Source organism: Haemophilus sp. HMSC061E01, from assembly GCF_001810345.1.
Taxonomy (GTDB): domain Bacteria; phylum Pseudomonadota; class Gammaproteobacteria; order Enterobacterales; family Pasteurellaceae; genus Haemophilus_D.
Map to the genome: position 1 here is coordinate 1 of NZ_KV800997.1, position 53,033 is coordinate 53,033.

The following is a 53,033-nucleotide window of genomic DNA, read 5'->3' on the forward strand; positions in this document are numbered from 1 at the left end:
TGTGGTCTCGTTGAAAGATTGGGATGAGGCTTATACGCTTGCCCTTCAAGAGAACCCAAAACTCGCGGGTGAAATGCAAGGTTACCGCCAAGGTAAAATGAAAGGTGTTTCAACTGGGGGAGTGGTTCTAAGTGGTACGGGATTGGCGATGACTAAATCCATTGCTAAATTAAAAAATGGCACGATTGATGTAGCTCATTCAGGTATTAATGTCGCGAAGATAAAACCTAAAACTTGTTCTTTCCGTGGTGACATGGAAGTGAAAACCGAGCAAGGTTACAAGCCGATAGCATCTATTAAGGTCGGAGATAAGGTTTATGCGAAAAATGAACTGACAGGACAAATGACCTATCAGCGCGTACAAGCGCACTACAACAACCCGTATGATTTTACGGTATATGTAGAAGTGATTGATGAACAAGGCAAACATCAAACCATTGTTTCAAACAAAATTCATCCATTCTTTACCCGGGTAAATCAAGGTGAGCTAGTACCGAGTTCTGAGGGACATCACTACAACGGAGAAATCCAAAACGCTCAATGGGTAGATGCACAAAATCTGAAAGCCGGCTATAAGTTATTGTCAGAAAATAATCACTGGCAAATGGTGAAAGGTGTCACTATCAAGGCTGAGAAGTTAAGTGCATATAACCTGACAGTTGAGACTGACCACACTTACTTTATCAAAGGAGCGAATTCTGACCTTGATGGGGTGTGGGTGCATAATGATTGTTTCCTGGATATGCCAAAACAAAAAGTTAATAGTGCTAGCGTAGGGGATATTGTAAGAACACCAACAACTCATCCGGATGATTTCATTAAATTAAAAGGAGGTAAAAATTTTAAAAATAAATATACTGGTGAAATTTGGTCAGAAAGTCATACTTCTCACTCAGATAAAAATGGTGAGTGGAAAGTTGGATTAAAAGGGAATGCTCCAGAAGTAAGAAGAAAGATTACAATAGGTAAAAGTGATGGAAAAATCATTAAATTCGACAACAAATAGCGTTATATCTTTTAATAAAATAAATTTTAATAATTTTAGTAGTAGCCCAGGTTGGGTTGGCTACTTTTATGCAAGAGATCTTACTATGCAATCAGTAATACAAATGTCATCTAAAATGATAGAGTCCTTTTTTAAAGACTCTATCAATGATTTTTTTCTACTAACTGCATTAGCATATGATGATAGTGCTTCTATCCCTGAGTTTTCTGATTTAGAGATTTCTTATTATGAAAATGTTTATAATAAGGCTAAAGAAATGGGAGTATTAATCCCATATAATGGACTTATTGAAGATTTCTATGAAGATAATAAATATCCATTTCCAGCTAATATAATGTCATTGAGTTTTGATAAACAAGATATATTGAGTTTTTGTGAATTATCTATGGCTTATAAATATAATAAGGTGGTAGGAGATCATTGTTTTCTAGTTAATCCAAAATTAAAAATAGCATTATATCCGCATGAAGATATTGGGTATGGTTGCATTTCTTTAAGTGATGACTGTAGTAAGGCTATAGAATTCTTAAATTTTTGCTCAAAGGATGATAAGTTTGAGGTGGTTTTTTCTGAGAATATTAATCAGTTGGCGACTTCGAAAAACATGCTCAAAGAATGTTAAGTTAGTTAGACTAAAGATACCAGTACTGTTTGATACTTAAGGTGCATACAGTTTGAATTGGGACATAAAGTGCGGTTAATTTTCAAAGAGTTTTTAAACCTCTCAAAAATTGACCGCACTTGGCATAGAGGGAAATATGATAAAGCCAGCTGGAAATCATAAGTTAAATATAAAATAATTGAGGTTTGATAATGTTTTATTTGCTAGAAGAATATGAAAGTGAATTATTATGGTCTGGAGATATATTTAGAGTTTTTATTCGAGATAAGGGTGAGAATTATTATATAGATCAGGTTATTGATTTTATTATATTTGAAACAATGGATGCGGAAAGGTCTCTTGGGTTATTGTCTATATCCGGTTATAAGGCGGGGAAGATAGAGTTTATTTTTCCTAAAGAGGCTTTTAAAAAAGATTCAATTTATTCTTTAGATAAAAAATGGGTAGAAAAAAATATATATGATTATTTATATATAAATAAAGAGTGTGACAAAGTTTTTGTATCAAAAAATGATTCAATACTTCCATTCTAATAGCTAGAGTAAGCTATATTTAAACTTATACAAAACAAATTGTTGGATTAAAGTGCGATCAATTTTAAAAGAGTTTTAAAAATTCTCAAAATTTGATCGCACTTTTTAACAGATACGTATGCCCCGAGATAGCGCGCGTTTCCTAACGCGTGCTTATATCTAACTAAAAATAAAAAAAACTGAAATTATTCATAAAAATAGTGAAAATCTGAATCAAACGAAATCGATATTTTAGGCACGCGTTAGGAAATGCGCGCATCTTGGGGGAACAAATACCCAAAAATCACAGGCGGTGGATTCATTGCCTGAAGAGAGTAAGAACTGGCTAGGTTGGCGTTCAGAAAAACATTCTCGTGATGAAGAGATGTATTATACTGTCAAGAACGAACTTGATGCTTCTGAGAATTATAAAAATTCAGCGAATGGGAAAATAGCTTATTCAGTTAAGGATGGGTTGGAGGCAGGCTCTATGTTTGCTTTAGGTAGTGGAACTGCTGTTGTAAGAAGTGTTGCCCTCATGGAGAAAGCCGCCGCAACAGTTGGAGGTGAGGCTATTACTCTAGCTAATAAAGGGGGGCAAGTGTTACGTCTTGGCAAAGATGCGGCAACAAAAGCTTACATTGATGGTCAGATAAGATATGTTAATTTAGTTGATAAGGGAATTAAAGCCTACAATACCACTTTAACAAAAGCAGCAAATGCCTATATCAACGGACAGCTTGCGTATGCGGATGCTATTGCGAAAGGAGTTAATACAGCTAAAATAGCGGCACGAGAAGGTATTGAAGGAACTCGGGAATTAGTGAGTCAAGGGATTTATTATTCTTATCGACCAGCTGAGTTGGTTGTTGATACTGGGAAAGCTATAGCTTCAATGCCTAAACCATATAAGACAGCACTTGGTGTCAGTACTGGTGCAGGGGTCGCAGGTGAATCGTTTTATTATATGGATGGCTCGAAAAGTTTATCTAATCCAGCAGATGTTTTGGGCTCTGTATATAATGTTGGTGTAAATGCAGCTTATGATTCCGCTTTTTATACGGCAAACCCATTGCAATCTTTAGGACTTGATACATTGAAAGGGATTGCTAAAGATGGTAAAGGTGCTAACGATGCTTTTTATGATTCTGGTAAATCTAATAGCATATCAATGAGCATTGAGGGGTTAGGTAAAAAATTTGGTTTGAGTGATACAATGACTAAATTTATATCTTCATCAGTTAATAATGCTGTTGATTATAATAAAGAAAGCATAAATAGAGATAAGCCTTCTAAAGGAGAATAATGAAATTTATTATTACACTAATAAAAGTAGCTATAGTTTCTTTTTTAGCTACATCAATTTTTTATTTATTTGAATATATAGAATATGGAGGAGTACAGGATTTCTTCTCTTTTATAAAAAAATTTTATTTATATATACTTTTTATTGTTATATTAGGAATCTTAGGTAGGGAAAAAATAGATCATTGAATTTTAATGGATAGGTATTTCAGTAATATATCCAAAAGATTAAGTTTTCTGACGTTAGGTTTTTATTGGCTTTTAAATTTTTAGCTACCTAAAAGGTATATAATTTAAAATATCTAGATATAAAGTGCGGTCAATTTCCAAAGGGTTTTAAAACCTCTTAAAAATTGACTGCACTTTTTATTTTCAACGATATTTAAGTTGAGCAAACTTTATAATTTCACATCCAACTTCGCGTAAGCGCGCTCTACTTTTTCTAATGCTTTTTCTACGGAAACATCACGAGCAAGTAAGACACCTAAACGGCGATGGCCATTGACTTCGACTTTGCCGAAAATGCGAATATTGGTGTGCGGTTCAGCCAATACTTCGGTGATATTGCCAAATTGCACGTTTTTCGATTGACCTTCTACCACAATGGCTTTGGAAGCGGATGGGCTAATTAAGGTGATTTCTGGGATAGGTAAGCCTAAAATTGCACGGGCGTGTAAGGCAAATTCAGATAATTCTTGAGAAATTAGCGTGACCATACCAGTATCATGTGGTCGAGGGGAAACTTCATTGAAGATAACCTCATCACCACACACAAACATTTCCACGCCGAAAATACCGCGACCACCTAATGAAGTGGTGATTTTTTCTGCGACCTCTTGTGCTTTTTTCAAGGCTGCATCAGACATGGCTTGTGGTTGCCACGATTCACGATAGTCGCCATCTTCTTGACGATGGCCGATTGGCGCTAAGAAGCTGGTGCCATTAATGTGGCGAACGGTGAGTAAGGTGATTTCATAATCGAATTTAACAAACCCTTCTACAATCACGCGTCCTGCGCCTGCGCGACCACCTTGTTGAGCGTAATCCCAGGCTTTTTGTAAGTCGTCTTTGGATTTTAAAATACTTTGACCGTGGCCAGAAGAAGACATAATTGGTTTTACCACGCAAGGAATACCGATTTTTTCAACCGCACTTTGGAAGTCCGCAAAGTTATCGACAAATTGATAAGGTGAGGTTGGTAAGCCAAGCTCTTCGGCAGCCAAACGGCGAATGCCTTCGCGATTCATCGTCAGCTTGGTGGCTTTGGCGGTAGGCACAACATTAAAACCTGCTTTTTCTAATTCAATCAGCGTATCTGTCGCGATGGCTTCCACTTCCGGCACGATGTAATCTGGGCGCTCTTTTTCCACTAAGGTTTTGAGGGCTGCCCCATCTAGCATGGAAATCGTATAAGCGCGATGTGCCACTTGTTGTGCTGGGGCGTTTTCATAACGATCAACGGCAATCACTTCCACGCCTAAACGTTGTAATTCAATCACCACCTCTTTGCCCAGTTCACCAGAGCCAAGCATCATCACTTTAATAGCATTCGGGGTTAATGCTGTACCTAGGGTTGTCATGTTGTGTCCTTATTTTAAGAAAGATTCATCAAGTGCTAAATCGTCATTTTTATTAATCCCCACACCGCGAGCAATCACATTTTTAGCAATATCATGTGCTTCTTCTAAAGAATGCTCGGTGTAAGTTCCACATTGGTATTCGTTTAATTCAGGAATTTGGTTTTGATCTTGCACGGTTAAAATATCTTTCATAGAAGCTAACCATGCATCAGCCACTTGTTGCTCGTTTGGTGTGCCAATTAATGACATGTAAAAACCTGTGCGACAGCCCATTGGGGAAATATCGATAATTTCTACATTGTCATTGTTTAAATGGTCACGCATAAAGCCCGCAAATAAATGCTCAAGGGTGTGAATCCCTTTTGGTGGGAGAATTTCTTTGTTTGGAATGCAAAAACGAAGATCAAAAACGGTGATGTCATCGCCCTTTGGGGTACGCATGGTTTTGGCTACACGCACGGCAGGTGCGTTCATACGGGTGTGATCTACTTTAAAACTATCGAGTAATGGCATATTTATTTCCTTGAAAATCAGTGATTTGTAAATTAATTGCAAGTTTTTGTAAATTTTTTTACATTTTTTTACAATTTCTTTGAACTTTTCTTTTTAGCGTCGGTCTTATAGAACAAGCAACTTGCAGTTGTTTTAATAAAATTGGTTCCTTAGGTTATTTGCCCCTTACTCGATAAGGGGCGTTTTTTTATCTGTTGAATATTAATTCGTCTTTATTCTAGCCCACAACCAGGTTATGCACAAAGGCTATTCATGGCTATGACACGAAAGGTAAACTGAAAAAGAGCAAGGCAATATAACGTAGTCCTTTTCCAATCGTCATAAAAATCAAACAACTTAGCCAATTCAATCGAAGCCAACCGGCTACCGCACAAAACACATCCCCGATAATAGGCAACCAGCTCAATAATAGAGTGATGGCGCCATAGCGTTGTATTTTGTTTATCGCCCATAAAGTGCGGTCATTTTTGCTGTCAATTTTCGGAAACCATCGCCCAATCCAGTAAGTGGTGAGGCTGCCCAGTGTATTGCCTGCGGTTGCCAGAAAAACAAGCCAAAAAATATCCGCACTTAATAATGACCCGACCAATACTTTTGGGGCGGCAAGGGAAACAAACACAATTTCTGAATTACCCGGCAAGATGGTGGCACTTAAGAAAGCGCTGAAAAATATCAACCATAAGCCATGGGTTTGCCAAAAATCAACCAAAAAGTTGAAAGAGAAAATGTCCCACATTAGGCTCTAATAATCTCGCGCGTTCTGACATCAAACACATCCATCCCTGCACTTAGTCCTGCTTGCACGCCGAGATCAGCATCTTCAAAGACGATACAACGTGATGGTTCAGCTTTTGCCAGTTCTGCGCAGCGTAAAAAGGTTTCTGGATGCGGTTTATGTTCTTTCACATCATCTGCACTGACAATGGCGTTAAAGTAATGTTTGATGTCTAATTTTTGCATCAACATATCAATCATTTGGCGGTTCGAACCTGAACCAAGCGCAATTGGCTTTTGTTGATAGTAATGACGCACCACGTCAAAGGTTGGGAGTAATTTTGATTCTGTTGGAATCAATTCATAAGAAAGTTTGCGTTTTGCTTGTATCACTTCATTTAAATGCTCTTGTGGCATACCCGCATCTTGCATAATAGCAGAGGCGATAGTGCTTACGGTTGCGCCACCCAAATCATACATAATTTGGCTGTTAAAACGATAACCGAATTGTTCCCCTACCATACTCCACGCGCGGGCGTGCACTGGCATGGTGTCGATTAAGGTGCCATCCATATCAAAAATAAGGCCATCATATTTTTCAAAAAGTCTGTTATCTATCATTTATTGCTTTCCTAGTTAGTAAATTTTTTCACTTTGTTTCAATTTTGTGATCTGTGCACTGGTAATTTTATGAAATAGCGGTAAAGTTATCCTATCTCAAAAAGGAATGTTATGTCGTTACTCAAACAATTAACCCGTTGGAAAATTCGCGGTCAGATTGATCAGGACGTTATTGATATTATTCTGACTTTGCAAAGTCGCCTAGAGCATCATTGGCGCATTGATGTGTCCATTCCGACCGTCATCACACTCTTATTGCATATTGCCAACAGCCTTGCCCGCTTAAAACGAGGCGGTTGCGTTTCCCCGCTTCATCAATCCTTTTATGATGAAATGCAAAGTGCGGTCATTTTCCCTGATGTTTTGGAAATTCACCACGATTTGCTTTCTTTTATTCCACAAGAAATTCCCGAAGCCGAGCAGAGCTATTATCTCGCCAATATTTATAGCTTGCTGTTGGAGCAAGATAAAAAATAAGGGCATGGAAGCCCCTATTCTATCAGTTAAAAATCAAACTGAGTTCTAAATCTTTGAGTAAATTGCTTTCTAAGCGTAACTCATTCCACACTAATGGATTGTTATCCAAATAATGTTTCTCAAAGGTCAGTTCCCAAGTCTGTAAAGAGCGGTCAATTCTGAGGTTAATTTTATCCGTGCTATCTGTTGCTTGGCGAGATTTATTTAAAATCACCGAAATGCGTAAAAGAAGCAGTAAAACAAGGACATCTTCATCTGCATAACGAGCAAAAATCGGTAAATCATTCTTTTTAAATGCACCCGTATGATAACGAACTAAATTCACCAATAAGCGTTGCTGCTCGCGATCAAAACCCGGTAATTCCATATTTTGCAGAATATAAGCGGAATGTTTTTGCACATTTCGATGATTGATTACGATGCCTACTTCTAATAAGCGCGCTGACCAAATCAGTAGGTTTTTCATTTCATCAGCAAGATGCGGTTTTTGCCAATGGGTGTATTGATCAATTAAGGTTTTCGCACTATTTGCCACGCGATCGGCTTGCGCTAAATCTAAATTAAATTGTTCGGCAAGTCCTAATGCGGTACGTGTACGGATATCTGAAACTTGGAAGTTTTTTTCTAAGCTATAAATTACCCCTTCACGCAAAGCGCCGTCAGAATAGCGCATATTTTCTAAGCCAAATACGTCAAAAACAGCACTTAAAATGGCTAAGCCTGGCACAAAAACATCCACGCGATCAGGGTTTAATCCTGCAATATTGAGCTCTTCAAAATGGGAAGCTTGTAAGGTTCGCTCGATTAAATTTTGTAAGCGTTCAGCGGTGATGATGCCGTTCGGGTCAAGGGTTGCGGTAATCACTTGATAGACGGTTTTGATGGTGCCCGATGAGCCTAACACTGATTGCCACCCGAGTTTGCGATATTCCCAGCTTAAATCTTCAATTTTATTGACCGCACTTTGGCGAGCTTGCTCGAAGTTTTCTTTGGAAATTTGTCCATTCGGGAAGAATTTTTTGGCAAAGCTGACGCAGCCCATGTGGCGACTTTCCGCCACTAAAGGGGTGAAATCATCACCGATGATCATTTCGGTCGAGCCACCACCAATATCGATGACCAGTTTACGTCCGCTTTCGGGTTGAGTGTGGCAAACACCCGCATAAATGGTTTTGGCTTCAGTTTGACCGCTAATGATATTAATGGGATAAGGAAAAACAGCGGCAGCCTGACGTAAAAATTCGTCATTATTGACCGCTCTTCGTAAGGTATAAGTGCCGACGACATTCACATCTTTCGGCGCAAAGCCTTGTAAACGTTCAGCAAAAAGCGCAAGGCAATTTACACCACGCTCAATGGCTTCTTGGCTTAATACATTGTGCTCGTCTAAGCCGTCGGCAAGTCTCACTTTTTGTTTTAAACGAGAAAGCACCTGAATCGAACCATTGATAATCCGCGCCACAATCATGTGGAAGCTGTTTGAGCCTAAATCAATGGCGGCAATCTCCCGGGCCTCACCTCGATGATGAGGTTCTGCGAGTTGAGCCAGTTGCTTGTCGTTATGCATGTCCTTTCCTAAAATTCAAATTGATACAATAAATCAAAAACTTGGTTTGTACTGGAAACCGATTGGAAATAAAGTTGCGGCATTAAGCGGTAACGTAAAGTCACTTCGGCTAAGCCATCAAACAATCCTACACCGTATTTCACTTGTAAGCGTTTACCAATATTACCACTAACTTGTACTTTGGAGCTATCCCCAACACCGGCAGTGCCTAAGTTTAAGTCTTGAATACCAAAGGCTTCGCCAATACCGCCGACGACTTTACCACTTTTCGCTAAACCTAAACCGAGTAATGCCGCACCGACAGAACCACTAGAGCCTGCTTCACCGCTGTTTTCTAATGAGCGACCGGTTAATAAATAAGAAAGTGCCTGGTCTTGAGATTTGGCTGGATCAGAGAAAATCGTGACTTGTGGGCTAGATGCCATACCAATCACTTTTACCCCTGCGGTCACTTTACTGTCTTCCATGGCTTCTGGGTTACGAATCGCCTCAATATTTAACATCGGTTGTGAAGGTAAACCGGCGAAGCTGATTTGTCCTTTACGAATTAATAAGTCCTGTCCAAAAGAGGCATAACGACCATTTTTCAGGTTAATTTGACCGAATAATCCTAATTTGCCTTTATCCTGTTTCACCGAAAGTAAACCATCCAAATTCGTTTTTAAACCATAGGCATTTAAATGCACATCGTCGCCGATTTTAATTTTTAAATCAGATTGAATTTGCATACCAGATTTGGTTTCTGAAGCAAATTGGCGATTAATGAGCTCTTCTTTACTTTTTCTTGGGCCATTTAAAATGACTTCATCTTCACTCACTGGTTCAGCATTGTCCGGTAAGCTTTCAATAGCAATTCTTGCCCAAGGAATATCCACATTACCACTTAAATCTAAGAGTTTTGGTGACGCTTTGACAACCACATTCGGGCTGACTTTTAATTTCGCCATAGACGGAATATCGACTTTGAAGTTATCTGCTTGCGCTCTGACTTCTGCCGTCCAATTATTCATGTGCGCCCAGTTAGCTTGTCCATTAATATTGAGTTTGCTATCTGGTGTTTGAACATGACCATTTAAGGTTGAAGAGGTGCCATTAAAGCGAATTGCCACTTGGCCATCAGTCACATCAAAAGGCAGGCTTTTCAGTTTTGTTTTCACATTTCGAATGTCGAAATTGCCATTTAATAATGGTTTTTCTAAATTACCACCGAAACTTAAGCGTGAGACCACTTCACCATCTATGCTTTCACCGCTGGAGAAAAGTTGATTGGCTAAGGATAAACGTAGACCTTCAATAGTAAAGGTACCGCCTAATTGACGGCCTTTACTTAAATCATTAATTTTTAAGTCTGTGCCGATTCGACCTTGATTCTGAACGTTAATGTCTGATTTCAAGGTTAAATTGTTATTTTGAATATCGGCATTCACACTTAATTTAGGAATATCTAGCTTAAAGGTGCGGTAGTCTAATTTTTGTGCTACACCAATGTTATTACCTTCTACTGCCAAATTTAGTTGTAATGGTTTATCCGTGAACCATGCCACTTTACCTCGGCTTTGTAACTGGCCTTTGAGCGTGTCTTGTCCCATCAATTTATTCACTAAATCTAAATTAATACGTTTAAGCTCAAAAGGGACTTCGCCATTTTTCCCTGCCGTAAATTGTTGTGGAAAACACAGATCTAAATCTTGGTTAATCCAGCAGTGTGAACCAATGGTGGCTTGGATTTTTTTATTATCATAAGTCACCGGAATAGTTTGATTCACTTTAAAATCACCAATAGGTGAGTTTAGGCTCACTTGGCTTAAATTGCCTTTCCATTGCTGAGATGTGCGGTCAAAATTCCCCGCGATTTGTAAATCAGCTGCAACGGGCTCACCTTTTGATTTTAAGGTGAGCGTATGATGTTTTTCATCACCTGATGCATTCAAATCAATATTATGTAATTTGATGCTGTCACCATAACGGAAGTTTTCCGCTTTGACGGTAAGTTCACCTTTCACTTGTGGTTCACTGACAACATTACCTTTAATTAAGGCTTTGGATAAGTCTAATCCTTGGAAGTGCAAGCCTTGTGCCGTTAAATCAGTATTAATGGTTGGCGCAGTAAGTTTCCCTAAAATCTGTGCTTTACCAACTACGGAACCCGCTAAATCTTGCCATAGTCCACGTAAGCTTGGTGCGTTGATATCTAAATCTAAGTTTGATTTATCACCTAATATACCTTTTGCCGCAATGCGGTTATCGCCATAGTTCAGCAATAAATCAGGAATGTTTAATAAAGTTTCATTACTTAAAAAGACACTACCTTTCAAGCTTAATGGACGAGAGGAGAGGCTACCCGTTAAATCCACGGTAGGCACATCCACTTTCCAATGATTGGAATCTGCGGAACCTTGTGAGCTCACTTTGCCCGATAATACGGCTGGCATGGCAGGCACATAAGGACGAATGTTTATTTTGTTTAAATCAGCCGTCACATCCCATTGTGCGCCATCTTTCCAGTTTGAGGAACCCGTTAAACGTGCGGTACCATCGAGGGCAGCAAGTTTTAATTCGTTGAGGGTGACTTCGTAGAGTTTACCGTCTGCATTCAAATCAACGTGAGTATGAGGGATATGATCCATCCCCTCCACGCCACCAACAACTTCTGCGTGATAATTCAATAAATCGCCTGTGAGTTTGATATCAACATCGTTAATTTTGAGCGGTGCTAGGCTGTCTGCAAAAGCATATTGACCTTTTTTTGCTTTTAACTGCAGATTTAATGGCATTTTATCTTCGGCCAGTTTCACATCACCCGTTAAGGTGGCATCAAGCACCCCCTGTGTGGTTAACGAAAGTTCGGTCGTTTTTTTCAAGGAGCCCGATAAATTGAGATCAACTTTGCTGGCAGGCAGAATGGTTTTGTCTTTTGATTTAAATGCTTGGAGATCAGATTTTAATGTGAGATCAACTGGAAAATCGTCATTGAGCTGGAGTTGCCCTTGGCTAGAAAGTGTACCAAGAGAGCTGTCAATGTCGAGTTTTTGTAATTTCACTAAATGATCGGTGGCATCTGCTTGCAATTCCACTTTAGGCACAGTGATTTTTTGGATTTCTTCGCCTTTTTCATTGAGCGATTGATATTGCCAGTTTGTACCCAAAAAACTTGGAATGTGCATATCAAAAGGCAAGTTCACCGCATTTAAATTACCTAAAAAAGCCGGTGTGAGTGTTTGCTCAATTTGCGCCCAATCAACGGGTTTAGCGGGTTCTTTTTTCTCAGGTTGAGGTGTATTCGGTTGAGTTTGGGAGACAGTTGAGAAAAGCACGTCTGAAAGCCTGGTGGGCTCAAGGGTAAGGCCAGATTCATTGTTTAAACTGATCGCACTTTGAAAAGACGAAAACGTAATATTGCTTTGATCGAGTTTCATATCAAAGTCAGTAATCGCCACATTTTTCACTTGCACAGAAACCGGTAAATGGATTTTTTCCATTGGACCACTTTCCGTTTGTTTCTCTTCAGAAGGTGGCATGACACTGGTATCAATGGCAATTTTCGGCTGCGTTAAGCTGAGATCATCAACAATAATATCACCCGAAAGTAAACGAGCTAAATTCAGTTGTAATCGCGTTTTAGGGAGTGCCACATCTACGCCGGTTGTTTGAAAACGTAAATTTTCTAAGACTAAACCATCTTGTAAGCCACCGCTGACTTGCTCAATAGATAAGCTATCGAGCATTTTATCGGCGAGTTGAATAAGTGCACGTTGTCCACTATCAAAAGACAGTGCTGTGACTAAGCCTAAAACAGGAATAAAAATGACCGCACTTCCGACACATAAAATTTTACGGCAGGTCTTTTTCTTTTTAACGGGTTGTGTGGTTTGGTTATCTGGTTGTGTTTCTTGTTCAGACATAGTCATACCCTAAATTTCAGCACCTAAGCCAATGTAAAATTGAATGTTTTTGCTGTTATCTTTATCTCGAATTGGCGTTGCAATATCAAATTTGATGGCGCCAACTGGCGATGCCCAGCGCACCCCTACACCTGCACCATAACGCAATTCGGTTGCTTTGTAAGAGTTAGCCGCCAAGCCTGTGTCTGCAAACACTGCTCCCCACCAATTAGGGTAAACTTGATATTGATATTCAAGGCTACCTGTTACTAAACGAGAGCCACCAACTAATTTCCCCTCTTTATTTTTCGGTGAAATTTTCTTATAGCCATAACCTCGCACGCTGCGATCGCCCCCTGCAAAGAAACGTAGTGCAGGTGGAATTTTTCGAATATCAGGCGTATTTAAATAACCAATTTCTGCACGGGTAATAAAACGGTGATTTTCTGCGTACGTACGAATCCAGGCGGTAGAGGCTTGAACTTTAAAGAAATTAGCATCGGACATCCAAAGCTTATTCCCTAAATCAACCGTGATTTTTTGGGTATCTCCCCATGTTGGGAATTGGCCACCTCTTAAACGGGTGCGGCTAAAGCCTCCAGTTGGATAAACCAGGAAGGTTTTATCGGTGAAATCAGCTTGTGTGTAGCTGTCATAACGGACACGAAGACCCGCAAAATATTGCCAACCCTCGCTATTATTCCAATAACGTAATGCAGCGAAAGTGAGGGCTTTGGTATCTGTATCGTTTTTATTTTCTTTTTCATAACCTGTTGAAAATTCATAATAATAATTTAATGGATTTTTCAACAATGGCATTTTATAGGTGGCTTCAAAGTTTTGTTTTGGCGCAGAGACGTAAAGATTTGTACGGAAACTATGGCCTCGGCTATTGATCCAAGGTTTTGTCCAACCAATTTGGACATGAGGGCCCGTATCGGTTGCAAAACCTACCCCAAGCTCCATTGAGTTTTTCTTACGTGGATAAAGTAAAAGTTCGATATCGACTAATTTATCTTCTTCGCGGACATGAGGCTGTAAAAGCACTGAGCTAAACCAGTTGGTAGAAGAAAAATCGTTAGTTAATTCAGATAAATCGCTGACTAAATAAGGATCGCCCGATTTAATGTTGAGCATATTTTGCAAATAGTCTTCGCGAATTTGGGAATGGTTGAATGTGATGTTGCCGTAATGATAACGCACGCCACTATCAAACAGCATACGCCACCATGCTTCATGGGTTTCAGGGCTGATTTCTAAGCGAGAAATTTGGAATTTTCCGTCAAGATAACCACGAGCAAGGGCAAGGTTTGAAATGCTGCTTTTATAGTCATCATATTTTTGATGCTCAACTAACTCACCTTGTTTTGGCAAGTTTTTACGGAGTGCCGTGAAGTTTTCATCTTCTGCGGCTTCGCCTGTAATTTCAACGTCTGTTCCTGCAATTTTACTTGGCTCACCTGGGGTGACATTCGCAATAAGTAAATCTCGTTGACCTTTACGTTTTTTCAATTCAAAGGTCACGGAAGAACCATAATAACCAAAGACTCGAAGGCCTTTATCGACAGCATCTGAAACTAATTGTTTATAACGATCTGAGCCGTCCATCTCACCTTTATCAATGAGATTGACATTCATGTCAGTATTGCGAATGGCGCGCTCGCCCTTAATACCGCGGATCTCAATATCTACGGTTTGTTCTGCAAGGGCTGAAAAACTCATCCATCCAAGCAAAAGTGCGGTTATTTTTAACGAAATTTTTTTCATTTTATTACAAGCTAAACTTTAAGAAGATCCACATCAAACCGCCTTAGTTTACCCATAAAATAAGGGGATTACCAACGCAATTATGGATGGGATTTGAAATTGTTATATGCGTGTGAGCGTTAATACGACAATGCGATCAAAGAAAGAGTTTCCTTTGCTTTGAAAAAAATAGTGATTGTTCTCTTTATTCAGACATTTAACCAAAATGTAACCGGGCCATCATTGGTCAGCGTTACTTGCATATCTGCTGCAAATTGTCCGTTGGCAACAGTGACTTTTTCTGCACATTTTTGTGAAAAATACTCATACAATTCGTTAGCCAATGCTGGTGCGGCACCTTTTGAGAAACTTGGTCGTAAACCTTTTTGCGTGTCTGCAGCTAGGGTGAATTGTGATACTACAAGCACTTCACCACCGATTTGTTGCACATTTAAATTCATTTTGTCATTTTCATCGCTGAAAATACGGTAATTTAATACTTTCTCGGCAAGTTTATCCGCCTTGGCTCGGTCATCTTCTTTTTCTACGCCTAATAAAACCAATAATCCCTTGCCGATTTGACCCACAATTTGGCCTTCAACTTCTACTTTTGCTTGTGTCACACACTGAATTAACGCAATCATTTTACTTCCTCTAAATTTGTTTGATTCGTTGACCGCACTTCTGCAAGCACTGCGGCTAATTGCGCACCCAATAACACTACTGTCCAGCTGATTTGAATCCACAATAACATGATTGGCAGCGTCGCCATGGCACCATAAATTAATTGATAAGACGGGAAGGTGGCGATGTACCAAGTAAAGGCTTGTTTTCCTAAAGTAAAGAAAATTGCCGCAATTAATGCACCTGCTGCAGAATGCTTGATGCTCACTTTCTTATTTGGCACGACCATATAAATGAGCGTGAAGATAAACCAAGTAGAAAGAAATGGCACAAAGCTGAGGAGTTTTAAGCCAAAAGAGAGCGTTTCCGATTGCTCGAACATCGCTTTGACGTATGAACTTGCGGCAATGCTGGTACCGATTAAAAGCGGGCCAAGCGTTAAAATGAGCCAATAAATAGCAAATGACGTAAAAATCGGGCGATTACTGGTGTCTTTCCAAATGCCATTGAGTGTACGGTCAATGGAGTTAATCAGCATTAATGCCACTAAAATCAAACTCACAATCCCCACGGCGCTCATTTTCTTTGAATTATGGACGAATTCATCAATATATTGTCCCACAACATCACTAGCGGAAGGAGCGAAATTGGTGAAGATGAATTCTTTCAATGCGCCAGTTACTTCGTTAAAAACGGGAAAGGCGGAGAAAATTGAAAACACCACCATAATTAATGGCACGATAGCGAGCATGGTGCTGTAAGTGAGTGAACCGGCGGCTTGCGTTAATTTATTTTCTTGAGAACGCTGCCAGAATAATGCGAGAAAAGACGTTAAGGTCATTAGAGCAAGCCTCCGCAACAATGTTTAAATTTCTTCCCTGAGCCACAAACACAAGGCTGTTTATTGCTTGGGAGCGGCACAGTGGGATCAACAAAATACCAACGACCATCGATTTTTACAAAAAGAGAATATTCGTGATGCACACAAGGCTGTTCATTGCCTTGAAAATGTGCTTTAAATTCAACCGCACTTTGTGTTTTGGTTAGGGTTTCTGCTTTGACAATATCTAAACCGAGCCATTGCGTTTCATCAGCCCAATCTTGCAGGGCTTTTTCATCTAATAACGGTTGTTGGCTTGGCACAGTGGTTTGCACGATATAAGGAATATTTTTGAGCACAAACGCGGAATAGCGGGAACGCATAAGTTGTTCCGCTGTTTCTGGAAACAGATTGCCTGAGTGAAAGCGTCCGCAACAATCTTCGTAAGAAAGCGAAGATTGGCACGGACAAAGTGCGGTCGTTTTACCCGACATTTTAGCCCGCCTGCTGTAAATTACGTAATTGTGAGTTAACAGAACGTTTAAACGCTGGTGCTAATTCCTCAATGGCTAAGGCTTCTTCTAATTCTGCGACACTTGAAGGAGCCGAAAGTAGCGTGTTTAAACGACGAATAGTCCATTCTGGATAAGGACGGTGTTGCAAGATGAGTTCATCGCCTTGATGAATTTCACCTTCTTCGATCACGCGAACATACCAACCTGTCCAGCCAGACTGACGAATTACCTCTCTTGTATTCTCATTCTTGGTATTATGAGATAAACGTTCGCAAGGTTTACGTGGTTGAGACACTTCTAAAAGCGTGGTGCCAATTTTGTAACGATCGCCTATGCAGACATTATCTTCATGTAAGCCGGATACCACAAAGTTTTCACCATAAATCGCGCTACCGTGAAAATCAAAGTTTTCACCAAGTAGCTCGTTTAAAGCGTCGAAAGACACATCAGACATAAAAAACAAGGCTTTATCAACACCACCGTGATGGGCTTTTAAGCCCACATCGTTACCTTCAGCACCCAGCGTGTGTACTTTTACCATCGGTACCGGTTTTTTACGGATAGCACTTTCATATGAGCTACCATCAGGGAACGTTAAGGTTTCGATCAATCCTGTTTTAATAATAAGAATTTTTGCGTTTGACATCTATTTTTCCTGCTTTGAGTTAGTTTTGAGAAATTATACCGTAAAATCACTTAAATTTTGACCGCACTTCGTTTTTTCCTTATTATTCGTTTAAATAAAACCAACAAAACAAAGGAATCTTTATGCAATATTCTCTCGCGCGTACCGAACAAGGTCAAACCCTTGGTATTACCGCAAAAATGGCAAACCGTCATGGTCTGATCGCTGGGGCGACAGGGACGGGGAAAACCGTAACATTACGTAAAATGGCGGAAGCGTTCAGTGATGATGGCGTGCCGGTCTTTTTAGTGGATGTAAAAGGCGATTTGTCCGGTTTAGTCAAAGCGGGGACATTCAGTGGCAAAGTGGCGGAACGCATTGAGCAATTTGATTTAGGTGGCGAGAGTTATTTAAATGGCTATCCTGTGTCATTTTGGGATGTATTCGGTGAAACCGGTATTCCACTTCGTACCACGATTTCTGAAATGGGACCATTATTACTTTCCCGTTTATTAAATTTAAATGCAACCCAAGAAGGCTTATTAAACCTCGTATTCCGTGTTGCAGATGACAAAGGCTTGTTACTCATAGACTTAAAAGATTTACGTGCAATGCTTAAATTTGTAGCAGAAAACGCCAAATCGTTCCAAGTAGAATACGGCAACGTATCAGCCGCGAGTGTGGGTGCGATTCAACGTGCCTTACTGACCCTTGAAAATGAAGGAGCGACCAATCTTTTTGGTGAACCTGCATTAAATCTTGAAGATTGGTTACAAACCCGTGATGGTCGTGGTGTGATCAATGTTTTAAATTCTGAAAAATTAATTAATTCCCCAAGAATGTATAGTGCGTTCTTGCTTTGGTTGATATCTGAATTATTTGAGCAATTACCGGAAGTTGGCGATCCAGATAAACCAAAATTTGTGATGTTCTTCGATGAAGCTCACTTACTCTTTGATGGCGCACCAAGCGTGTTGGTGGACAAAGTGGAACAAGTGGTTCGCTTGATCCGTTCTAAAGGTGTAGGGATTTATTTTGTAACCCAAAACCCATTAGATTTACCGGATACCGTGTTAGGGCAATTAGGTAACCGTGTCCAACATGCGTTACGTGCCTTTACGCCACGTGATCAAAAAGCAGTGAAATCTGCGGCAGAAACGTTCCGTTCTAATCCTGCTGTTAATGTGGTTGAAACCATTTCAACTTTAGGTGTGGGCCAAGCATTGATTTCATTCTTAGATGAAAAAGGCATGCCAACGCCAGTTGAAGTGGCGTATGTTTATCCGCCGAAAAGCCAACTAGCACCGATTACTGAAGAAGAGCGAGCTGCTTGGGTGAAAGACGATGATCTTTATGCTTTCTATAAAGATTACGTGGATAATGAGTCCGCTTTCGAAGTATTAAATGCTCAAGCGGATTTAGCGGCAGTACAACAAAAACAAGCCGAACAAGCGCAACAAGAGGAAGAAAGCGGTTTATTCGGTAGCTTAAGCCGTATGATTTTTGGAACACAAAAACGTGGGGATAAACTTTCTCCGACAGAACAAATTGTGAATAGCGTGGCAAAATCAGTGGGTCGCAATATTCGTAATGAAGTGACCAAACAAATCATGCGTGGTATCTTAGGCGCATTGAAAAAATAACGAAAATTTGACCGCACTTTGCGGCAAGAATGATAAAAAGGAGATTATTATGTCTGATGTATTTCACTTAAACCTGACTAAAGCACAATTAAAAGGTGCTACACTCGCTATCGTACCAGGGGATCCTGCGCGTAGCGAACGTATTGCTAAAAAACTTGATAACCCTGAGTTTCTTGCAAGTACACGTGAGTTCACTTCTTGGTTAGGTTATTTAAATGGTCAACCGGTGGTGGTGTGTTCAACCGGTATTGGTGGCCCTTCTACATCTATCTGTGTGGAAGAGCTGGCTCAGCTTGGTGTGCGTACATTTCTACGTATTGGCACAACAGGTGCGATTCAACCGCATATTAATGTGGGCGATATTCTTGTTACAACGGGTTCAGTTCGTCTTGATGGTGCAAGCCGTCACTTTGCGCCAATTGAATATCCCGCAGTGGCAAATTTTGAATGTACCACGGCACTTTTCAATGCGGCTAAAGAAAAAGGTATTGAGCCATTTGTAGGAATTACCGTCTCTTCAGATACCTTCTATCCAGGTCAAGAACGTTATGATACCTACAGCGGTAAAGTATATCGTGATTACCAAGGCTTGTTAAAACAATGGCAAGATCTCAATGTGATGAACTATGAGATGGAATCCGCAACATTATTCACGATGTGTAATGCCCTTGGCTTACGAGCTGGTATGGTGGCAGGTGTGATTGTGAACCGTACACAACAAGAAATTCCAAATGAAGCTACTATGAAAGATACGGAAGAAAAAGCAGTATCTGTGGTGGTGGAAGCAGCAAGAAAATTGTTAGCGTAATGTTTAAAAGGCGTTTTTAATTAAAACGCCTTTATTTTTTCATCATATTAAAACAAGTGAATTCCGCTCACCTCTGAAAATATTTTTATCTCAATATTCAAATTTTTCTCAAAATGCTACAAAAATGTGATGTACGTCACAAAATTTAGTCTCCTTTTTCATTAAAATTCTAAGCATTATCTTTACTAGAAAGGATTCATTATGAGCAGTACAACAAATCTTTCATCAAGAATGAATGGTATGAATAGTAGTTATTCAACTGAAATTAAAAGTAAATATTTAAAATATCAGCTTCATTCTCTTATCGGTGTTTTTATTGGTTACATGTGTTACTACATTGTCCGTAATAACTTCGTACTATCCACTCCCTATCTGGCAGAAAAATTAGAGCTTTCTAAGACGCAAATTGGTTTACTGACATCCTCTTTGCTGATTACATATGGGTGTAGTAAAGGCGCAATGAGTATCTTGGCAGATAAAGCTAATCCTCGCTACTTTATGGCTTTAGGGCTTCTTCTTTGTATTCTTATTAATATTATGATGGGGTTCTCAACAAGCTTCTATTTATTCGTAGGATTAGTCATTTTATTAGGGGTATTCCAGGGAATGGGGGTAGGTCCTTCAATTATTACAGTTGGATATTGGTATCCACGTAGCCAACGTGGGCGAGCAAGTACAACTTGGAATGTATCACATAATTTAGGTGGTGGTATTGTGGCTCCTATTGTAGGTGCTAGTCTTGCTTATCTCGGTTCTGAACAATGGGAAATTTCTACTTATGTTGTACCGAGTATCATTGCCTTAATTGGTGTTTTCCTTGTGTTATTTTTTGTGAAACGCCGTCCTGCTGAAGAAGGATTGCCAACTGTTGAGGAAATGTATAACGAAGAAACGGTTAATACAAAATTAAAAGGTCATTTATCTGAAAAGCCAGAAAACATGACTGCATTCCAAATTTTTTATAAATTTGTCGTTAAAAACCCTAATTCTTGGTATCTCGTTGGTGTTGATATTTTCACCTATATGGTTCGTTTTGGTATGTTAACCTGGATTCCGCTTTATCTTCTTAAAGAAAAAGGTCTTACTAAAACAGATATGGGCGCTGCATTTATGATTTTTGAATGGGCAGCTATTCCATCAACGCTCATTGCTGGATGGTTAATTGATAAATTTTTCCGTGGAAAAATTATGTATTTACCAATGATTTGTATGACGATTGTTTTCTTCTGTGTATTCGGCTACATGAACTCAGAATCTATTTTTGCCATTATTTTATTCTCTGCAATAGTTGGGTGTTTGGTCTATATTCCTCAGTCTATGGTTGCAGTACAAGCAATGGAAGTTATTCCTAGTTTTGCATTAGGATCAGCAGTAGGGTTACGTGGATTTATGAGTTATATTGTTGGTTCTACATTTGGTACAACATTGTTTGGTTTTGTTGTAGATAAATTTGGTTGGAGTAGTGGATTCTATACCATCATGTGTGGAGCGGTGATGTGTTTCATTTTCTGCTATTTATCTCACCGTGGCTTGCAAAAAATTCTTAATATGCAATAAACAAAAAAAGGCGTTTTGAATTAAGACGCCTTTTTTATTGAACATTAACTATTTGCCCTTGCAAAAGCAGCCGCTTCAGCGACTAATTGGTCATCAGGTCGAACCCCAGTGTAGAGCTCAAATTGTTCGACGGCTTGTAGCACAATTACTTCTGCACCAGAAATAGTTTGTTTACCTTGCTGTTGAGCAAATTGGATAAATGGTGTTTCAGCAGGAACCGCCACCACATCAAAAGCGGTTTGAGCTTGTTGAATAAGATTTTCAGGAAAGGCGAGATCGAATTCTTCTTTTCCACCTTTCATCCCAATTGGCGTAACGTTGACTAAAATGTCTGCCGATTGAGTATCTAAAGATGGGATATATTCATAGCTATAAAGTGCGGCTAAATTTTTACCTGTTTTTTCATTTCGGGCAAAAATCTTCAGATGCTCAAATCCACTGTTTTTAAAGGCCGCAACGACGGCTTTAGCCATACCACCACTGCCTTGTACAATCACGCGACTATTTTTATCTAATTGATATTCTTTGATAAGTTTAACAATGGCAATATAGTCGGTGTTGTAAGCTCGAAGAAAACCTTGCTCATTCACAATGGTATTCACAGACTGAATGGCTTGTGCAGAAGGGGAGATTTCATCTAAAAATGGCATGCAGCTTTCTTTAAAAGGCATCGAAACGGCACAACCTCGAATGCCAAGTGCACGAATGCCTTTGACTGCACTTTCAATATCTGTGGTGGTAAAGGCTTTATAGATAAAATTAAGCCCGAGTTTTTGATACAGATAGTTATGGAATGTCGTGCCAAAATTGCCTGGTCTGCCAGAAAGGGACATGCAAAGTTGAGTGTCTTTGTTAATCATATTTTGGTCTTAAATATTCAAATTTATATCATCATCAATAAAATATTGATTCATTTCAAAAGCTGGTTTTGCTTCTTTGTCTTTGCCAACAATGCGAGCAGGTACCCCTGCAGCAGTGGCATATTCAGGCACAGGTTGAAGTACAACAGAGTTGGCACCAATTTTGGCATATTTACCCACTTCGATATTGCCGAGAATTTTTGCACCTGCTCCAATCATCACACCTTCTCGTACTTTTGGATGGCGATCGCCGGATTCTTTACCTGTACCACCAAGGGTAACACCTTGCAAGATAGACACATCATTTTCAATCACTGAGGTTTCACCGACGACAATACCGGTAGCATGGTCAAACATAATGCCGTGCCCAATTTTGGCGGCAGGGTGAATATCCACATCGAAAGCCACTGAAATCTGATTTTGTAAATAAAGTGCGAGTGCTTTTCGATTTTGATTCCACAAATAATGGGTAATGCGATAGCTTTGAATAGCGTGAAAACCTTTTAGATAAAGCAGTGGGGTAGACCATAATTCCACCGCTGGATCGCGGTGGCGCACGGCTTTAATATCGCAAGCGGCACAATCAATGATATTGGGCTCGGCTTGATAGGCCTCTTCAATAATTTCACGCAGCGAAATTGCGGGCATGATAGGGTTAGCCAGTTTATTCGCTAGTAAATAACTCAAGGCACTGCCAAGATTTTGATGTTTTAAAATAGTGGAATGGAAAAAGCTTGCGAGCATTGGTTCGCATTCTGCTAATTCTTTTGCCTCTTGGCGAATGTGTTGCCATACTTCTAACGTCATTTTTTCTCCTTATTCGCCTTTTCGTTCACGACCTAATAAGCTCAGTGCCACTTCTTGTGCACTTTTACCACAAAAGAGCATTTGGTAAATCTGTTCTGTAATCGGCATTTCCACGCCTTGTCGTTGTGCTAATAAATAGGTTTCTTTGGTGTTATAAAACCCTTCCACTACCTGACCAATTTCATCCATGGCTTGTTGGCTATCGGTACCTTTACCAAGCATTAAACCAAATCGGCGGTTACGGGATTGGTTATCGGTACAAGTGAGCACTAAATCACCTAAACCAGACATACCCATAAAGGTTTGCGTATTGGCGCCCATGGATACGCCTAAGCGAGTAATTTCCGCAATCCCACGGGTAATCAATGCCGTTCTGGCATTGGCACCAAATCCCATGCCATCCGAAATACCCGCACCAATTGCTATCACGTTTTTAATGGCACCCCCTAATTGAACGCCAATCATATCTTGGTTTACGTATACCCGAAAATGCTGACTACAATGAATTCGCGCTTGAAATTCTAAGGCAAACTTTTCATTACGAGAGGCAAGGGTAATCGCTGTTGGCAAACCTTGAGCCAATTCTTTCGCAAAAGTAGGACCGGAAAGCACAGCGGTTGGGATTGCTTTACCTAAGGTTTCTTCCACTACTTCTTGTAGTAATCGGCCAGTGTTGCGTTCTAATCCTTTGGTTGCCCAAATTAAACGATGATCAGGTTTTAAGTGCGGTCGAATTTTTAACAGAATTTCACCGAAAGCATGGCTTGGCACCACAATTAAAATGTCTTTCGATTGCTCAAGGGCTGTTTTCAAATCCAATTCTAAATGCAAACTTTCTGGAAATTCAATATCAGGTAGAAAACGGCGATTTTGACGTTCCTGTTGCATTTGATTAATGTGCTCGGGATTGTGCCCCCAAAGATAGGTTGGAGAGCCATTGCGAGAAAATGAGATAGCGAGTGCTGTTCCATAAGAACCGCAACCAAGAATGGTAATTGGAGATTGGGATGGGTTCATTTCAATCACCTTTAAAATAAAAGGGCAGACGGTATCGCCTGCCCTTATCACAATTAATGTTGGGTTTCCTGATTTTCTTCCGCTTCGGCTGCTGCTTGCTGCTTGTTCATGTAATCAATGAACAACGCATCGAAGTTTACTGGAGAAAGGTTTAATGCCGGGAATGTACCGCGATTTACTAAGTTAGAAATCAATTCACGTGCATAAGGGAAAAGCATATTTGGGCATTGAGATGTTAAGCAGTGTGCCATTTGAACATCTTCTAAACCGCTGATTGTAAATACGCCAGCTTGTTTTACTTCACAAATAAACGCCACATCACCAGAGTCTTCCATGGTGGTTTCTACGTTGATGTTTAACGTGACTTCGTATAAATCTTCACCCACTTGAACGGCTTCAGTGCTTAAATCAAAGCCGAGTTTTGGTTTCCATTCTTGGTGGAAAATATGAGGAAGATTTGGTGCTTCAAAAGAAACATCTTTTACATAAATACGTTGAATTTGAAGTACTGCTTCTTGTTGCTCTTCAGCTGCTACTTCAGGTTGTTGATTTTGTTCAGACATAGAGGATCCTTACTTATGTTTTTTTACTAATGGTAAATTTGCACCCGCCCAAGCCGCTAAACCGTCTTTTAACACATAAACTTTTTCAAAGCCTTGTTTGGTTAAAAGTTCTGCGGATGTAGCAGAAGAAACACCGTTAACATCCACAATGATAAGCGGTTTTTCTTTGTGATGTTCAATTTTGCCTACATTTTGATTTTTAATTTCAGTTGGAAGCAAGTTGACGCTACCAATGATATGGCCGCGTTGGAATTCATCAATAGGGCGTAAATCAATCACCACGGCTTCTTCATCGTTCATTAAGCGAACCGCTTCAGGGTTGGTGATGACGCGATATTTTTGTGTCGCACTTTTAAAAAAGGTGAAAAGTGTCATAAAAAGGACAGCAAACCATGCGATCGTTAAAAAAGTGTGTTTTTGAGCAAATTCAATTGCTTGAGGAATAAATTCTTGCATGTTGTTCTCAACTTAATTTTGATAATGAATAAGAGTTTATCTTCAGATGAAATAAGGCTTTAAGTATAACCGCACTTTAGTTATCTTTCAAAAAAATTATCAAGGAAACGCAACGTTGGCGAAAGCTTATACAATCGGATCAATAAAAATGTGATCGGGATCATAAATATCTTATCTTTGTGTTTATTCTACGCCTAATTAAGTAGAGAATAGCCAAACTTAGATTATAAAACGTGAAAGGAGACGCGCATGAAATTAAAAAAATTAACGGCACTTATGATGCTCGGATTTGGTTTTTCGATCGCACAAGCTGCGGAATTACCTAATATTACAATTTTAGCAACAGGTGGCACGATTGCCGGAAGTGGCGAAACTGCCGTTTCTTCTGCTTATAAAGCAGGGCAACTCAATGTTGATGCACTAATTGATGCGGTGCCCGAAATTAAGCAGCTTGCAAATATAAAAGGTGAGCAAATTGTAAAAATTGGTTCACAAGATATGAGCGATGATGTGTGGTTAAAATTAGCAAAAGCGATTAATGCACAATGTAAAGACACCGATGGTTTTGTGATTACTCATGGTACCGATACCATGGAAGAAACCGCTTATTTCTTAGATCTTACTGCGAAATGTGAAAAACCAATTGTATTAGTCGGTGCAATGCGTCCTGCGACAGAAAAAAGTGCGGATGGTCCATTAAACCTTTATAACGCCGTCGTCGTGGCAACCGATAAAAAATCATCTGGTCGCGGTGTATTAGTGGCGATGAATGATGAAGTATTAGGTGCACGTGATGTGACCAAAATGAGTACTACTGCGGTGCAAACGTTCCATTCTCCAAACTATGGTACTTTGGGTTATATCCATAACAGTAAAGTAGATTACGAACGCTCACCTGAAAGCAAACATACGGTAAACACACCATTTAACGTAGATAAATTAGACAGCTTACCGAAAGTAGGCATTGTTTATGCTTATTCTAATGCACCAATTGAGCCATTAAATTCATTATTGGATGCGGGCTATCAAGGCATTGTTTCTGCTGGTGTGGGTAATGGTAACGTGAATGCGGCCCATTTAGAACGTTTAGAAAAAGCGGCGAAAGATGGTGTTATGGTGGTTCGTTCATCTCGTGTGCCAACGGGTTACACTACACGTGATGCTGAAGTAGATGATTCTAAATATGGTTTTGTGGCTTCAGGTACATTGAATCCGCAAAAAGCACGTGTGTTATTACAATTAGCCTTAACACAAACAAAAGATCCAAAAGTGATTCAACAATACTTTGAGGATTTCTAGGAAAGTCATTGAAAGTGCGGTCAGAATTTGAATCAAATTTTAACCGCACTTTCGGATAAAATAGACTAATCCAATTAATAAATATAGATAATGCACTAGTTTGTTGTTAATATATGTTCTGGAATTATTTTTAAAATTAATATGGAGAAAATATTATGATTTGGACTCAACTTTTAGTCGTCCTACTCTTTATTTACCTAGGGGCTAGATTAGGCGGTATTGGTATCGGTTTCATGGGGGGTATGGGTGTTGTTGCACTTTCACTACTTGGCTTAAAACCGGGCGCCATTCCGTTTGATGTAATTTCAGTTATCATGTCTGTAATCATGGCAATTGCGGCAATGCAAGTTGCGGGTGGTATGGATTTCTTAGTAAAAATGGCTGAAAAAATCCTACGTAAAAATCCAAAATACATCACTTTCCTTGCGCCAACTGTGACTTATTTTATGACTGTACTTGCGGGTACTGGCCACACAGCGTTCTCAACACTTCCAGTGATTGCTGAAGTGGCAAAAGAACAAGGTATTCGTCCTTCACGTCCACTTTCTATTGCGGTTATCGCTTCACAAATTGCGATTACAGCCTCTCCAATTTCTGCTGCGGTGGTATTCCTTTCTGCTGAATTAGAGAAAAACTTTGGTTTAAGTTACTTACAATTATTAGGTATTTGGATCCCAACTACTTACGCAGCATGTATGATTACTGCGGTGATTTGTAACTTCCTTGGTAAAGATTTGAAAGATGATGAAGTTTACCAAGATCGTCTAGCAAAAGGTTTAATTACTATGCGTGGTGAAATGCAAATTGAGATCAAACCTTATGCAAAACGTTCTGTCGCAATTTTCCTTATCGCGATTTTAGTGGTCATGCTTTATGCAACTGCAATCAGTAAAACAGTTGGTTTAATTCAAAACCCAATTCTTTCTCGTGATAACGCCATTATCTCTTTCATGCTTGCAACTGCAGCCATTATCACTATGGCATGTAAAGTGGATACCGCAAAAATTACTAATGCAGCAACCTTTAAATCTGGTATGTCAGCGGTAATTTGTGTGCTTGGTGTAGCATGGTTAGGTAATACTTTTGTTGAAGGTCATATCGATCAAATTAAAGCGGTATCAGCTGAGTTCTTACAACAATACCCTTGGAGTTTAGCGGTAATCTTGTTCTTCGCAAGTACCTTACTTTACTCACAAGCTGCAACTGCGAAAGCATTATATCCAACTGCAATTTTATTAGGTGTTTCTCCGGAAGCCGCGATTGCAGCATTTGCCGCAGTATCAGCATTATTCATTCTTCCTACTTACCCAACCTTAATTGCGGCAGTAGAAATGGATGATACCGGTTCAACTCGTATCGGTAAATATGTATTCAACCACCCATTCTTAGTGCCAGGTGTGATTGCAATCAGCTTATCTGTATTATTCGGTTTCTTAATGGCGGGTGCAGTTTTATAATCTCCCATTAAGCTAACATAAATGAAAACCATCTTGTCTGCAGATAAGATGGTTTTTTTAATGGGGAACTTCTTCTCACTGTGATACTCTAAAGGGCAACCTATTTTTATATATAAGGAAAACCAATGAAGTTATTTAAAATCCTTTTTGCTGCATTAATTGCTTATGTGCCAACAGCATGGTCTGCGGTGGATTATAATATTAAATATAGTTCCAATTATTTAATGCCGGCGTATGTGCATTTTAAGGCTGATGGTTCACAGTATTCAGTCAATGCGAAAATTAATATTCCGTTGTACAACATTGTGTTTACTTCTCGTGGTTCGCAAACTGCGAGCCAATTTAAAATGGTGAATTATCAAGATGTGCGTAATGGTAAGCCTTATGCTATTTCTAAAATTTCGCCAACAACAATTGAATACGGTAAAGTGAAAAATGGGTTAGAAACCGAACCGTTAACATTACCGACTTTTGACTTATTCACCATGGCATTTCAGTTGAGCTATTACGATAAATTGCCAACCAGTTTCCAAATTACAAACGGTAAAAAACTTTACCCAATGGAAAATGTGAATGTGAAGAAAGTGGAAAAACAGATCCAATATAACAAGCAAACTGTCACGGAAATCACTTATTCATTTAAAACAGGTAATAAGGATATTATGGTGAAGAAATTCTCAGGTGAACAATTTCCACGTTATATCAAATACACCAGAGATGGTGATGATTATGAGTTAGAGTTTGATGAGTTTGTCAAATAATATAAGATGATAAAAAGAAGCCACGCTAGATTGCGTGGCTTTTTATTTGATTGCTTAGTGTGCATACATAAATACTTGAACGAGAAGAAGTATCGATGAGATAACAAATTGACAGCCCACGATTGGCATGACAAATTTCAGCCATTTATTGAATGGAATACCAAGCATTTGTAGCGTGACAAGGACTAATCCTGTTGGCGCAAGGAATAACATAATATATTGTCCCCAGTTATAAGCCGATACGACGATATCTCTTGGAATGCCAACAGTATCAGCCAGCGGTGCCATAATTGGCATAGCGAGTACGGCAAGGCCTGAAGAGGAAGGTACAACCAATCCTAAGAAAATGAAGACAATGAGCTGACCAATAATAAAGACACCACCATTCATTCCACCAACAAGATGCGTCATATAATCGAGAATAGTGTCTGAAATCATTCCTTGCTCTAGAATGATATTAACTGCTCGAGCGAGTCCGATAATCAATGCGACGCCGACTAATTCAGAAGCACCATGAGTAAATCCATTTACGACATCTTTTTCAGGCAATCCACTGATAAACATAATAATGATGGTAATGGCTAGGAAGGAAGCCGCCATTTGAGGGAACCACCAGCCCCCAAACATCACACCCCATACCATGAGAGGAAAGGCGCCACTAAATAGAATCAGAATCAGTTTTCTTCTAAAGGTAAATTCAACGGTTGCATTCGGATCAATATCTTTCATATAGAGATCATAGAAGGCTTGGCGATCGTCATAGGTATAAGAAAATTCAGGATTGGCACGCAGTTTTTTACAGTACCAATACATATAGGCTATTACACAGGTTCCACCAAGAATAAGTCCCAGTGTGCGAAATCCCATCCCTTCAGTGAATGGAATCCCTGCAGCATTTGAGGCAATGACAACGGAGAATGGATTAATTGTAGAGAAGGCAGTGCCCATTGATGCAGCAAGGAATATGGCACCAACACAGACAATAGAATCATAACCTAAGGCTAAAAAGACAGGAACAAGAATTGGGTAGAAGGCTACTGCTTCTTCTTCAATACCACAAGCCGTACCGCCTAGCAGCATCAACACGCAGACAGCGAAGACAACAGAGAATTCATTTCCTTTCGTTTTCTTGGTGAGAGACATTAATCCGGCATTAAACGCTCCTGTTTTGTTGATAACACCAATCATCCCGCCAAGTATAAAAATAAAAATCATAATATCCGCGACTTCAATGGTGCCATCTACCATGGCGTGAATCATATCGGTAATGCCTTTTTCGTGTTGTTCAATGCGTTGATAGGTATCGGGGATAGCAATCGGCTTTTTGATAATGCCGTTGGTGAAATGAGAAAGTTGAATTTTGATATTGAGTTGATTCAGGGTTTGTTCTGTTGCTGGATAGCTTTGATCGGGAATTCCGTGGGTTTTGACAATAAAATGATTTTCGGTGCTGTCATAGGAAAGTTTAGAGTAGGCCCCTGAGGGAATAAGCCAAGTTAGGCCAATAGCAATAAGAAGAATAATAAAGAGGATGCTAAATGCGGAAGGGAATTTCATCTTTTTCTTTGATGCTTCCATTATGGAGAACTCCTTGTGTTCGGATTAGTCAATAAGCCGAGCGCGTATTCTACACAAAATGAGCAAAAAAGCAAAGTGTGATTTTTAAAAGAATGTAATAATAGCAAGGTTAGCAATCGTTTACCTAAACAGGGCTTGATTGCGATTAAACCCAGCTTAAGTCTATTTTATTTAGGAAAATTGAGTAATTTTTTCACTCAAATCATCCAACATTTCATAACGTTTTCGGTACATAGAACGTTTTTTACTGGCAATTTCTTCCAATGGTTTGCGGGCGCTTTCAAGCGGTAATTGCCAATATTGACCATTTAATTGCCCTTGGTTTTCTTGCCAGAATTCATCGTAATTGAATAGAATTTTACTGCGAGCAGATAGGCGATATTTACCTTGTGAAGTGTGAGGGATACCGATTAATTCACATTGCCATTTTTCAGCTAACAAGCGGAAAACATTCATCAACATAAACATCGGGCGAACACCGTGTAATTCTTTTGTGGCTTGTTTCACAGCTTCTTGAGCGTCTTCATAAGAGGGCCCTTGAATAGAAGCAATAAGTAATTTATTTGGCTTTAAGAAGGTGAAAGAGGCATCATAGATGCTACGTCCATTATTGTCTTTTAAGTTAATGGAAAAATAACCTTCAAAAGGGTCAATCTGGTTGATATTGAAATAAATACCAAGTTGATCCGTTAATTGTGCTAATAAAAGGGATTTTTCTTGGAGTAGTTTTTTACAAAATTCTACGCCCATTTTTTCTTCAAGCATGAGCAGATTATTAGTAATGGCATTGAGTCGATCGGTTGCAGAAAAACGTTTGTCACAATAGGTCGCGAGCAATGCATTAAAACGATATGGATTTTGTTGAAAAAGTGGAATCCAGGTTTGATGAGTATTTAAGAAATCAACCAATGCATCACATTGTTTTTTAAATAAAAATTTGCGTCCGTAATAACGGGCTTTATCCCTTAATTGTTTTTTTAATGGATGATTACAAGAATCGGGCAGTAATTCTTGAAAGGTCGCGAAAGTAATAGTTTGTTTTGCTGTCATAATGGATAAAGTGCGGTTATTTTTTCAAACGTTTTTATTAGGTAAAATCATGCTGATTTTTGACCGCACTTATTGTACCTGTATTCCATGGTTTTTCCAATTAACCATCAATAAAGGTGGTTCTTTACTTGCCTATTTTTCGATTTCTCCTTAATATGCCAAATCCTACCTTGAATTTATGCAACTCATCCCCATATTCAATGAAATTATAGAATTGATGTAAGAGAGATAACTATGAACGCCAAAAGAACTCAACAACGTACACTTCCTGTATTGCCATTACGGGATGTTGTCGTTTTCCCTTATATGGTGATGCCACTTTTTGTTGGGCGCGCAAAATCCATTAGTGCCCTTGATGAGGCCATGAATGAGGGCAAACAATTATTATTGGTGTCACAAAAGCAAGCTGATTTAGAAGAACCTACCGTTGATGATGTATTCGATGTCGGGACGATTGCCAATATTATTCAATTATTAAAATTGCCAGACGGCACAGTGAAAGTGTTGGTGGAAGGGCAACAGCGCGCGAAAATCAATCAATTAAATGATGGTGAAGACCATTTTTCTGCGGAAGTCACACCAATTGAAACCACGTTTGGCGATGAAAAAGAATTAGATGTGGTGAAGGCAGCCGTTTTAAATGAATTTGAAAGCTATCTGCAACTTAATAAAAAAATCCCTGCAGATGTTTTAGGTGCGCTTCAACGCATTGATGATGCTGATCGTTTAGCAGATACCATGGCTGCGCATATTCCAGTGACCGTTCGTCATAAACAAAGCGTGTTAGAACTGGCAGATGTGCAAGAGCGTTTGGAATACTTGCTCGGCATGATGGAATCAGAAGCGGATATTCTTCAAGTTGAAAAACGCATCCGTGGCCGTGTGAAAAAACAAATGGAGAAAAGTCAGCGTAACTATTATCTTAGCGAACAAATTAAAGCGATTCGCAAAGAAATGGACGAAGGCGAAAGCGAAGATACCATTGATGAAGTTGAACAACTTCGTCAAAAGGTTGAAGCGGCAGGTATGCCAGCAGATGTGCGCGAAAAAGTAGAAAGTGAGTTACAAAAACTCAAAATGATGTCGGCGATGTCTGCGGAAGCGACAGTGGTGCGTAGCTATGTTGAGTGGATGCTTCAAGTGCCATGGCATAAACGTACTAAAGTGAAGAAAGATATCGCAAAAGCACAACAGGTTTTAGATGCGGATCACTATGGTTTAGAACGTGTGAAAGAACGCATTTTAGAATACCTTGCTGTACAAGCACGTCTAAACAAAATCAAAGGTCCAATCCTTTGTTTAGTCGGGCCGCCAGGGGTAGGTAAAACCTCACTAGGTCAATCTATTGCGAATGCAACAGGTCGTAAATATGTGCGTATGGCATTAGGTGGAGTGCGTGATGAAGCAGAAATTCGTGGTCACCGTAAAACCTATATTGGTGCATTGCCGGGTAAATTGATTCAAAAAATGGCAAAAGTTGGCGTGAAAAATCCACTCTTCTTGCTTGATGAGATCGATAAAATGTCTTCGGATATGCGTGGTGATCCTGCATCAGCCTTGTTAGAAGTGCTTGATCCAGAACAAAATACCACCTTCAACGATCATTATCTTGAAGTGGATTACGATTTGTCTGATGTGATGTTCGTGGCAACCTCAAACTCCATGAATATTCCAGGTCCATTGCTAGATCGTATGGAAGTGATTCGTCTTTCTGGTTATACCGAAGATGAAAAACTCAATATTGCGATGCAACATTTGTTACAAAAACAAATTGAACGTAATGGATTGAAAAAAGGCGAATTAACCATCGAAGAAAGCGCCATTTTAGATATTATCCGTTATTACACCCGTGAAGCTGGTGTGCGCGGATTAGAGCGTGAGATTTCTAAAATCTGTCGTAAAGCAGTGAAGAATTTATTGGTCAATCCAAAAGTGAAATCCATTACCGTTAATTCAGACAACTTGCATGACTATCTTGGTGTGAAACGTTTTGAATTTGGTAAAGCGGATACCCAAAACCGTGTGGGCGAAGTAACTGGACTTGCGTGGACAGAAGTGGGCGGTGACTTACTGACTATTGAAACTGCATCAGTGGTGGGCAAAGGTAAATTAACCTTCACTGGTTCATTAGGCGATGTGATGAAAGAATCTATCCAAGCAGCGATGACCGTAGTCCGTGCGCGTGCGGAGAAATTGGGTATCAATTCTGAATTCCATGAAAAACGTGATATTCACATTCACGTGCCAGATGGTGCGACACCGAAAGATGGTCCAAGTGCAGGTATCGCAATGTGTACCGCATTAGTTTCTTGCTTAACGGGTAACCCAGTGCGTGCTGATGTTGCGATGACAGGTGAAATCAGCCTACGCGGTAAAGTATTACCAATTGGCGGATTGAAAGAAAAATTATTGGCGGCACATCGTGGTGGCATTAAAACCGTATTGATTCCAAAAGATAACGTGAAAGATTTGGAAGAAATTCCTGATAACGTAAAAGAAAATCTTGCGATTCATGCGGTAGAAACTATTGATGAAGTGTTAGGCTTAGCGTTAGAGAATCCACCAGAAGGCATTGAATTTGTGAAAGTGGAAACGAAAGCGAAAACACCACGCCGTAAAGCTGCGACTAAAACAGTAAGAGCGGTCAATTAATGACTCATTTTTAGGGCTTGTGAAAACAAGCCCTTTTGACTTTTAATTATGCAAAAATTTCCCCCTCTTTCCCTTTATGTACATATTCCTTGGTGTGTGCAGAAATGCCCTTATTGTGATTTCAATTCGCATGCACAAAAAGGCACAATTCCTGAACAAGAATATGTGCAACATCTGATAGCGGATCTTGAGGCAGACTTAGAGAAATATCAGGCTAGTATTCAAAATCGTCCACTTCATTCAATTTTTATTGGTGGTGGCACGCCGAGTTTATTTTCAGCGGAAAGTATCAAGTTGTTATTGGCAGAAATTCAACGTCACATTCCTTTTTCAGAGAATATAGAAATTACCATGGAAGCTAATCCTGGCACTGTCGAAGCGGAGCGTTTTAAAGGCTATGTGGATGCTGGTGTAACACGTATTTCCATGGGCATCCAAAGTTTTAATGACGATAAATTACAACGTTTAGGGCGTATTCATAATGCAGCGGAAGCTAAAAGTGCGGTTAGTTTGGCGAAAGTTTCAGGCTTGAAAAGTTTCAATTTGGATTTAATGCACGGCTTGCCAAATCAAACACTTGAGGAAGCTCTAGATGATTTGCGACAAGCCATTGAGCTTGCTCCGCCACACCTTTCTTGGTATCAGCTCACCATTGAACCCAATACCATGTTTGCTTATCGTCCGCCTACATTGCCGGATGATGATGAGCTTTGGGATATTTTTGAGCAAGGCCACCAGCTTTTAACCGAAGCGGGTTATCAACAATATGAAACATCTGCTTATGCAAAACCGGGTTTTCAATGTCAGCATAATTTGAATTATTGGCGATTCGGGGACTATTTGGCGATAGGTTGCGGTGCTCATGGAAAACTCACTTTTCCTGATGGCGATATTTTACGTTTTTCTAAAACGAAGCATCCAAAAGGCTACTTGCGTGGTGAATACCTTTATGAAGAAAAAAACGTGGAAAAAAATGACCGCGCTTTTGAGTTCTTTATGAATCGTTTTCGTTTATTGGAATCGGTGCCTAAACAAGAGTTTGAGTATTACACGGGACTTTCGCAAAGTGCGGTCAAAAATCAAATTGATTTTGCTATTCAACAAAATTATATCGTGGAAACACTGGATTTTTGGCAGATCACCGAACACGGCAAATTGTTTTTGAATGAGCTGTTAGCTCTTTTTTTAGATGAATAAAATTTTTTCATCATCATGAATAAATTTTTACACTTGTTTATTTAATAGTGTCGTATTAAAGTAAAGCAAACGTTTACGTTGTATCCACGATTTAAAAGGGAGAGAAAAATGGACCAATTAGAAATGAAAAAATTAGCGGCACGTGCGGCGTTAAAATATGTTAAGCCCGATACCATTGTTGGCGTGGGAAGTGGTTCAACAGTGAATTGTTTTATTGAAGCCTTAGGAGAATTAAAAGATCAAATTCAAGGCGCGGTAGCAGCATCTAAAGCCTCAGAAGAATTATTACGTAAACAGGGCATTGAAGTGTTTAATGCTAACGATGTATCCAGTTTAGATATTTATGTGGATGGCGCAGATGAAATCAATCCACAAAAAATGATGATCAAAGGCGGCGGTGCGGCACTGACTCGTGAAAAAATTGTGGCCGCTTTAGCAAAAAAATTTATTTGTATCGTGGATTCTAGTAAACAAGTGGATGTGTTAGGCAGCACATTCCCATTGCCAGTAGAAGTGATTCCAATGGCTCGTTCACAAGTTGGTCGTAAATTAGTTTCTCTTGGTGGCGCGCCAGAATATCGTGAAGGCGTGGTGACTGATAACGGTAACGTGATTTTAGATGTACATAACTTCGCCATTTTAAATCCAGTGGAAATGGAAAAAGAATTGAATAACATAGCCGGTGTGGTAACAAATGGTATTTTTGCCTTACGTGGGGCGGATATTGTGATTGTTGGTACACCAGACGGCGCAAAAATTATTGATTAATAAAAATAAGGAAGCAAACATGACAAACAAAGTCTCACTCGACAAATCAAAAATTAAATTTGTGCTATTAGAAGGCGTGCACCAAAGTGCATTAGATACCTTGCATGCGGCGGGCTACACTAATATCGACTTTTACAAAAAAGCTTTAGATGGTGATGAGCTAAAAGAAGCGATTAAAGATGCGCATTTTATTGGCTTACGTTCACGTACCCAATTAACTGCAGAAATGATTGAAGCTGCACCGAAGCTTATTGCTATTGGCTGTTTCTGTATCGGTACCAACCAAGTGGATCTTAATGCAGCAAAAATGCGTGGGATTCCAGTATTTAATGCACCGTTCTCCAATACACGTTCTGTAGCTGAATTAGTGTTGGGTGAGATTTTGCTCTTAATGCGCAATATTCCTCAAGCGAATGCAGATGTGCATCGTGGTTTATGGAATAAATCGGCAGTGGGGTCTCATGAAGTGCGTGGTAAAAAACTCGGTATTGTGGGTTACGGCCATATCGGTTCGCAATTAAGTATTATTGCGGAATCTCTAGGGATGGAAGTATATTTCTACGATATTGAAAATAAATTACCATTGGGTAATGCAAAACAATTACATACACTTGAAGAGTTATTGGGCTCTTGTGATGTGATTTCGCTTCATGTACCAGATTTACCTTCAACTCGTAATTTAATGAGTGCTGAACGTATTGCACAATTAAAACAAGATTCTATTTTAATCAATGCAGCACGTGGTACGGTAGTGGATATTGATGCTTTAGCAGCTGCGCTTGAGCAAGGTAAAGTTCGTGGTGCAGCGGTTGACGTATTCCCTGTTGAACCTGCTTCAATCAATGAAGAGTTTATTTCTCCATTACGTAAATTCGATAATGTGATTTTAACCCCGCATATCGGTGGTTCAACCGCGGAAGCACAAGAAAACATTGGTTTTGAAGTCGCGGGTAAATTTGTGAAATATTCAGATAACGGCTCAACTCTTTCTTCCGTGAATTTCCCAGAAGTTTCTTTACCAGAACACGTCAGTGCAAAACGTTTACTTCACATTCACGAAAACCGCCCAGGTGTATTAAACAAACTGAACCAAATTTTCGTCGAAGCCAATCTCAATATTGCAGCGCAATATCTGCAAACCGATCCGAAAATTGGTTATGTTGTGATAGATGTTGAAACAGATGATGCATCACCATTGTTAGCCAAACTCCGTGAGATTGAAGGCACAATTAAAGCACGTGTGCTGTATTAATGTGAAAAATTAAGCAAAAATTGACCGCACTTTGTGCGGGATGCAAAGCAAAATGGGCAAAGTAAGTTATTTTACTTTGCCCATTTTTATTAACTGTTTGCAGATAACATTTATTTGATCATGGCCTTAAATAGATTACGGCGATCAGAATTAAATGTCGGCTGTGCGGTTGGGATGGATAAAACCATACGCAAACAATCTTGTGTAAGTTGAACCGCTTGTTCGTTAGTCAGATTCGGGTCGAGTGGTGAATGTAAAGAGCAACTTAAATATTGCGGTACATTTTCAACACTACTAACGGTGAAAGTGAGTGCTTTGTACGGTAGTTGTACAGTGAGTTTATCACCTAATTCACGTGGTTCCCATTGTTGTTGAGGGCCAGGTAGAATCACCACACTCATCATCCACGGGGTTAATACTGTGCCAATCCATTGGTCTTCGAATAAAACAAATTTAGGGCAGAAACATTCGACGCCTTTGTGATAAAAAGGGAGATCTTGCATTTCAGGTACAATGTTTTGCATTTCGGCAAGGAAAATCTCCGTTGGGTTTTCTTCAAAGCCAGTAACAGAGGTTAAAAGTGCGGTAGAGTTTTCAGGTGTTTTTTCGTGTCTATACATGGTTTATTTTTCAATATTAATAAGATTAAAGAATTCTGGCGAAACCTTAAAGAAAATTCCCCTCTTTTGTAAAGAGGGGTTAGGGGAGATTTAACACTTGTCTCGATTAATTAAGTCAAATCTCCCCCAGTCCCTCTTTTCTAAAGAGGGGAATCTAGATTTAAGCCGTATTCCTTAATGACTTGATTTAACGTTTCAAAAACCTTTGGCAACACGTTTTTTATCGTTTCCGTTAAACCAATTCCAGACTCTAGCGACTCTGGTTGGATGCCGATGAGACAAAGGTGTTTGGGAAATTCGTCCGTTAATTTCATTGCAGAAAGTACATCACAAATGCCGAGTTGGTGTGGCGAAATTTTACGAGAGAAAAAGGTTGGTACTTGCTCGTCATGTAACACGACAATCTCACCTGGCTGTTTATTAGCAAGCACGGCATCGACAATAATCAAATGCTCGCGATTTGCCATCGCATCCAGTAATTCCATGCCACAAGTACCACCATCGATGACGTCAAAGTGCGGTTGAATTTCAGGGCGTTTTTCAAGCTCCTGCACAACACGCACACCGACACCTTCATCGCTTAACAAAATATTGCCAACGCCAAGAATTAATGGCTTCATTACAACACCTTCACTTCAGTCACTTCACCGCTTTCGGTATTAACGACATGCACGGCACAGGACATACAAGGGTCGAAAGAGTGAATGGTTCTGACCACTTCTAACGGTTTAGTTGGATCTGCCACCGGTGTACCAATAATGGAAAGCTCATAAGGGCCCATTTGGTCTTGTTCGTTACGTGGACCTGCATTCCATGTAGATGGTACAACTGCTTGGTAGTTTTCAATGCGACCGTCTTTGATCACAACCCAGTGAGAAAGCATACCACGTGGTACTTCACCGAAACCAACACCACGGAATTCACCGCTTGCTGGAATATCTGTTTTGATATACGCCGTCATATCACCTTTAGCGATATTATCAATGAGCATTTGCCATTGAGCACTTAAAATGTCGTTGATCGCACAGCAATGCACGGTACGACCGATAATACGTCCAAGGGTAGAATGTAATTGATCGGTGGTTAACGTGTTACCAGTCAATTTTTCATAAATGCCTTTTAATTCATTGAAGTGGTTGACAGTTGGCGTGTCATTCGCAGCCAAACCACACATTAAATAGGCGAGAGGACCCACTTCGACAACTTTACCGTAGAAGGTTGGTGCTTTTACCCAAGAGTATTTACCATCATCTTGCCAGCCGGTATATTTCGGACGAGTTAAGCCTGCCCAAGGTTCTAATGGCTCATCATCTTCGTACCAAGCGTGTTTACCACTCTCTTTAATGCCTTTTACAACGAACTCATCTTTTTGTTGGTCGATTGCACGGAAAGTTGATAAATCGCCGTTTTCGATATAACCACCTTTCAACATGAATTTAGAGTTATCTGCATCAATTGGGTATTCAGGTACAGATAAGTAGTTGCCTGATGTTTTACCTAAGCTTAACCATTCAGGATAGTAAGCCGCAAATACTGCCGCATCTACTTTATACACTTGGTTAATGAAGTCAGTTAAGCGATCGATACAAGCTTTCACGAACATGAGACGTTCTTGGTTTAGTACCGCTTGGGAATCTAAGTTAATTGGGTTTGCTACGCCACCAATCGCCAAGTTTTGAATATGTGGTGTTTTACTACCAAGTAATGCCACCACGCGGTTAGCATCACGTTGACATTCAAGGGCTTGCAAATAGTGTGCGACGGCAATGAGGTTTACTTCTGGTGGAAGTTTCATTGCTGCATGACCGAAGTAACCGTTAGCGAAAATACCAAGTTGTCCGCTATCCACTAATGCTTGGATTTTTTTCTGTACGTTGCGGAATTCGTTAGCACTGTTTAATGACCATGTAGAGACACCTTTTAGCATATCTGCCGCTTTTTCAGGATCAGCTTTTAGTGCAGCGGTGATATCCACCCAGTCCATCGCAGAGAGTTGATAGAAATGCACGATATGGTCGTGAATGCTGTGTGCAGCTAGAATCATGTTACGAATGTATTGTGCATTGACAGGTACTTTAGCACCGATAGCATCTTCTACAGCACGCACACTGATAATCGCGTGTACTGTGGTACATACACCACAAATACGTTGCATAATCATCCATGCATCACGTGGGTCTGCACCTTTTACGATATTTTCCATACCGCGCCACATGGTACCGGATGACCAAGCATTGGTGACAACACCGTTTTCAATTTCGCAATCAATACGTAAATGACCCTCAATACGGGTAATTGGGTCAATTGAGATACGTTTTTTTTCTGACATTATTCTGCTCCGCTAACTTTTTGGCTGAATGCCGCTTTTTCGGCAATAATTTTTTCTGAGTCTTCGGTATGTTTTTCTTTAAATACCGGTAATACAGGGAATAAACGAATGATTAAAATATAGGCACATACTTCAATAGATACGAAACCGATTGAAATAAGCAATTCTTCCGCAGATGGAAAATATTGATAGCCGTTGCCCGGATTATACATGATAAGCGAATAGTTCATACGCCATAATGCTGCACCGAGTAACATGCTTAATGCCGAAATAAATAACCAACGGGAATCTGATTTTTTCTCCCCAAGGAAGAGGGTCAGCAATGGTAATACCATCAACCAAACTTCCATCCAGAACATCCATGCTTCAAATTTAGTTAATTTATCGAAACCCATAACCATTTGCAGTTTGTCGTGATAAATCAACTCACCAAAACGCACCGCTAAGAAACAGAAAATTAATCCTGCGGTAACGCGTGCTAATTGAGTAAATAAATGACGTTCATCTGGTGTTTTTCCTGCAAGACCCGCTTTAACTAAAGACCCCTCAAAAATCACAATAGAGAAGCCCATAATGAAAGCAGTCAGCAAGGAGAGAATTGGTAGTGCTTCATAGCTTTGCCATACCGGATGGACTTTGTGACCAGCTACAATCATCAAGGAACCCATTGAAGATTGGTGCATCATTGGTAACAAGGCACCCAAGGCAATAATGAAAAACATGATTTTATTCAGTTTATTAAACCATTTTTTCAAGCCGAAGAAACCAAGCCATACAGGGGCAAATTCTAGGGTCACTACGATGATATACACCGTCATACAAAATGCTGTTTCAAATAGAACAGAGTTCGTGTTGAACTGGCCTGGAATGTAGAAATAAGGTAAATGCCAATAACGACCCATATCAATGGTGATAGATAGGCCACCGAGTGAATAACCGAATAAACTTGCAAGCAATGCTGGGCGTACAAGGGCGTGATATTTCCCTTTATTGAAAATATACACGGTCCAAGCTAATGCCCAACCGCCACAGGCAAAGCCTGTACCAACAAGTAAGTCGAAGGCAATCCATAAACCCCAAGGATAACCGCCGTTAAGTGCGGTTACAGAACCGATACCAAACACTAAACGTTTTAAAATTAATAAAACGCAAAGCACGGCAAGTGGTGCAAAAAAGAGAATTGCGGCAGAAACAAGTCGACCGCCTACTGGACGTGGATTACTCATGATGCTCATCCTCCGCTTCTTCCATTTCCTTGCGTGCCTGACGCATGGCTTCTTTTTGTGCTGCAATACGCTCAGCGATTTTATCGCCATGCATATTTTTGTAAGTCATAAAGGTTAAACCAGCAAGTGCCACTAACGGTAAGGCTAAACCGCGATACAAGAAGTGTTGTAAATGCGCCGCACGAGAACCTGTCGCAACTTCATCTAAGTCTGGTAAACCAAGATTAGCAAAAGGTACACCACTTAAGGCGAGCACCTGTGTACCACCACCTTCTTTTTCACCGTAGATATGATATTGATATGCCGGTACGGTAGCACGGTATTTATCTGTACTATTTACGTGTTGACGTGGGTAATCATATTCAGTACCACGTAATAAGCTTAAACGACGTTTAGCTTCAGCCAATAATTCTTCACGTGTACCAAAAATAATGGCGCCAGTTGGACAAACATGACAGCAACCAGGTAATTCGCCTTTATCTAAACGTTCAACACCTTTTTGGTTACAGAGTTCACATTTGCTGATTTCACCGAATGGATTGTCATAGTCGTATTTTGGTACATCAAACGGACAACCTACCATGCAATAACGGCACCCAGTACAGATATCGGGATCATATTTTACGATACCGGTTTTTGGATCTTTGGTAAGTGCTTGAACCGGGCAAACCGCAACACAGTTAGGGTCAACACAATGCATACATTGTTTTTTCACGTAAGCATAGCCGTTTTCTGTTTTGTCTTTATTTGTGCCGTCACCATCACTCCATACTTGAATCACGTTACGAGTAAATGGGGTGAGTTTGTCGTTATTTGACCAAGTTTGATCACCTTTTGGGTTCACGGGTGTGTGGTTTACGTTTTGACATTCAGCCACGCATGCTTGACAACCTACGCAAAGGGTAGAGTCGTAAAGCATTCCTAGTGCGCCAGGAATGGGCTCAACCGTTTCCGTTGCCTGCGCACTCGACACAGGCAAGGAGGAAGCGATTCCGCCAAGCATACCTGCTTTTAGAAATTTTCGTCTATCCATTATTATTTACCTGTATGTTGTTCTTTCTCTGCTGCTTTAGCTTCAGAACGGGCTTTATGTTGAGCGCTTAATTCGCGTAAGGTCACAACACTCACACCGGCTAGGATTGCAGCGGCACCACCTAATAAACCAATAGCGGTCATAGTTGCACCTGAACCTTCGGTATTATTAACATCTGGTTTTTCAACACGTGGCGTTGGGTTTTCTACGCCCGCTAATTGGAAAATACCTTTGGTAAAGCCGACGCCTTTTTCGTTACAACCATAGCAAGGGTGCCCGATACCAACCGGCCAGTTATTACCGCCGACATCACAGAATTCCAAAGTAGAGCAGTTACCGTAAGTTTCTGGTCCTTTACAACCGAGATGATACAAACACCAACCGTTGCGGTGACCATAATCGCCGTATTCTTTAGCGAAGCGACCTGCATCAAAGTGCGGGCGACGATAGCAGTTTTCATGAATTAAGCGATCGTAAGCGAATAATGGACGATTTAATTTGTCCATTGCGGGTAGTTTCTTATAAGTAAGAATATAAGCGACAGTTGCAAGGAAGTTGTGTGGATTTGGTGGACAACCTGGAATATTAATCACCGGAGTGCCTTTTGGTAATACTTCAGACAAGCTGCTTGCACCAGTTGGGTTGCCACCGCTAGAAGGTACGCCGCCCCATGCTGCACAAGAACCGATCGCAATAATTGCGGCAGCCCCTTTAGCTGCTTCTTGGATGTGTTCTACAATCGGTTTGCCTGCTACCATACAATAGACGCCGCCGTCTTTTACCGGAATAGATCCATCTACGACTAAAACATATTTTCCATAATACTGTTTAATTGCATTGTGTTTGTTATCTTCAGCTTGTTCCCCAAAGGCTGCAGAAAGAGTTTCGTGGTATTCTAAGGAAATCATTTCCAATACCAAGTTTTCTACTGTTGGGTGGGTCGCGCGTAGCAAGGATTCAGTACAACCCGTACATTCTTGCGCACCAATCCATAATACTGGTGGACGTTTAGGTTCGGTTAAAGCAGCGGTCATTTCTGCACCTGCCTTTGAACTTAACCCCATAGTCGCCGCAAGTGCGGTACATAACTTCATAAAATCCCGACGGGAAACTTCTGCTAAAGCAGAAAATAATCCATCACTTCGTTGCATATAATCACTCCAATTGGCACGTTACTTGTATGGTTAATCTGACCATGATATGCCCTGATGCGGGAAATTTATTTGATCGTAATCAAAAATATCCTTATTTTTCTTACAAAATAAGTGGGTAAGTGATTGTTTTTGCTTAATTGTTGAGAATGATTGTTATTTATTAGCATTGCATCCACTTAGAGTATATTTTTTGTACACTAAATCACAATAAAAAAGCTAGGATTTAGGCTCACAAAAACTTTGTGAAAAATTAACCGCACTTTTGTGTGATCTGAGAGGGGGGGACAAAACTAAATTCTTGGTTTTATTGATTTTTATCAACAAAATATTGTCTAAGTGAATAGATTTTATTACATTTTTCCCTATACTGAGCAGGGATAATTTTCTATGGAGAAATAATGATGAATATAGTCGTGGGTATTTTACTTCTAGGTTTAGCTTTCACTATTTCAATGTATAACAAATTGATTAGAAAACGTAATCAGGTGAGCAGTGTTGAAGCCAGTGTGGATGTTCAGTTAAAGCGTCGTTATGATTTGTTGCCAAACCTTGTTGCCACAGCAAAGGAATATATGTCGCATGAGCGTAGCTTGCTTGAGCGAATCGTGACGTTACGCGAAAGCGCTAAATCAGCCCATTCTACAAGTGAAAAATTCCAACTCAATAATGAAATTTCAGGATTATTGCGTAATTTACAGGTTCGTCTAGAAAATTACCCTGATCTCAAGGCCAATCAAAACCTTATGCAGATTCAGACCGTACTTAGCGATGTCGAAGAGCAAATCTCTGCAGCTAGACGTACTTATAATTCAGCAGTTGAAGAGTATAACAATGCGGTGGAAATGTTCCCGTCAAATTTAATCGCAAACTTGTTTAATTTCCAGAAGGGAACATTTTTCGATATTCCTCAGAATGAAGCTGAAGTGCCTAATGTGAGTAATTTATTTAAACAATAAGTGGAAAAACCATGAATACACCAAAAGAGATTGAAGGGATTCGTTTTCTTGGATTGGAAAAATTAGATGAGGAACGTCTAGCCATAAAATCACTCATCAATAAATGGATAATTATGCTATGCGTTGGATTATTTTTCCTCATCGGAACGATAGGGAACGGGTATCTATTAAGTACTGCATTGATCCTTGGTGTGCTCATTTACTCTTTTCGTCATTTATTTTTTAAATATAAGCGTTTTATTGCAGAATTTAAAACTCGAGTGATTAATACAATTGTCCAGGAATTTGGTTTCCACTTTAACGCTGATAGAGGTCTGAGTATTGCTGATTTCCTCTCCGTTTATGATAGTGGTCCCGCGACATTCCGTAGTGAGGATTTAATTTTTGGTGAGTTTAACCAAACTGAAGTTGAAATCTGTGATTTTTCAGCATTTAACATGTCCTTGAAAGAGAAATCAGTTAAGGCATTAGGCGCTCAGAATTTTCAAGGCATTTTATTTAAAGCCACTTTTCCTAAAGAACTGGCTCATTGGGTTTATGTTTGTGATAAGAAGGAAGCGGGTTTAAGAAAAGAAGGTGAGATTGCTCTAATGGATAATCCATCTTTTAATCGTTACTTTGATGTGTTTACGGAAGATCAAATCTTAGCCAGATATGCCTTATCACCTAAGTTAATGGAACGTTTTTGCGGATTGAGAGAGAAATTTAATTGCCCTATTTCGATGGTGCTTCGTAACCGAGAAGTGATTATTGCAGTTAATTTAGGAAAGAATAGTTTTGAGCCGTCTTTTGAAAAGTCATTGCTGGAAGACGATACGATCCGTGATTATATTTCGAGTATCAAAGGTTTCACAGATATGGTGAAAGAACTCGGGTTAAATAACCATATTTGGAAATAAGTGTTAAATAATAAAAAAGACGAGTTTAGATAAAAACTCGTCTTTTTGTTTTATATGCTATGTACTTGTTTATTGGTTTTTAAACAGCGAAAATTTTGACCGCACTTTTATTTCGCAAAATAGTCAGTTTTTTGCTATAATTCCGCACAATTTTCATTACAAAATAGAGAAAAACTATGTCAGAAACACCGGTTACAGAAAATGCTTATGGCGCATCAAGTATTAAAGTCTTAAAAGGGCTTGATGCGGTTCGGAAACGTCCGGGCATGTATATTGGGGATACCGATGATGGAACAGGCCTACACCATATGGTGTTTGAGGTAGTGGATAACGCGATTGATGAAGCGCTTGCCGGTTATTGTTCCGATATTATTGTTACTATTCATGATGACAATTCTGTTTCCGTACAAGATGACGGCCGTGGTATTCCAGTAGATATTCACCCAGAAGAAGGTGTTTCTGCGGCAGAAGTTATTATGACAGTGCTTCATGCAGGTGGTAAATTCGATGATAACTCTTATAAAGTATCAGGCGGTTTACACGGCGTAGGTGTTTCGGTAGTAAATGCACTTTCTGATAAATTGCAATTAACTATTCGTCGCCAAGGTCATGTGCACGAGCAATTCTACCACTTAGGTGAGCCTCAAGGGCCTTTAACCGTTATCGGTGAAACTCAAGCGACGGGTACAACGGTGCGTTTCTGGCCAAGTCCAGAAATCTTTGCAATTACAACTTTTGATTACAAAATTTTAGCAAAACGCTTACGTGAGCTTTCATTCTTAAACTCTGGTGTATCCATTCGTTTAATCGATAAACGGGATGGCACGGAAGATCACTTCCATTATGAAGGTGGTATTCAAGCGTTCGTTGAATATTTAAATAAAAATAAAAATCCAATTCACCCAAAACCATTCTATTTTTCAGCTGAAAAAGACGGCATTGGTGTGGAAGTCGCATTGCAATGGAATGATGGCGTGAATGAAAACGTTTATTGCTTTACCAATAACATTCCACAACGTGATGGTGGTACACACTTAGCCGGTTTCCGTGGTGCATTAACGCGCAGCTTAAATAACTATATGGAAAGCGAAGGGTTACTGAAAAAAGAGAAAGTGAGCACATCAGGTGACGACGCGCGTGAAGGTTTGGTGGCGATTATTTCGGTGAAAGTGCCAGATCCTAAATTCTCTTCACAAACAAAAGACAAATTAGTGTCTTCTGAAGTGAAAAGTGCGGTTGAATCTGCCATGAATGAGCGTATGCAGGAATATTTATTAGAAAATCCAGCCGATGCGAAAATCATTGTAAATCAAATTATTACTGCCGCACGTGCACGTGAAGCAGCACGTAAAGCACGTGAAATGACCCGTCGTAAAGGCGCATTAGATATTGCAGGTCTTCCAGGTAAATTAGCGGACTGCCAAGAAAAAGACCCAGCACTTTCAGAACTTTACCTCGTGGAGGGGGATTCTGCGGGTGGTTCGGCAAAATCAGGTCGTGATCGTAAAACCCAAGCGATTCTGCCATTAAAAGGTAAAATTCTTAACGTTGAAAAAGCACGTTTTGACAAAATGCTTTCTTCTCAAGAAGTGGGCACATTAATTACAGCGCTTGGCTGTGGTATTGGCCGCGATGAATATAATCCAGATAAATTACGTTACCACCACATCATTATCATGACCGATGCGGACGTGGACGGTTCACACATTCGTACGTTATTGTTGACCTTCTTCTATCGTCAAATGCCAGAATTAATTGAGCGTGGTTACGTGTATATTGCTCAGCCGCCACTTTATAAAGTGAAAAAAGGTAAACAAGAGCGTTACATCAAAGATAACGACGAAATGGTGCAATATGAATTAATGCTTGCACTTGATGGCGCAGCGTTGCACATCAGTGCTAATGCACCAGCAATGAATGATTTAGTGTTCGAGAAATTAGTGAGTGAATATAACAATGTTCAGAAATTAATTACGCGCTTAAGTCGTTACTATCCAGAGCCATTATTACAAGGTTTGGTTTACCAACCACAATTAACCGTTGAGTTAATGCGTAATGAAAGTGCGGTCGAAAATTGGGCGAATGCTTTTGTGGCATACTTAACAGAAAAAGAAACAGAAGCTCATTTATATTCAGCGAGAACGCAATTTAACAGCGAACGCCAAGTATATGAAGCCGTCATTACCGTTCGTAAACACGGTATTGATACCGATTACTTCATCAACTTTGATTTTGTGACCGGCAATGAATTTGCGAAGATTTCTACATTCGGTCAGCAAGTTAATGGCTTACTAGAAGAGGGCGCTTACGTCACACGTGGTGAAAAAACACAACCTGTTCAATCATTTGAACAAGCTGTTGAATGGTTGATGAAAGAATCTCGTCGTGGCTTAGAAATCCAACGTTATAAAGGGTTAGGTGAAATGAACGCTGAGCAACTTTGGGAAACCACCATGGATCCAAATGCTCGTCGTATGTTAAAAGTATCGATTAAAGATGCTGTTGCAGCAGACCAACTCTTCACCACATTAATGGGTGATGAAGTTGAGCCTCGCCGTGAATTCATCGAAATGAATGCATTAAGAGCAAACTTAGACGTTTAGTCTAACATTCAAAAATATCACTAAAAATGACCGCACTTAGGGAAATCAAGTGCGGTATTTTTTTACCTTTTATAGAAATAGAAATGATTTTCAATTAGATCTATTATTTATTTCTATTCTTTACTATAATTTTCACGATTTTTATCGTTTAAGGACAATGATACGAAATAGACTCGTTTTTATTTGTTAGATTGGTAGCAAAGTACGCATAGTAATGTGCGTACTTCTTTTTTGTTTTTAGGAGTAATCATTATGATGATAGATAAACGCCTAATTAACACGGTGGCCGACAGTAAAAAATGGATTGGCATCACAGTGTTATGGAACTGGGTGGCGTTAATTGGTGGGATTATAAGTGCCGTCGTGTTCTCTTATATTTTACAGGCGGCTTATTTTAACGAATTGGACCCGATAAGTGCGGTCATTTTGGGCATCGTTTTGGTTGCTGCTTTGGCATTGCGTGCCTTTGCGGGTAAAAAATCGGTGCAGGCCTCTTATTTTGCCAGTACGAAAGTGAAACATGAGTTGCGTAGCCTCATCTATCGTAAATTGGCCTCCATGCCGCTTAACCAAGTGAATCAACAATCTACTTCAAGCATTATCCAAGTGGCTTCAGAAGGTGTGGAGCAGCTTGAAATCTATTTCGGACGTTATTTACCTCAGCTTTTTTATAGCTTGCTTGCCCCGCTCACACTCTTCGCTTTTCTGATCTTTTTCAGCTTTAAAACAGCCGTAATTTTGCTGATTTGCGTGCCGCTGATTCCAATGTCGATTATTGCAGTGAATAAAATTGCGAAAAAACTCCTGGCAAAATATTGGTCCATTTATGTGGGATTAGGCAGTAGTTTCTTAGATAACCTACAGGGTTTAATTACGCTAAAAATCTATCAAGATGATGCTTATAAAGCGAAAGCGATGGATGAAGAAGCGGAACATTTCCGCAAAATTACCATGAAAGTGCTCACCATGCAGCTTAACTCGGTATCACTAATGGATTTACTTGCTTATGGTGGTGCAGCAATTGGGATTTTAACGGCTTTGTTGCAATTCCAAGCCGATCAATTAACTGTATTAGGTGTCATTTTATTTATTCTGCTTTCTTCTGAATTCTTTATTCCACTTCGTTTATTGGGTTCTTTCTTCCATGTGGCGATGAATGGTAAAGCGGCATCAGATAAGATATTCACATTGTTAGATACGCCCGTGGAAACTCAAACACAAGCGGTCGATTTTGCAGCGAAAAATGCTATTCAAGTGGATATTCAAGATCTGCATTTTTCTTATAGTGAAGAGAAGCCTGCGATTGTTGGCTTAGATTTAAGCATCTTACCAAATCAGCTTACGGTCTTTGTGGGTAAAAGTGGTTGTGGTAAATCTACCTTGGTTTCATTGCTAATGGGCTTTAATAAGGCGCTACAAGGCAAAATTCTATTCAACGGCCAAGAAATTCAAGAGATTAATCGTCATTCGTTTTATGAAAAAGTCTCTTTGGTGAGCCATAGCAGTTATGTGTTTAAAGGTACGCTACGTGAAAATATGACCATGGCGAAAATCGATGCTACAGATGAACAAATTTATGCGTGTTTAGAACAAGTCAATCTGGCGCAATTCGTTCGAGATAATGGTGGATTAGATATGCCATTATTAAGTCGTGGCGCAAATTTATCTGGCGGTCAAATTCAACGTTTAGCTTTAGCACGCGCGTTATTACACAATGCGGCGCTTTATATTTTTGACGAAGCGACCAGTAACATTGATGTGGAAAGCGAAGAAATTATTTTGCAGTTCATTCAGCAATTTAAACAACAGAAAACCATTGTGATGATTTCTCACCGCTTGGCGAATGCCGTGAATGCCGACTGCATTAATGTGCTTGAACAAGGCAAATTAATTGAGCAAGGCACACATAAAGAGCTCATGGAAAAACAAGGTGCGTATGCTGAAATGTTCCAACAACAAAAAGATTTAGAACAAATTAGAGAGGTGGCAAATGCGTAAAAATGGTTTTGTTGTGATGGGGCATTTGTTGAAATTAGTGACTCCATTGGCGCATATCATGGCGTTTACTATCACGATGGGAACGCTCGGTTTTCTTGCTGCTATCTTTATTATGGTGCTTGGGGCGATGGGTTTAGTGAATTTATTAAACTTTGACACCCATTTAAGTTTTTCTGGAATTTTGATCGCACTTATCGTGTTAGCGGTGGCTCGTGGCGCATTGCGTTATTTAGAGCAAATGTCAGGGCACTATATTGCTTTTAAATTATTGGCATTATTGCGTGACAAAGTGTTTTCGTCTTTACGCCGCTTAGCTTTTGTGAAATTGCAAGATAAACAAGCGGGGCAATTAGTGTCCTTGGTGACTAATGATATCGAATTGCTCGAAGTGTTCTATGCGCACACCATCGCGCCAATTATGATCGCATTTTTTACTTCTGCGATTTTATTGTTGGTTTTTGGGCATCTTTCAGGCTGGTTTGTACTTGTAGCATTAGCCGCTTACTTAACAGTAGGTGTGATTTTACCCATTATCACCACTAAATTAGCGCGTGAAGATGGTAGACGCTATCGTGAATTAGTAGGCGAAATGAATGATTTCTTCCTCGACAGTGTGCGTGGTATGAAAGAGATCCAACTTTTCGGCTACGCAAAACAACGTTTAGATGAAATTCAACAACGCAGCCAAAAAATTGATACGGCTTTTGAGCGCATTAAAGACCAAGAAGCCAAAGTTCGCGTTTACACTGAAGTGGCAGTATCGGCGTTTAACATCATTATGTTATTCACCGGCTTAATTTTGTTTAGTCTAGATAAGATTGATTTTTCTGCCTTTTTAATTGGCGTGATTTTATTGATGTCGAGCTATGGCCCGGTTATTGCGTTAAGTAACCTTTCAAGCAACTTGTTACAAACCTTGGCTTCAGGTGAGCGTGTATTGAGCTTGCTAGCAGAAGAACCCGAATTAAAAGACGTAGAAAGTGCGGTCGATTTAAAAGATGTTTCTCGCATTGATGTAGAGAACGTAAGTTTTGCTTATGGTGAAGAACAAATTTTATCGGATGTCAGCTTATCTGTGAAAAAGGGTGAAATCCTAGGGATTCACGGCAGAAGTGGTAGCGGTAAAAGTACCCTGTTAAAACTGCTGATGCGTTTTTACGATCCTAAATCGGGTAGCATTAAAATTAACGGCGAAACTTTACCGAATATCAACACCCGTAGTTTGCGAGACAATATAGCGTACATTACTCAGCAAACCTATATTTTCAACGAAACCATCGAGGAAAATATTCGCCTTGCGCGCCGTGATGCCACGTTAGAAGAAATGATGGAAGCAGCGAAGAAAGCATCAATTCATGATTTCATTTTAAGCTTGCCAGAAGGCTATCAAACGAAAATGACGGAATTAGGCGGTAACCTCTCTGATGGTGAAAAACAACGTATCGGTATTGCTCGTGCATTCTTACACAACGCACCGATTATTTTACTTGATGAACCAACCAGTAATTTGGATAGCTTAAACGAGGCGATGATTTTGAAATCGTTATTGAATGTGAAAGCAGAAAAATTGATTATTCTTGTGAGTCATCGTCAATCGACTATGGCTATTTGTGATCAGGTGATTGGCATTGAGAATGGTAGAATGTCGTAAGGCAGTGAGAAAAAGAGCGGTCAAATTGACCGCTCTTTTTTATTTTCTTAATTTCACTAACTCAACTTCGTGATTTTCACCTTTTCTAAGAATCAGATTAGCGCGTTCACGAGTTGGCAGAATGTTTTGTTTTAAATTCAATCCATTAATGTTATCCCAAATGTTGCTGGCTGTTTCAATGGCTTCTTGCTCAGAGAGATTCGCATAATGTTTAAAATAGGAATCTGGATTAGTGAAAGCACTTTGGCGGAATTTTAAAAATCGCTTGATGTACCATTCTTTAAGTAAATTCTCGTCAGCATCAACATAAATGGAGAAGTCCACAAAATCAGATACGAAGGTTTGATTCGCTTTATTTGAACCTGTTTGGAGAACATTTAACCCTTCTAAAATTAAAATATCCGGTTGATCGACAATATCAAATTTATCAGGAACGATATCGTAAGTCAGATGAGAATAAATAGGCGACTTTACCGATGGCTTGCCTGATTTGATATCAGCTAAAAAACGAATTAATTTGGCCGTATCATAAGAAATAGGGAAGCCTTTTTTCTGTAGCAAATCATCTTTTTTCAGTTTTTCTAATGGATACAGGAAACCATCGGTAGTGATTAAATCGACTTTTCGTTCAGTAGGCCAATGAGTTAGTAGCGATTGCAAAATACGTGCCGATGTACTTTTCCCAACCGCAACACTACCCGCGATACTAATGATGTAAGGGACTTTAGGGCTTTGTCCGCCAAGAAAACGATTCAAAACGGTTTGGCGGCGAAGGTTTTCGTCAATGTAATAGTTAATAAGACGTGCGAGTGGCAAGTAAATGGTGCTCACTTCATCGAGAGAAAGCTCTTCATTAAAACCTAAAAGTGGTTTGAGATCTTGCTCCGTTAATTTTAGCGGAACAGATTTTCTTAATTCAGCCCATTGCTGACGGCTAAAGTTCAGAAAGGGCGTTAGTTGTTCAGTAATTTCCACGGTGCTTTATATCTAGAGTGAAAAAAATTGGACAAAATATACCCTATAAATGCGTTGTGATCATCGTTTTTTATTAAAAGTGGTGACTTTTAAAGCAAGAATGAGGCTTTTTGCTTGTAAATTAGACGAATAGTTAAAAAAAACGCATTTTTCATAAAAAAAACTTGTCAGGCATAAAATTTTCCATATAATACGCCTCACTTGCTTACAACACGCCGACTTAGCTCAGTAGGTAGAGCAACTGACTTGTAATCAGTAGGTCACCAGTTCGATTCCGGTAGTCGGCACCATCCTTTAGTAAACAAGTATTCATTTAGCGTGGAGGGGTTCCCGAGCGGCCAAAGGGGGCAGACTGTAAATCTGTTGGCTCAGCCTTCGAAGGTTCGAATCCTTCTCCCTCCACCATTTTCTAAATGAATTCTGATGGGACAGATGAATTTAGGACTGCGGGCATCGTATAATGGCTATTACCTTAGCCTTCCAAGCTAATGATGCGGGTTCGATTCCCGCTGCCCGCTCCAAACGCTGATATAGCTCAGTTGGTAGAGCGCACCCTTGGTAAGGGTGAGGTCGGCGGTTCAAATCCGCCTATCAGCACCAGCCTTCCAAATTCCTCTTTCCTTTATTAAATAGTAATGATTTTATTGGTTAATGTGGTTTAATTTACCCATCGATAACCGTGTCTATTTAGAGGGACTCTTTAAATGTCTAAAGAAAAATTTGAACGTACAAAACC

At 39.8% G+C, this 53,033-nt stretch carries 46 protein-coding genes and 4 tRNA genes; 25 read left to right on the forward strand and 25 right to left on the reverse strand.

Annotated features, from left to right (window positions below):
* The 5 genes from HMPREF2732_RS09945 to HMPREF2732_RS00220 all read left to right on the forward strand — a co-directional run.
* Positions 1-1,006 (forward strand): HINT domain-containing protein (locus HMPREF2732_RS09945; RefSeq protein WP_261673752.1); only part of this gene is annotated, 1,006 nt, incomplete at its 5' end.
* Entirely contained in the window at positions 975-1,628 is a 654-nt protein-coding gene (locus HMPREF2732_RS00205) for a hypothetical protein (protein WP_070589881.1), read from the forward strand. The genes HMPREF2732_RS09945 and HMPREF2732_RS00205, both read left to right, overlap by 32 nt.
* Before the next feature lie 191 nt (positions 1,629-1,819).
* Positions 1,820-2,161 (forward strand): Imm45 family immunity protein, encoded by a 342-nt coding sequence (gene imm45 / locus HMPREF2732_RS00210; RefSeq protein WP_070589886.1) that lies wholly within the window; start codon positions 1,820-1,822, stop codon positions 2,159-2,161.
* Positions 2,162-2,462: 301 nt separating this feature from the next.
* Positions 2,463-3,446 (forward strand): hypothetical protein, encoded by a 984-nt coding sequence (locus HMPREF2732_RS00215; RefSeq protein ID WP_070589894.1) that lies wholly within the window; start codon positions 2,463-2,465, stop codon positions 3,444-3,446.
* Positions 3,446-3,634, forward strand: coding sequence for a hypothetical protein (locus HMPREF2732_RS00220; protein WP_049368180.1), 189 nt, complete (start codon positions 3,446-3,448; stop codon positions 3,632-3,634). The genes HMPREF2732_RS00215 and HMPREF2732_RS00220 overlap by 1 nt, the downstream gene beginning before the upstream one ends.
* Positions 3,635-3,843: 209 nt before the next feature.
* Here the strand turns inward: HMPREF2732_RS00220 and purT are convergent, their stop codons facing one another.
* The 4 genes from purT to HMPREF2732_RS00240 form a co-directional block, all read right to left on the reverse strand.
* Positions 3,844-5,025: a formate-dependent phosphoribosylglycinamide formyltransferase gene (gene purT / locus HMPREF2732_RS00225; protein ID WP_049368181.1), complete on the reverse strand. Its 1,182-nt coding sequence runs from the start codon at positions 5,023-5,025 to the stop codon at positions 3,844-3,846.
* A 9-nt stretch (positions 5,026-5,034) separates the two neighbouring features.
* The gene (luxS, locus tag HMPREF2732_RS00230; protein WP_005694994.1) at positions 5,035-5,538 is read right to left on the reverse strand and encodes an S-ribosylhomocysteine lyase; all 504 of its coding nucleotides are present in this window, start codon (positions 5,536-5,538) and stop codon (positions 5,035-5,037) included.
* Between the two features lie 256 nt (positions 5,539-5,794).
* Complete coding sequence (locus tag HMPREF2732_RS00235) at positions 5,795-6,274, reverse strand: YqaA family protein (RefSeq protein ID WP_070589897.1); 480 nt, start codon at positions 6,272-6,274, stop codon at positions 5,795-5,797.
* Positions 6,274-6,873, reverse strand: coding sequence for a beta-phosphoglucomutase family hydrolase (locus HMPREF2732_RS00240; protein ID WP_070589900.1), 600 nt, complete (start codon positions 6,871-6,873; stop codon positions 6,274-6,276). Before HMPREF2732_RS00240 ends, HMPREF2732_RS00235 begins: the two co-directional genes overlap by 1 nt.
* 111 nt (positions 6,874-6,984) lie before the next feature.
* On the opposite strand from HMPREF2732_RS00240, the gene HMPREF2732_RS00245 reads away from it, so the two are divergent.
* Positions 6,985-7,350 carry a hypothetical protein gene (locus HMPREF2732_RS00245; RefSeq protein WP_049364267.1) on the forward strand — a complete coding sequence of 122 codons (366 nt, stop codon included), beginning with the start codon at positions 6,985-6,987 and terminating at the stop codon, positions 7,348-7,350.
* 22 nt (positions 7,351-7,372) lie between these two features.
* Here HMPREF2732_RS00245 and ppx read toward each other — a convergent pair whose 3' ends face one another.
* The 7 genes from ppx to HMPREF2732_RS00280 form a co-directional block, all read right to left on the reverse strand.
* Positions 7,373-8,917 carry an exopolyphosphatase gene (gene ppx / locus HMPREF2732_RS00250; protein ID WP_070589906.1) on the reverse strand — a complete coding sequence of 515 codons (1,545 nt, stop codon included), beginning with the start codon at positions 8,915-8,917 and terminating at the stop codon, positions 7,373-7,375.
* Positions 8,918-8,925: 8 nt separating this feature from the next.
* Positions 8,926-12,825 (reverse strand): autotransporter assembly complex protein TamB, encoded by a 3,900-nt coding sequence (locus HMPREF2732_RS00255; protein ID WP_070589911.1) that lies wholly within the window; start codon positions 12,823-12,825, stop codon positions 8,926-8,928.
* Positions 12,826-12,828: 3 nt separating this feature from the next.
* The gene (locus HMPREF2732_RS00260; protein ID WP_070589917.1) at positions 12,829-14,565 is read right to left on the reverse strand and encodes an autotransporter assembly complex protein TamA; all 1,737 of its coding nucleotides are present in this window, start codon (positions 14,563-14,565) and stop codon (positions 12,829-12,831) included.
* Between the two features lie 188 nt (positions 14,566-14,753).
* Positions 14,754-15,188 (reverse strand): D-aminoacyl-tRNA deacylase, encoded by a 435-nt coding sequence (dtd, locus tag HMPREF2732_RS00265; RefSeq protein WP_070589921.1) that lies wholly within the window; start codon positions 15,186-15,188, stop codon positions 14,754-14,756.
* Positions 15,185-16,009, reverse strand: a complete 825-nt coding sequence (locus tag HMPREF2732_RS00270) for a virulence factor BrkB family protein (RefSeq protein WP_070589924.1) — start codon at positions 16,007-16,009, stop codon at positions 15,185-15,187. The genes dtd and HMPREF2732_RS00270 overlap by 4 nt, the downstream gene beginning before the upstream one ends.
* On the reverse strand, positions 16,009-16,482 hold the full coding sequence (locus HMPREF2732_RS00275; protein WP_070589930.1) for a YchJ family protein: 474 nt from the start codon (positions 16,480-16,482) through the stop codon (positions 16,009-16,011). The genes HMPREF2732_RS00270 and HMPREF2732_RS00275 overlap by 1 nt, the downstream gene beginning before the upstream one ends.
* Before the next feature lies 1 nt (position 16,483).
* Positions 16,484-17,149, reverse strand: a complete 666-nt coding sequence (locus HMPREF2732_RS00280) for an MOSC domain-containing protein (RefSeq protein ID WP_070589937.1) — start codon at positions 17,147-17,149, stop codon at positions 16,484-16,486.
* A 122-nt stretch (positions 17,150-17,271) separates the two neighbouring features.
* Between HMPREF2732_RS00280 and HMPREF2732_RS00285 the strand changes: the two genes are divergently transcribed.
* The 3 genes from HMPREF2732_RS00285 (at position 17,272) to HMPREF2732_RS00295 (ending at position 21,136) form a co-directional block, all read left to right on the forward strand.
* Entirely contained in the window at positions 17,272-18,771 is a 1,500-nt protein-coding gene (locus HMPREF2732_RS00285; RefSeq protein WP_070589940.1) for a helicase HerA-like C-terminal domain-containing protein, read from the forward strand.
* A gap of 49 nt (positions 18,772-18,820) precedes the next feature.
* Complete coding sequence (udp, locus tag HMPREF2732_RS00290; protein WP_070589945.1) at positions 18,821-19,579, forward strand: uridine phosphorylase; 759 nt, start codon at positions 18,821-18,823, stop codon at positions 19,577-19,579.
* Between the two features lie 201 nt (positions 19,580-19,780).
* Positions 19,781-21,136, forward strand: coding sequence for an MFS transporter (locus tag HMPREF2732_RS00295; RefSeq protein WP_049365067.1), 1,356 nt, complete (start codon positions 19,781-19,783; stop codon positions 21,134-21,136).
* A gap of 44 nt (positions 21,137-21,180) precedes the next feature.
* On the opposite strand, the gene HMPREF2732_RS00300 is transcribed toward HMPREF2732_RS00295, so the two are convergent.
* From HMPREF2732_RS00300 to HMPREF2732_RS00320, 5 genes are read right to left on the reverse strand one after another with little or no spacing between them, the layout of a single operon-like run.
* Positions 21,181-21,996, reverse strand: coding sequence for a shikimate 5-dehydrogenase (locus tag HMPREF2732_RS00300; RefSeq protein ID WP_070589948.1), 816 nt, complete (start codon positions 21,994-21,996; stop codon positions 21,181-21,183).
* 9 nt (positions 21,997-22,005) lie between these two features.
* Positions 22,006-22,803 carry a serine O-acetyltransferase gene (gene cysE / locus HMPREF2732_RS00305; protein WP_005697979.1) on the reverse strand — a complete coding sequence of 266 codons (798 nt, stop codon included), beginning with the start codon at positions 22,801-22,803 and terminating at the stop codon, positions 22,006-22,008.
* Between the two features lie 9 nt (positions 22,804-22,812).
* Positions 22,813-23,820, reverse strand: coding sequence for an NAD(P)H-dependent glycerol-3-phosphate dehydrogenase (gpsA, locus tag HMPREF2732_RS00310; RefSeq protein ID WP_070589950.1), 1,008 nt, complete (start codon positions 23,818-23,820; stop codon positions 22,813-22,815).
* 53 nt (positions 23,821-23,873) lie between these two features.
* Positions 23,874-24,383 carry a protein-export chaperone SecB gene (gene secB, locus HMPREF2732_RS00315; protein ID WP_005695013.1) on the reverse strand — a complete coding sequence of 170 codons (510 nt, stop codon included), beginning with the start codon at positions 24,381-24,383 and terminating at the stop codon, positions 23,874-23,876.
* Positions 24,384-24,392: 9 nt separating this feature from the next.
* Positions 24,393-24,839, reverse strand: coding sequence for a rhodanese-like domain-containing protein (locus tag HMPREF2732_RS00320; protein ID WP_005695015.1), 447 nt, complete (start codon positions 24,837-24,839; stop codon positions 24,393-24,395).
* Between the two features lie 249 nt (positions 24,840-25,088).
* Here HMPREF2732_RS00320 and ansB point away from each other — a divergent pair, with 249 nt between their 5' ends.
* From ansB to HMPREF2732_RS00335, 3 genes are all read left to right on the forward strand, one after another.
* Positions 25,089-26,138, forward strand: a complete 1,050-nt coding sequence (ansB, locus tag HMPREF2732_RS00325; protein ID WP_070589956.1) for an L-asparaginase 2 — start codon at positions 25,089-25,091, stop codon at positions 26,136-26,138.
* A gap of 155 nt (positions 26,139-26,293) precedes the next feature.
* A complete protein-coding gene (locus HMPREF2732_RS00330) occupies positions 26,294-27,595 on the forward strand; it encodes an anaerobic C4-dicarboxylate transporter (RefSeq protein ID WP_070589961.1) in 1,302 nt (433 codons plus the stop codon).
* A gap of 125 nt (positions 27,596-27,720) precedes the next feature.
* A complete protein-coding gene (locus HMPREF2732_RS00335) occupies positions 27,721-28,356 on the forward strand; it encodes a hypothetical protein (protein ID WP_049369711.1) in 636 nt (211 codons plus the stop codon).
* Positions 28,357-28,410: 54 nt separating this feature from the next.
* Here HMPREF2732_RS00335 and HMPREF2732_RS00340 read toward each other — a convergent pair whose 3' ends face one another.
* Together HMPREF2732_RS00340 and HMPREF2732_RS00345 are read right to left on the reverse strand one after the other, a co-directional pair.
* Complete coding sequence (locus tag HMPREF2732_RS00340; protein WP_070589964.1) at positions 28,411-29,934, reverse strand: YfcC family protein; 1,524 nt, start codon at positions 29,932-29,934, stop codon at positions 28,411-28,413.
* A gap of 171 nt (positions 29,935-30,105) precedes the next feature.
* Positions 30,106-30,984: a VirK/YbjX family protein gene (locus tag HMPREF2732_RS00345; RefSeq protein ID WP_070589971.1), complete on the reverse strand. Its 879-nt coding sequence runs from the start codon at positions 30,982-30,984 to the stop codon at positions 30,106-30,108.
* 234 nt (positions 30,985-31,218) lie between these two features.
* Between HMPREF2732_RS00345 and lon the strand changes: the two genes are divergently transcribed.
* The 4 genes from lon (at position 31,219) to serA (ending at position 36,853) form a co-directional block, all read left to right on the forward strand.
* Positions 31,219-33,636 carry an endopeptidase La gene (gene lon / locus HMPREF2732_RS00350; protein WP_070589974.1) on the forward strand — a complete coding sequence of 806 codons (2,418 nt, stop codon included), beginning with the start codon at positions 31,219-31,221 and terminating at the stop codon, positions 33,634-33,636.
* 48 nt (positions 33,637-33,684) lie between these two features.
* On the forward strand, positions 33,685-34,833 hold the full coding sequence (gene hemW / locus HMPREF2732_RS00355; RefSeq protein WP_070589977.1) for a radical SAM family heme chaperone HemW: 1,149 nt from the start codon (positions 33,685-33,687) through the stop codon (positions 34,831-34,833).
* Between the two features lie 108 nt (positions 34,834-34,941).
* Complete coding sequence (rpiA, locus tag HMPREF2732_RS00360; protein ID WP_049383966.1) at positions 34,942-35,601, forward strand: ribose-5-phosphate isomerase RpiA; 660 nt, start codon at positions 34,942-34,944, stop codon at positions 35,599-35,601.
* A 19-nt stretch (positions 35,602-35,620) separates the two neighbouring features.
* Positions 35,621-36,853 carry a phosphoglycerate dehydrogenase gene (gene serA / locus HMPREF2732_RS00365; protein WP_049383967.1) on the forward strand — a complete coding sequence of 411 codons (1,233 nt, stop codon included), beginning with the start codon at positions 35,621-35,623 and terminating at the stop codon, positions 36,851-36,853.
* Positions 36,854-36,963: 110 nt separating this feature from the next.
* Here serA and hybE read toward each other — a convergent pair whose 3' ends face one another.
* The 6 genes from hybE to hybO form a co-directional block, all read right to left on the reverse strand.
* Positions 36,964-37,473 carry a hydrogenase-2 assembly chaperone gene (hybE, locus tag HMPREF2732_RS00370; protein ID WP_049372988.1) on the reverse strand — a complete coding sequence of 170 codons (510 nt, stop codon included), beginning with the start codon at positions 37,471-37,473 and terminating at the stop codon, positions 36,964-36,966.
* Positions 37,474-37,613: 140 nt separating this feature from the next.
* Positions 37,614-38,093, reverse strand: a complete 480-nt coding sequence (locus HMPREF2732_RS00375; protein ID WP_049372989.1) for a HyaD/HybD family hydrogenase maturation endopeptidase — start codon at positions 38,091-38,093, stop codon at positions 37,614-37,616.
* Positions 38,093-39,802: a hydrogenase 2 large subunit gene (hybC, locus tag HMPREF2732_RS00380; protein WP_049371972.1), complete on the reverse strand. Its 1,710-nt coding sequence runs from the start codon at positions 39,800-39,802 to the stop codon at positions 38,093-38,095. The genes HMPREF2732_RS00375 and hybC overlap by 1 nt, the downstream gene beginning before the upstream one ends.
* Entirely contained in the window at positions 39,802-41,028 is a 1,227-nt protein-coding gene (hybB, locus tag HMPREF2732_RS00385; protein ID WP_070589981.1) for a Ni/Fe-hydrogenase cytochrome b subunit, read from the reverse strand. Before hybB ends, hybC begins: the two co-directional genes overlap by 1 nt.
* Entirely contained in the window at positions 41,021-42,061 is a 1,041-nt protein-coding gene (hybA, locus tag HMPREF2732_RS00390; protein ID WP_070589986.1) for a hydrogenase 2 operon protein HybA, read from the reverse strand. Before hybA ends, hybB begins: the two co-directional genes overlap by 8 nt.
* Positions 42,062-42,063: 2 nt before the next feature.
* Positions 42,064-43,212: a hydrogenase 2 small subunit gene (gene hybO, locus HMPREF2732_RS00395; protein WP_005697985.1), complete on the reverse strand. Its 1,149-nt coding sequence runs from the start codon at positions 43,210-43,212 to the stop codon at positions 42,064-42,066.
* 401 nt (positions 43,213-43,613) lie between these two features.
* On the opposite strand from hybO, the gene HMPREF2732_RS00400 reads away from it, so the two are divergent.
* The 5 genes from HMPREF2732_RS00400 to cydC all read left to right on the forward strand — a co-directional run bounded on the left by HMPREF2732_RS00400 (position 43,614) and on the right by cydC (position 51,322).
* A complete protein-coding gene (locus HMPREF2732_RS00400) occupies positions 43,614-44,171 on the forward strand; it encodes a LemA family protein (protein WP_261673753.1) in 558 nt (185 codons plus the stop codon).
* Between the two features lie 11 nt (positions 44,172-44,182).
* Positions 44,183-45,070, forward strand: a complete 888-nt coding sequence (locus HMPREF2732_RS00405; RefSeq protein ID WP_070589989.1) for a DUF3137 domain-containing protein — start codon at positions 44,183-44,185, stop codon at positions 45,068-45,070.
* Between the two features lie 176 nt (positions 45,071-45,246).
* Positions 45,247-47,673 (forward strand): DNA topoisomerase (ATP-hydrolyzing) subunit B, encoded by a 2,427-nt coding sequence (gene gyrB, locus HMPREF2732_RS00410; protein ID WP_070589992.1) that lies wholly within the window; start codon positions 45,247-45,249, stop codon positions 47,671-47,673.
* 252 nt (positions 47,674-47,925) lie between these two features.
* Entirely contained in the window at positions 47,926-49,671 is a 1,746-nt protein-coding gene (locus HMPREF2732_RS00415; RefSeq protein WP_070589995.1) for an ABC transporter ATP-binding protein/permease, read from the forward strand.
* The gene (cydC, locus tag HMPREF2732_RS00420) at positions 49,664-51,322 is read left to right on the forward strand and encodes a thiol reductant ABC exporter subunit CydC (protein WP_070589998.1); all 1,659 of its coding nucleotides are present in this window, start codon (positions 49,664-49,666) and stop codon (positions 51,320-51,322) included. The genes HMPREF2732_RS00415 and cydC overlap by 8 nt, the downstream gene beginning before the upstream one ends.
* Positions 51,323-51,361: 39 nt before the next feature.
* Here cydC and coaA read toward each other — a convergent pair whose 3' ends face one another.
* Positions 51,362-52,297 (reverse strand): type I pantothenate kinase, encoded by a 936-nt coding sequence (gene coaA / locus HMPREF2732_RS00425; protein ID WP_005695046.1) that lies wholly within the window; start codon positions 52,295-52,297, stop codon positions 51,362-51,364.
* A 214-nt stretch (positions 52,298-52,511) separates the two neighbouring features.
* On the opposite strand from coaA, the gene HMPREF2732_RS00430 reads away from it, so the two are divergent.
* The 4 genes from HMPREF2732_RS00430 to HMPREF2732_RS00445 all read left to right on the forward strand — a co-directional run bounded on the left by HMPREF2732_RS00430 (position 52,512) and on the right by HMPREF2732_RS00445 (position 52,897).
* A tRNA-Thr gene (locus HMPREF2732_RS00430) sits at positions 52,512-52,587 on the forward strand.
* Between the two features lie 30 nt (positions 52,588-52,617).
* Positions 52,618-52,702 (forward strand) — tRNA-Tyr (locus tag HMPREF2732_RS00435).
* A 41-nt stretch (positions 52,703-52,743) separates the two neighbouring features.
* Positions 52,744-52,818 (forward strand) — tRNA-Gly (locus tag HMPREF2732_RS00440).
* 3 nt (positions 52,819-52,821) lie between these two features.
* Positions 52,822-52,897, forward strand: a tRNA-Thr gene (locus HMPREF2732_RS00445).
* Positions 52,898-53,033: the final 136 nt, after the last annotated feature.

Excerpts from the sequence above, each read along its gene's own strand:
- HMPREF2732_RS00205 (WP_070589881.1), top strand. The coding sequence starts at position 975 with ATGGAAAAATCATTAAATTCGACAACAAATAGCGTTATATCTTTTAAT.
- imm45 (WP_070589886.1), top strand. The coding sequence starts at position 1,820 with ATGTTTTATTTGCTAGAAGAATATGAAAGTGAATTATTATGGTCTGGA.
- HMPREF2732_RS00220 (WP_049368180.1), top strand. The coding sequence starts at position 3,446 with ATGAAATTTATTATTACACTAATAAAAGTAGCTATAGTTTCTTTTTTA.
- purT (WP_049368181.1), bottom strand. The coding sequence starts at position 5,025 with ATGACAACCCTAGGTACAGCATTAACCCCGAATGCTATTAAAGTGATG.
- luxS (WP_005694994.1), bottom strand. The coding sequence starts at position 5,538 with ATGCCATTACTCGATAGTTTTAAAGTAGATCACACCCGTATGAACGCA.
- HMPREF2732_RS00235 (WP_070589897.1), bottom strand. The coding sequence starts at position 6,274 with ATGTGGGACATTTTCTCTTTCAACTTTTTGGTTGATTTTTGGCAAACC.
- HMPREF2732_RS00240 (WP_070589900.1), bottom strand. The coding sequence starts at position 6,873 with ATGATAGATAACAGACTTTTTGAAAAATATGATGGCCTTATTTTTGAT.
- HMPREF2732_RS00245 (WP_049364267.1), top strand. The coding sequence starts at position 6,985 with ATGTCGTTACTCAAACAATTAACCCGTTGGAAAATTCGCGGTCAGATT.
- ppx (WP_070589906.1), bottom strand. The coding sequence starts at position 8,917 with ATGCATAACGACAAGCAACTGGCTCAACTCGCAGAACCTCATCATCGA.
- HMPREF2732_RS00255 (WP_070589911.1), bottom strand. The coding sequence starts at position 12,825 with ATGACTATGTCTGAACAAGAAACACAACCAGATAACCAAACCACACAA.
- HMPREF2732_RS00260 (WP_070589917.1), bottom strand. The coding sequence starts at position 14,565 with ATGAAAAAAATTTCGTTAAAAATAACCGCACTTTTGCTTGGATGGATG.
- dtd (WP_070589921.1), bottom strand. The coding sequence starts at position 15,188 with ATGATTGCGTTAATTCAGTGTGTGACACAAGCAAAAGTAGAAGTTGAA.
- HMPREF2732_RS00270 (WP_070589924.1), bottom strand. The coding sequence starts at position 16,009 with ATGACCTTAACGTCTTTTCTCGCATTATTCTGGCAGCGTTCTCAAGAA.
- HMPREF2732_RS00275 (WP_070589930.1), bottom strand. The coding sequence starts at position 16,482 with ATGTCGGGTAAAACGACCGCACTTTGTCCGTGCCAATCTTCGCTTTCT.
- HMPREF2732_RS00280 (WP_070589937.1), bottom strand. The coding sequence starts at position 17,149 with ATGTCAAACGCAAAAATTCTTATTATTAAAACAGGATTGATCGAAACC.
- HMPREF2732_RS00285 (WP_070589940.1), top strand. The coding sequence starts at position 17,272 with ATGCAATATTCTCTCGCGCGTACCGAACAAGGTCAAACCCTTGGTATT.
- udp (WP_070589945.1), top strand. The coding sequence starts at position 18,821 with ATGTCTGATGTATTTCACTTAAACCTGACTAAAGCACAATTAAAAGGT.
- HMPREF2732_RS00295 (WP_049365067.1), top strand. The coding sequence starts at position 19,781 with ATGAGCAGTACAACAAATCTTTCATCAAGAATGAATGGTATGAATAGT.
- HMPREF2732_RS00300 (WP_070589948.1), bottom strand. The coding sequence starts at position 21,996 with ATGATTAACAAAGACACTCAACTTTGCATGTCCCTTTCTGGCAGACCA.
- cysE (WP_005697979.1), bottom strand. The coding sequence starts at position 22,803 with ATGACGTTAGAAGTATGGCAACACATTCGCCAAGAGGCAAAAGAATTA.
- gpsA (WP_070589950.1), bottom strand. The coding sequence starts at position 23,820 with ATGAACCCATCCCAATCTCCAATTACCATTCTTGGTTGCGGTTCTTAT.
- secB (WP_005695013.1), bottom strand. The coding sequence starts at position 24,383 with ATGTCTGAACAAAATCAACAACCTGAAGTAGCAGCTGAAGAGCAACAA.
- HMPREF2732_RS00320 (WP_005695015.1), bottom strand. The coding sequence starts at position 24,839 with ATGCAAGAATTTATTCCTCAAGCAATTGAATTTGCTCAAAAACACACT.
- ansB (WP_070589956.1), top strand. The coding sequence starts at position 25,089 with ATGAAATTAAAAAAATTAACGGCACTTATGATGCTCGGATTTGGTTTT.
- HMPREF2732_RS00330 (WP_070589961.1), top strand. The coding sequence starts at position 26,294 with ATGATTTGGACTCAACTTTTAGTCGTCCTACTCTTTATTTACCTAGGG.
- HMPREF2732_RS00335 (WP_049369711.1), top strand. The coding sequence starts at position 27,721 with ATGAAGTTATTTAAAATCCTTTTTGCTGCATTAATTGCTTATGTGCCA.
- HMPREF2732_RS00340 (WP_070589964.1), bottom strand. The coding sequence starts at position 29,934 with ATGGAAGCATCAAAGAAAAAGATGAAATTCCCTTCCGCATTTAGCATC.
- HMPREF2732_RS00345 (WP_070589971.1), bottom strand. The coding sequence starts at position 30,984 with ATGACAGCAAAACAAACTATTACTTTCGCGACCTTTCAAGAATTACTG.
- lon (WP_070589974.1), top strand. The coding sequence starts at position 31,219 with ATGAACGCCAAAAGAACTCAACAACGTACACTTCCTGTATTGCCATTA.
- hemW (WP_070589977.1), top strand. The coding sequence starts at position 33,685 with ATGCAAAAATTTCCCCCTCTTTCCCTTTATGTACATATTCCTTGGTGT.
- rpiA (WP_049383966.1), top strand. The coding sequence starts at position 34,942 with ATGGACCAATTAGAAATGAAAAAATTAGCGGCACGTGCGGCGTTAAAA.
- serA (WP_049383967.1), top strand. The coding sequence starts at position 35,621 with ATGACAAACAAAGTCTCACTCGACAAATCAAAAATTAAATTTGTGCTA.
- hybE (WP_049372988.1), bottom strand. The coding sequence starts at position 37,473 with ATGTATAGACACGAAAAAACACCTGAAAACTCTACCGCACTTTTAACC.
- HMPREF2732_RS00375 (WP_049372989.1), bottom strand. The coding sequence starts at position 38,093 with ATGAAGCCATTAATTCTTGGCGTTGGCAATATTTTGTTAAGCGATGAA.
- hybC (WP_049371972.1), bottom strand. The coding sequence starts at position 39,802 with ATGTCAGAAAAAAAACGTATCTCAATTGACCCAATTACCCGTATTGAG.
- hybB (WP_070589981.1), bottom strand. The coding sequence starts at position 41,028 with ATGAGTAATCCACGTCCAGTAGGCGGTCGACTTGTTTCTGCCGCAATT.
- hybA (WP_070589986.1), bottom strand. The coding sequence starts at position 42,061 with ATGGATAGACGAAAATTTCTAAAAGCAGGTATGCTTGGCGGAATCGCT.
- hybO (WP_005697985.1), bottom strand. The coding sequence starts at position 43,212 with ATGCAACGAAGTGATGGATTATTTTCTGCTTTAGCAGAAGTTTCCCGT.
- HMPREF2732_RS00400 (WP_261673753.1), top strand. The coding sequence starts at position 43,614 with ATGATGAATATAGTCGTGGGTATTTTACTTCTAGGTTTAGCTTTCACT.
- HMPREF2732_RS00405 (WP_070589989.1), top strand. The coding sequence starts at position 44,183 with ATGAATACACCAAAAGAGATTGAAGGGATTCGTTTTCTTGGATTGGAA.
- gyrB (WP_070589992.1), top strand. The coding sequence starts at position 45,247 with ATGTCAGAAACACCGGTTACAGAAAATGCTTATGGCGCATCAAGTATT.
- HMPREF2732_RS00415 (WP_070589995.1), top strand. The coding sequence starts at position 47,926 with ATGATGATAGATAAACGCCTAATTAACACGGTGGCCGACAGTAAAAAA.
- cydC (WP_070589998.1), top strand. The coding sequence starts at position 49,664 with ATGCGTAAAAATGGTTTTGTTGTGATGGGGCATTTGTTGAAATTAGTG.